The following is a 57,671-nucleotide window of genomic DNA, read 5'->3' on the forward strand; positions in this document are numbered from 1 at the left end:
ATCTTCTGGCTCGGCCTGCTCGCCGTCTGGTTCTTCGCCCTCCAGCTCGGCTGGCTCCCGGCCGGTGGCCTCACCGACACCGGCAGCAGCACCGTCACCGCCGGCCAGCTCACCACCCACCTGATCCTCCCCGCCGGCGTCCTCGCCGCCTCCCAACTCCCGTGGTTCGCCCTCTACGTCCGCCAGGGGGTCGGCGACGCCCTCGACGAGGACCCCGTCCGCGGCGCCCGCGCCCGGGGCCTGTCCGAACGCACGGTCCTGCTCGGCCACGCGCTCCGCTCCGGCCTGCTCCCCGTCCTCACCCTCATCGGCTCGCGGGTCCCCGAACTCATCACCGGCGCCCTGCTGGTGGAGACCGTCTTCAGCTGGCCCGGCATCGCCGCCGCCACCGTGCAGGCCGCCACCGCCGTCGACTTCCCGCTGCTCGCCGCCACCACCGTCCTCGCCACCGCCGCCGTCCTGCTCGGCAACCTCTTCGCCGACCTGCTGTACGGACTCGCCGACCCGAGAGTGGGCTTCGATGGCTGACCTCGCCCTGCCGGCCGCCCCGGGCCGCGGCGCCCGCACCGCCCGCGCCTGGAAACTGCGGATCAGCGCCACCCTCGTCGCGGGCTTCGTCCTCGCCGTGCTGCTCGTCCCGCCCCTCGTCGGACTCGACGAACAGGCCGTCGACCTCGGCGCGAAACTCCTGCCGCCCTCCCTCGACCACCCCTTCGGCACCGACGACGTCGGCCGCGACCTGCTCCTGCGCTGTGTCTACGGCCTGAGGGTCTCCCTGCTCGTCGGCGTCGTCGCGGCCCTCGTGGCCACCGTCCTCGGCACCGCCGTCGGCGCGGCCGCCGGAGCCCTCGGCGGCTGGACCGACCGGCTCGTCATGCGTTGCGTCGACGCCTTCTCCTCCGTCCCCCACCTGCTCCTCGGTATCTTCATCGTCGCCCTCTTCCGCCCCGGGGTCTGGCCCGTCGTCGTCTCCGTCGGCCTGACCCACTGGGTCTCCACCGCCCGCATCGTCCGTGCCGAGATCCTCTCGCTGCGCGCCCGCCCCTACATCGACGCCGCCGTCTCCGGCGGCGCCTCCCGCCTCAGACTCGCCCGCCGCCACCTGATCCCCGGTGTCCTCCCGCAGGCCGGACTCGCCGCCGTCCTGATGGTCCCGCACGCCATCTGGCACGAATCGGCCCTCTCCTTCCTCGGCCTCGGCCTGCCCACCCACCAGGCGAGCCTCGGCACCCTCGTGCAGAGCGCCCGCGGCACCCTGCTCGCCGGGGACTGGTGGCCCACGCTCTTCCCGGGCCTGTTCATCATCGTGCCGACCCTCGCCATCGCCGGGCTCGCCGGAGCCTGGCGCGAACGGCTCAACCCCCGGCGCCGATCGGAGCTGATGCTGTGACCGTCCTGTCCGTACGCGGCCTCACCGTGCGGTTCCGGATGCGCGAGAGCGCCCCCGTCCGCGCCGTCACCGACGTCTCCTTCGACCTCGCGGCGGGGGAGTGCCTCGCCCTCGTCGGCGAGAGCGGCTGCGGCAAGTCCGTCCTCGCCTCCGCCCTGCTCGGCCTGCTCCCCGGCAACGCCGAGACCGCCGGCTCCGCCCTGCTGGCCGGAGCCGGCGACGAGGCCGCCACCGACCTGATCGCCGCCGACGAGGCGACCCTCGCCCGCGCCGTCCGAGGCCGCCGCGCCGGCCTCGTCCCGCAGAGCCCCGCCGCCCACCTCACCCCGGTCCGCACCGTCCGCGCCCACCTCACCGAGACCGTCCGCCGCCTCACCGGCACCCGCGGCCGCGACGCGCTGCGCACCGCCACCGAGTCCGCCGCCGCCCGGGTCTCCTTCCCCGCCGGCCACCTCGACCGGCACCCCCACGAACTCTCCGGCGGCCTCGCCCAGCGCGCCGCCACCGCCCTCGCCCTCGTCGGCGACGCGCCGCTGCTCCTCGCCGACGAACCCACCACGGGCCTCGACCGCGACCTCGTCGAGCGCACCGTCGACGAACTCCGCCGCCACACCGGCTCCACCCGCGCCCTGCTGATGATCACCCACGACCTGGCGGCCGCCGCCCGCATCGCCGACCGCGTCGCCGTCATGTACGCCGGGCGCCTCGTCGAGATCGCCGGCGCCGACGCCTTCTTCGGCGCCCCCGGCCCCCGCCACCCCTACGCCCGCGGCCTCCTCGACGCCCTCCCCGAACGGGCCTTCCGCCCCGTCCCCGGCCGGCCGCCCGAACTCGCCGCCCTCCCCGAGGGCTGCGCCTTCGCCGCCCGTTGCGCCCGCGCCGACGCCGCCTGCGCGGCACAGCCGCCCCTCGCCGACGGACTCGCCTGCCACCACCCGGACGCGGCGCCCGCCGACGCCACCCGACCGCCCCAGGCCGTGGAGGCTCCCGGTGCTTGAACTCCTCGCCGTCACCGCCGGGTACGACCGCCGCGCCCCTGTCGTCCGTGACGCCACGCTCACGCTCTCGCCCGGTGAGTCCATCGGTCTCCTCGGCCCGAGCGGCTGCGGCAAGTCCACCCTCGCCCGCGTCGCCGCCCTGCTCCACCGGCCCGACGCGGGCCGCGTCGTCATCGACGGCGAGCCCGCACGGGGATACCGGCACCGAGCCCCCCGCGAGCAACGCACCGCCTTCGGCGTCGTCTTCCAACAGCCCCGGCAGTCGGCCGACCCACGACTGCGCCTCGCCGACCTCATCGCCGAACCCCTGCGCGCCACCGGCCGTGCCGAAGGCGCCGCCGGCCGCGCCGCCGAGGCCGCCGAGACGGTCGGACTCGGCACCGACCTGCTCGGCCGACGCCCGCACGAGGTCAGTGACGGCCAGCTCCAACGCGCTTGCCTCGCCCGCGCGTTGATTCTCCGGCCGCGCTACCTCGTCTGCGACGAGATGACCGCCATGCTGGACGCCTCCACCACCGCCGCCCTGGTCGGGGTCGTCGAGGCGTACCGCCGGGAGACCGGCGCCGGACTGCTCGCCGTCGGGCACGACCGGGTGTTGCTCGACCGCTGGTGCGACCGCACCACCGACTGGTCCGAACTCGGCGCCCACGACGCCGATGTGACCGGCGCCGGACTTCAGAAGGCCGGTGACCGACGGTGAGCTGAGCCGTCACGCATCGTCAGTCACCCGGACGGCGGCCATGCCGTTGACCCGCCCGCCGCTCACCGCGCGCCACACTGGCCGCCGACAGCCACGGAGTCGGGCGTGGCGGTGAGGAGGCTTCCGATGGCTATTTCCGTTTCCGTGGCACTGCTGTTGCTGATCCTGGCGGTGATCTTCATCCGCAACGGCGGGCTGAAGCTCTCACACGCCACCATCTGCGTCCTCCTCGGCTTCCTGCTCGCCAGCACCTCCGCCGCCCCCACCATCCATCACACGCTCGTCTCCACGGCCGACATCATCAACGGTGTGGGCAAGTAGCCCGATCGGCCCGGCCCTGCCGCCGAACCCGGCGTGGAGGCCGGAGGCGGAGGCCGGTCAGCCGGAGTCGTGATCCGCGAGACGGCCGGCGCGAGGTGCCAGCTCCTCGGCCACCCACTCCAGAACCCCGTGAGCCGGTCCGGCCCCGGGCCGCCCCGGGTGATCCGGAAGCAGTGGCGGCGGCCGTGGAACACCGCCTGGGCGGCGTGTACCCGGGCCCGTCGCCGGACGCGGTCCCGGTCGAGCCCGGCGGCCTCCGCGAAGACGGCCAGGGTGCGGTGGACCTCGGCGAGCGGGCCGACGGACGTGAGCAACGCGCACCGGGGCCACCACCCCGACCCCGCCGTGCAGCACCTCGCCGACGGGCACGCACGCCCAGCGCTCCAGCAGCTCCGTCCCGTTCCCGGGCAGCTCGGAGAGCCAGGCGGCTCCGGCGTTTTCTCCCGTTCGACGAAGGTCCGCGCGAACGCGGGCGGAACGGTGACCATGCGGACACCGTGGACGGCCGGCGGCCCCGCATCCGGTGAACGGCTCCTGGAACGCGCCCGTTTCGTGTCCCCGCGCCCTTCGTGGCGGGCGCCGGGCGGCGGTCAGCCCAGAAGTCCGGTCGCGCCGTCCGTGAGCTCCCGGAGGATGTCCGCGTGCCCGGCGTGCCGTGCGGTCTCCTCGATCATGTGCACCAGGATCCAGCGCAGCGACACCTGCCCGAACTGCCGCTGCGGCACCACGTGGTCGAGGGCGAACCGCGCCGCGCTCGCCCGCGACCGGGCACAGGCCGCCTCGTAGGCCGTGAGCAGGTCGCCGACCGTCTCGTCGGCGCCCAGGACGAACGAGGTCCCGGGATCGGGTGGGGGCGAGGGCCGCTGTTCCAGGACGCGTACGAACCAGTTGTGCTCGACCATCGTCAGGTGTTTCACCAGCCCGGCCACGGTCGTCGCCGAGGAGACGTGCCGCTGTCGCGCCTGTTCTTCCGTCAGCCCGGTGGCCTTCCGCCGCACGATGCCGCGTTGACAGTCCAGGAACGTCTCCAGCACCTCGCGTTCGCCGCCCGCCACGGAACCCAAGACGGCCAGCACATCGGCATCGGTCATGCGCCCACGCTAGGAGCAGTCCCGGCACCTGCCAAGGGCGCGTGGTGGCGGGCGGGGTCACGAAGCCGCTCGTGGCCGGAGCCGGCTCGCCACCAGGCGCCCGAGAGCCCACGCGGCCACCGGCCGGTACAGCAGCACGGCGGGCAGCGGGCCCGAGACGGTGAGCCGCGTGCCGCTGCCGCCTCCGGACGCGGCCAGTACCTCGTGCCGCAGCCTGAGCACCAGCGGCCCGAGCCCGGCGTGCCAGCTCCACACCCGTCGCGCCTCGTCCACCCGCTCCACGACGAACCGGACCCGCACTCCCGCGTAGGAGAAGACCCGCCCGCCGACGCCCGGCGCGATCCGGTCGGCGCCGGTCTCCACCCGTCTGATCTGCGGTGCCCAGCGCGGCCGGAGCGCGGGCTGGGCGTACCTCTCCCACACCACGTCCGGGGCGGCGGGGCCCGCGCGGTTCACCGTGCGGGTGGCCACGCGGCCGGTTCCCGGTGCGGACGCCCCGATGGCGTCATCGTCGCCTCCTCGTCCGCAGGGCCTCGGGCCGGTGCACCGCCGTGGCGCCGGACTTGGCGCTGCGGACCTCGTACTGCGGTTCCTCGGGGGAGGCGTCGACCGTGCGGCCCGCCGCCTCGGTGCGCTCGGTGATCTTCCGTACGACGCGGCCCACGGCCTCGCCACCCGGCGACGACCAGGTCACCTCGTCGCCTTCCCGCGGTGCGCGCTTCTCCCGCTTCTTCGCCATGTCCGGCTCCCTCGGTGCGGCACGGCCCCCCGTCGAGGACAGCACGCCCAGCGGGTTCCGGCCAGTGGGGAGGTGCTGTGCCCCGCTGCCCGGACCAGCGCCCTGTGCCGGCGGAACAGGCAGCCGTGCCCCGTTCCCACGGCCGAGAAGTCGCCCTGTGACCGGATGGGCACGCCTTCTTCACCCGCCGTCGTGTTCCGGTCCCCCGCACCGGGATACGCGCACCCGTACCCTCTCCCCCCACCGCCAGGAGTCACCGTGGCCCTCGTCGCCGTCCTGCTGCCGCTCCTCCTGCTCGGCGCCCTGCTCGCCCTCGGCTGGTACGAGGAGCTGATGCTCGGCCCGCCCCGGCGCCGCGCGCGGCATCTGCGGCTCGTGCCCGATCCGGGGGAGGAACCGGCCCCGCCCTCGCCCGCCGAGGCGGCGCCGGCCCGGCGGCACGCCGCCTGAGCGGTCCGGTCGCCCCGGCGGCGTCCCGTGCGTCGGCCGTGGGGCCGGGCCGCGCACCGTGCCCGACTCGACGCGGATCGCCAGGCCGGTGTCGTGCGGGCACCCGGGCCCGGATGTCCCGCGCCGCCGCGCCGACGGTGTCGCACTCGGCGTGGCCGGTCCGAGGCCCGAACCGGTCCGGCCCGCTGCCGGGACCGCGCGCGGACGCCGGCGCCGCCGGGACCTGACCCGGATCGACGCCGTGTCGCGGACTTTGGCGGTCGATGCGGCGGCCCTCCTCACCGCCGGCCCCGCCATGCGGCGGACACGATCCGGCAGGAGACGGCCCGCCGCAACGCCGAGGCGTCGCCCGGAGCGCCGGGCCGCCCCCACGCCCTGGCGCCGCCCCCCGCGTTCACAGCTCGCCCGACGGGCGCAGTCGCACCCCGGCGTCGAGGGGGCCCGCCGCCGGCAGCGGCCACGTGCGCAGCCACACCCGGCCGGACACGGCGTCCAGATCGGCCCACCCGTAGGTCCGCGCGTCGTCCGACCGGTCGGCGTGGTCGCCGAGGAAGAAGAACCTCCCGGGCGGCACCGTACGCGCGGCCGGGGCCGCCGAACGCCTTCCGTCGGCGGCGCAGCAGGGCGTGGGCAGGCCGGCCTCGGCGGCGCCCGGCACCGTGAACTCGTGCCACCGTCCGGCACCCGCCCGGCGGACCAGGACCCGCTGCCCCGCCGCAGGGCCGGGAGCGATCCGCACCTGGTCGCCGGGGAGCGCCACCACCCGCTTGACCAGGAGGACGTCCCGTCCCGGAGTCCGCATCAGCACCACGTCGAAGCGGCCCACGTCGTCCTCGGACACCGGCAGCGGCAGCACCCGCTCGCCGTCGTGCAGGGTCGGCTCCATGCTGTCGCCGTCGATCCGCACGCTCAGCAGCGCGGTCGCGGCGAGCGCGAGCACCACGAGCCCGGCCGCCGCCACCACGGCCCCCACCACCCGGCGCCCACGCCCACCCCTCTCGGGCGCGTCCTCGGGGCCGGAGGTTCCCGCCAGGCCACCCGTCGTCACCGGTCCACCCCTTCTCCGTCACCGTCAGGGCCCAGGGCGCGCCGCGGCGTCATGGGCGTGCCGGGGAGTACGGACCCGCGCCGGGCGGGTCCGGAGGGCCGCCTCGCGACAGGCGCGGCGGCCGCGTCCCGCCGCGGCGGCAGCCTGCGCGCGTGCGCTGGTGCGCGCAAGGACACCGCGCCGCGACAAGGGGCCCGGCCGCAGCCACTCAACTCTGCGGCGGCCTGGCCGGAACCACCGGACCCGCCGCCTCCCGGTCCTCCCAGTCGGCCCGGCCGCCGGGCCCGAGCACCCCGGTCGTCCTCCGCAGCTCCCGCGCCGGCATCCGCGCGAGGCTGCGTCTGGCGATGTGCGAGACGACCAGGGGCAGCACCGGCCGCAAGGGCTGGACCAGACGGAGCCACCGGGGCGCGTACACGGCCGCCGCCCGCCGCTCGACACCCCGCACCAGCCACCCGGCGACCTGCTCGGCCGAATGGACCCGGCTCCCAGGGCCGGGCTGGTGGGCCCGCAGCTCCCGCAGGACGGGATGCGCCTCGATCCCCTCGATCATGCCGGTACCCGTCCAGTGCAGATAGGCGATGCCCACCTGGACCCCCTCCGGCTCCAGCTCCGTACGCAGCGCCTGCGCGTACGACTCGACGCCCGCCTTGGAGGCGCAGTACGCGCTCATCAGCGGCGCCGACCCGAAGGCGGCCGTGGACGCCACCTGGAGCAGGTACCCCCGGGTCCGGACGAGCTGGGGCAGGAAGGCCCGGGCGGTGGCCGCGCTGCCCAGCAGGTTGACGGCGATCACCCGGTCCCACAGCGCGGCCTCCGTGGTGGCGAAGGGCCCCGCCGCCGCGATGCCCGCGTTGGCCACCACCACCGAGGCCGGGCCCATCCGTTCGGCCACGCTGCGTGCCGCCCCGCGCAGGGCCGCCTCGTCGGTGACGTCGACCTCCAGCGAACAGGACTCCGTCGGCAGCGACCGGGCCACCTTCTCCAGGGTCCCCAGCTCCCGCCCGATCAGCGCCACCCGCAGTCCGCGCTCCGCCAGCCGCCGGGCGGTCGCCGCGCCCACCCCGCGGGCGGCCCCCGTCACCACCGCGACCCGGCCGGCACGTCGGTCCCCGTCCATGCCCCACCTCCCTCGCCGCACCGGGACGCGCGCCACGCCGCCGTGCTCCGGCCAGTCGACCACGGCGTCCGGGCACGGGCGCGACCGGTTGGTGCCACCGGGTGAGGCAGCGCCCCGTGCCCGGACGCCGGCGTCGTACATCTGCGGTCCCACCCCGACCGCCCGCGTAGCACTTGAGGACTACACGCCGCCCCCCACGGCGGAGGAGATCACTCCGTTCCTGCAACCACCCACGCCCGTAAGCGTCTTGGCCATTGTCAAGATCAGCAGCGAGTGGACCGGAGGTGGACCTGATGGGTCTGACGGAGCAGGTGACGGCCGTGGAGGCGGGCGAGTCCGGGAAGGCGTCGGCGCCGGAGTACCAGGGCGCACTCGGAAGCCTCTCGGTGAACGCCTCGCTGACCGACGTACTCGCCCGGGGCGTCGAGGAGCTGCGCGCCGCGGAGTCGGCCGGCGACCTGAAGGAGACGGCGCGCTGCTCACTGGCGGTCGCGGAGGCCTGCCGGCGGCTCGGCAGGACGGCGGAGGCCGACCAGGCGTGGAAGGCCGGCTATCGCGCCGCCCGTGCCGCCGGCGACGCCGCGGCGATGGCCTGGGCCCTGTGGAGCGGTGGCACCCTCGCCCGCCAGCGCGGCGCCTTCCGCCTCGCCTACCGGCTCCTGGCGCTCGCCGCCGAGTGGGGCGAGCGCGGCGGTGACGTCGTCGTCCGCGGCTACTCGCTCGCCGGGCTCGCCGAGACCGGCCGCATCCAGGGCGACTACGCGGCCGTCGAGGAACTCCACGAACAACTGCTGGCCGAGGCCCGTCGGCGAGGAGAGGCCCGGCACACCGTCTGGGCCCTGGAGGGCATCGCCCAGATGCACCGCAACACCGGCGCCTACGACCGGGCCCACGCCCTCTTCGAGGAGGCCGCCGAGATCGCCGACCGCGCCGAGGACCGGCGGGGCTGGGCCTGGGCCCTGCGTGGCATGGCCGACGTGGTCTCCGTCCGCGACGGCGACGTGGAGCAGGCCCTGACACTGCTCAGCCGCGCCGAGGCCGCCTGCCGCACGATGGAACTGCGCGGCGCGCTGGCCTTCAACCTCAAGATGCGCGGCAACGTCCTGTACCGGGCCGGCCGCTACGACCAGGCCCGCGAGCTGTACACCCGCGCGCTGACCGAGTTCCGCGACATGGCCGAACCGCGCGGCACCGCGCTCTCCCGCCTCGGGCTGGCCAAGGCACGTGCCCGGCTGGGCCGCGACAGCGCCGAGACAGCCGCTGAACTGGCCGTACTGCGCACGGAGCTGAACCGCATCGGCCTGCACCACGCCCGCGACATGGTGGACAAGGCGGCGGCCGAACTGGGCGTGGGGCCACTGCCCGGCCCCGTGCCCCGCGCGGCGGCGGCCACCACGCCGCCGGACGCCTACCGGACCGAGGCCCTGCGCGCCACCGACGTGGCCGGTCTGCGATGAACCGCGCCGCCCGCACCACCGCGCCCCCCGCCCGCGAGGCGCCGCTCACCCTCCCCGGCCACCCGGCCACGGCGCCCCCGCCCGACACCGCCCGCGCCACCGCCGTACTGGCACGGTGCCGGGAACTGACCCGTCCCGCCCTCGTCGACGCCGTCGGCCGCCTCGACCCGTGGACAGGGCGGATGGCCGCCTACGCGCTCGGCTGGCGCGACGCCGGTGGCACCCCCGACCCCCAGGGCTCGGGCGGCAAGGGCCTGCGCCAGGCCCTCGCGCTCCTCTCCGCCGAAGCGGTCGGCGCGACCGGCGCGACGGCGCTGCCCGCGGCGGTCGCCGTGGAGCTGGTCCACACCTTCTCCCTGCTGCACGACGACATCATGGACGGCGACCCGCTCCGGCGCCGCCGCCCCGCCGTGTGGCGCGCCTACGGCGTGGGCCCCGCCGTCCTGGCCGGCGACGCCCTGCACGCCCTCGCCGTGCAGAGCCTCGCCGAGGCGCCGGGGGACCGGGCACCCGCGGCGGTACGCCACCTCAGCCGGACGCTGACCGCGCTCGTCCGGGGCCAGGCCGACGACCTGCGCTTCGAGGAGCTCCCGTGGACCGGCCCCGACGCGGCCGGCCTCGCCGCGTACCGCGCCATGGCCGAGCACAAGACCGGCGCGCTGCTGGGCTGCGCCGCCGCCCTCGGCGCCGAACTGGGCGGGGCGCCGCAGGCGACGGTCGCCGAACTGGACCGCGCCGGGCGGCACCTGGGTGTCGCCTTCCAGGCCGTGGACGACCTGCTCGGCATCTGGGGGGACCCGGCGCTCACCGGCAAGCCCGTCCACAACGACCTGCGGCAGCGCAAGAAGACCTACCCCGTCCTCGCCGCGCTGGCCGGAGCCGGTCCCGCCCGCCGTGAACTGGCCGCGCTCCTGGACTCCGACAAGCCTCTGGAGGGCGCGACCGCGGCGCACGCCGCCGCACTCGTCGACGAGGCGGGCGGCCGCGCCGCGACCCGGGCCGAGGCGAGCGCCCAGCTGGATTCGGCCCGCGCGTGCCTGCGCGCCGTCCGGCCCGATCCGGCGGCCGCCCGGGACCTGGACGCGCTCGTCGGCTCCCTCCTCGACCGCGCCTGGTGACCCGCGCCCCGCCATCTCGTGCGGAGTCGCGCCCCCTCCCGCACGATGGACGTACCCGCCGGCCCCGGCCGGCGGGCGGGACGACAGCCACTCGACACGAGGAGAGCGCCTGATGAGCGTGCCCGAGGAGAACCGCCGGAAGACCGGCAAGACCGACCCGGCCGCCGAGGGGGACATCGAGCAGAAGCAGCCGCAGCGCCGCCGCCGGGCGGACGAGCGCGGGCGCGGCGAGAGCCGCACCATGGGGGAGGCCCTCCAGGAGGCGGACGTGAAGCCGGAGGACTACGAGAAGTAGCCCCCGAACCGCCCGGCGGCCACCTGTCCGGGTCTCCGGGTTGTGCCGGGGCCCCGAGCGCCGCGCCCCACGGTGGGGCGGCATCACGACGAGCGGGGCCGGGGAGCCGCCTCCCGACCTTCCGGGAGCACCACATGAGCACCCACGGCACTCCGTTTCCGTTCGACCCGACGCGCGTCCCCCTCGGCCCGCACGGCACGTGGCTGCCCACCGAGGAGTGAGTACCGACAGGCGTCCCCGCCCGCCTCAGAAGGGCGACGGCTGCCCCGCGGACACCGGGCCCCGGGCCGGCCGTCCCGGTTCCGGCGCGCCGTGCCGGAACCGCGGGCCGGTCGGCTGGAGATCGTGCCGCACGTCCGCAGCGGCCACCCCAGCCTCCGGGAGCGCGTCCAGCACGGTACGGATCATCGCGGGCGGCCCCGACAGCAGCACCTTTCCTGGGGAGGGCGTGGCATCACGGGCCACCGCGGCCGCCAGCCGCCCGTACCCGTCCCCGTCCGCCGCCGGGCCCGTCACCGGCACCACCGACAGCCACGGCCGGCGGCGTTCCAGCCCGGTCAGATACTCCGTGTCGTACAGGGCGGCCGCGTTCTCCGCGCCCAGGAAGAGCCGCACCGTGCGCACCCCGTGGCCGGGCGACAGCCGTACGCGGCGGTCCACCTCCGCCAGCAGGGCCTTCATGGTCGCCCACCCGGTGTCCCAGGCGACCAGCCGCAGATCCCCGACGGGCTCCTCGCCGAGCGTCAGGTTCCCCCTCGGCGGTCCGAGCCGCACCTCGTCGCCGGCGGCCGTGCCGCGCACCAGTGCCTCACTCACCCCGCCGGGCCCCGTGCACCGGACGTGCAGCTCCAGCTCACCGTCGGCCCCGGGTTCACCGGCGAGGTAGTACGGCCGCCAGGTGTGCGGCAGCAGAGGCGACTCCACCGCCGTGTACTGCCCGGCTTCGTACCGGAAGCTCTCGTGCGGTACCACACGGAGCACCGCGAGACCGGAACCGATGAGCCGGTGCTCCGTCACCGTCGCCCGCCAGAACGGCGGCTCGTGCAGGGCGGCGTCCGCGCCCTGGATCATGGCCGTCACGCCGAACCGCACCATCCGCAGCCATGCCTCCTCCAGCCGCGCACTCCCGCGCTCCCCGGCCCGCGCGCGCAGCGCTGCACGCAGCGCCTCCTCGAACGCCGCGTACTGCGCCGGGCGCACCCCCAGTTTCCGGTGGTCGCGGCCCAGCCGGGTGAAGGTCTCCGTGATCTCCTCCGGCCGGTCCAGGTGCTCCAGCAGATACCAGAACGCCCGCGCCAGGTGCGCCTCCTGGAAGGCCATCTCGCCGGGGAAGAGGCCGCGCAGCGCCGGGTGCCGCGTGAACAGCACCTCGTACAGGTGGGTGATCAGCTCCTCGAAGGGGGCCACCAGCTCCAGGTGGCGCATGATGACCCGCTGGTCGGCCGCCCCGTCGTACACCTCACCGGCCGGACGCCGCGCCGCCCGGCCCCCGCCCGGTTCCTCGCTGCCGGCGGGAGCCAGCAGCTGCTGACGCAGCCGCATCGCGTCGTGCCGGGCGAGGAGCGCGTGGTAGGCGCCGTTCTCCGTGCTCGTGCTCCCCGAGAGCTGGGCGGGTCGGGGCATGGATGGGCTCCTTGGCAGATGTGGGGGCAGAAGGGACAGGGCCGGCCGCGGACACGCGCCCGCCCACCGGTCCCCGCCAGGTGAAACCGCAGGTCAGTATGGCATTGCGGGGATATGCCCGAATGGCCCTGCCGGACAGGGCCATTGGTCCCTGGACAGCCGCACCGGCGACCCCGCCGGGCGGAGCGGCAAACACTATGAACGCAATGGCCGACAGGGTGTCCCCGGCCCCGGACGCTTCCTAACATCCCGGCTCACAGCGTGAGTTCACGCAGAGGCACAGCACGTACAGGAGCCGCTCCTTGACCACCCCCGACCTCCGGCGCCGCACACCGTGGCCCGCACTCCGCCGACCCGGGCAGGCCGTCCTGTCGGCCGTCCTCGCCGCCCTGTTCCTCGGCACCCTCGGCAACGCGCCCGCCGGCCACGCCCGCAGCGCCCCGCCGCGGCCCACGGCCGCCGACTGCCCGCTCCGGCTCACCGGCACCGCCCGGTGCTACACCGGTCAGGACGCGAACGGCGCCCACTGGACGATGGCCGTACCGGTCCGCTGGAACGGCTCACTCGTCGTGCACGCCCACGGCGGCCCCGACCTGGGCGACACCTCCGACCCGGCCCGCAGCGCCGACGACCTCGAACGCTGGGCCGTGATGGTCGACGAGGGGTACGCCTGGGCCGGCTCCGCCTACCGCCGGGGCGGCTTCGGCACCCGCATGGCCGCCGCCGACACCGAGAACGTCCGCCGCCTGTTCACCGACCACTTCGGCCGCCCCGGGCGGACCTACCTGCACGGCCAGTCCTGGGGCGGCGACGTCGCCGCCAAGACCGCCGAGACGTACGGCGGCCGGCCCGGAGCCTACGACGGCGTCCTCCTGACCAACGGCGTCCTCGGCGGCGGCTCGCGCGGCTACGACCACCGCGTCGACCTGCGGGTCGTCTACCAGTACTACTGCCGCAACCACCCGCGCCCCACCGAACCCCAGTACCCCCTGTGGCAGGGAGTGCGCGCCGGCTCCACGCTGACCCCCGCCGGGCTTGGCGCGCGCCTCGAGGAATGCACCGGCCACACCCTGGACCCGGCCGAGCGCACCGCCGCCCAGCAGCGCAACCTCGACGACATCCTGGCCGTCACCCGCGTCCCCGAACGGACCCTGGAGGCTCATCTGCGGTTCGCCACCTTCACCTTCCGCGACATCGTGACCGACCGGCTCGGCGGACGTAACCCGTTCGGCAACCGGGGCGTCCGCTACACCGGCTCCCACGACGACGCGGCACTCAACGCGGGCGTCGAACGGTTCGCCCCCGACCCCACCGCCCGCCGCGACCTCTCCTACGACAGCGACCTCACGGGCAAGGTCTCCCTCCCCGTCCTCACCCTCCACGCCATCGACGACCCGACGGCCTTCGTCGAGCACGAGGCGGCCTACCGCGCCACCGTGCACGGCGCCGGCCGGGGCCGGAACCTGGTCCAGACGTTCACGAAGGAGAGTGAGCACAGCGGGCTGAGCGACTCCGAGTACGCCAACTCCCTCGCCGCCCTGGACGCCTGGGCGCGCACCGGACACAAGCCGTCACCGCGGGCGATCGCGGACTCCTGCGAGAGGTACGACGCCACCTACGGAACCGGGTGCTTCTACGATCCAGACCACCGTCCCCCGCCGTACGCCTCGCGGGTCCGCCCCCGTCCCGGGGGCCTGGACTGGCCCGCCATGACCGCCGCCCGGGAACGGGCGTGGAGCCGGATCGGGGGAGTGGGCATCGCACCCTGACGCCCACCCCGGCGGGGCTCCCCGGAGCCGCCGCGACGTGGCCGGCCGGCTCCGGGCGAGGCCAGGGGCCGCCACGAAGCGCGAGCCGGCCACGACCGGCCCGCTCGGCCGCGACGCGGGGGTTTGCCACGGGGGCCGGGCCGGTCCGTCCGGAGTAGCCGGAGAGGCGGGGGGAGGTCCGGGCGCGCAGGCTGGGGGAGACATGAGTGATGTACGAGGCCTCGGCCGGCGTGGGTATCGCGTTCGTTGGCTGGCGGCGGGCTCCGGAGCGGTGGCCGCCGCCGTCCTTCTCGCGCTGCCCCTGGCCGGAGTCCCCCCTTTCGGTGGCGGCCCGGCCCCGCAGGCCCGTACGCCCGCCACCCCGGCCGACCCGCTCGTCTGGGCCAGGACGCTGAAGCCCCCGATCGTCACCCGCGCCCAGTGGGGAGCCGATCCGGCGCTGCTCGACCAGAAGCCGCACTACGCGGACGAGGTACGGGCGGTGGTCATCCACCACACCAGCCATCCCAACGGTTACGACTGCGCGGACAGCCCCGCCCTCGTCCGGGAGATCTACGAGGCGCACGCGGTGAACGAGGCATGGGGCGACATCGGTTACAACTTCCTCGTCGACACCTGCGGCACGATCTTCGAAGGGCGCCTCGGCGGTACGGACCGCGCGGTGATCGGGGCGCACACCGTCGGCCTGAACACGGGCACCACCGGGATCGCGGCGATCGGCACCTTCACGGCCGGAACACCGGTGCCCGAACCGATGCTCCGGTCGATCGAGAAACTCATCGCCTGGAAGCTGGGCCTCGCCCAGACCGCTCCCGCCGCACGGACCCACCTCCTCTCCCGGAACAGCGACAGCCGCTTCGACAAGAACACCACGGTCACCATGCCGACCGTCTTCGGCCACATCGACGCCTACGAGACGAACTGCCCCGGCGACGCCCTCATGCGGCTCCTCCCCGCCCTGCGCGAGGGCGCCGCCCACCTGCAGGGTGAGGCGAAGGTCCTCGCCCACGAGAAGGACCGGCAGACCCGCCGTCAGGCGGACGGCGCACCGGGTGGCCCCGCCGCCCGCCCCGCCCCGTCCGGAACCGGCTGACCGGCCCCGTCCCCGCCGTCCTGAGGAGGCACGGCACCGCCGCGTCCGGCCGGCCTCCAGCTCGGTAGGCTGCCCCGATGGCAGTTGAGTGCGGGCAGCTCCCGGGAACCGCCGGCGCGGGGGGTGGCCGGTGACCGGCGACGAGGACCAGCGGTCCGACGAGGCGCTGGCCGCCGCGTTGCGGGACGGCGCGGACAGGGGCGCCACCGAGGAGCTGTACCGCCGTCACGCTCCCGCCGTCCTGGCGTACGCGCGGCTGTGCTGCCGCGACCCGCACACCGCGGAGGACCTGGCCTCGGAGGCTTTCACCCGGACGGTGCAGGCGGTGCGCGGCGGGAAGGGGCCGGCTCATGCGTGGCGGCCCTATCTGCTGGCCGTGGTCCGCCACACCGCCGCGGACTGGGCGGCCCAGGCCCGGCGCGTGGAGCTCGAACCCGGCTTCGGGGAGTGGCTGGATTCCCTGGCCGGGCCGGCGGGCGAGGGGCCGGCCGGTGCGCGCCGTGAACCGAGCGCGGAGGAGCGGGCGGTACGCGCCGAGGACGGCGGCATGATCGCGGCGGCCTTCCGCTCCCTGCCCGAGCGGTGGCGGGCGGTGCTCTGGCACAGCGTGGTGGAGGAGGAGCCGGCGGCCCGGGTGGGCCGGCTGCTGGGGCTCACCCCCAGTGGGGTGGCGTCGCTGACGTCACGTGCGCGCGAGGGGCTGCGGGAGGCCTACCTCGCCGCGCACGCGGAGCAGGGGGCGGCCGAGGAGGAGTGCCGCCGGTGCGGCAGCCGCCTGGCCGCGGCGGTGCGCCGGCCGCGCCCGCGCAAGGACACCCTCCTGGAGCGGCACCTGGAGCGCTGCGCACGGTGCCGCGGGGCGGCGCGGGAACTCGCCGACCTCAACCAGCGGCTGCGCACGGTCCTGCCTGTCGCGGTGCTGCTGTTCGGCGGCCCGGGCTACCTGACGGCGCGCCCCGCCGCCTCGGGCGCCACCTGCGCGGGGGAGTCGGCCCGGGCCGCCGGGCGGACGGCGGGCGCGAAGGCGGCGCTGGCCGTGGGGACCGTGGCGGTGCTCTTCGGCGGATGGCTGTGGTGGCCCGGCGGCGAGACGCCGGACCGGCCCGCCGCGCGTCCGGGCGCCGCCACCCCCTCCGTCGGCGCGAAAGCCGCGCGGACGCCCTCGGCCGGCGCCGGCCACTCACCGTCCCCCTCGCCCTCGCCCGTGCCCAAACCGTCCCGGTCCGTGGTGAACTCCCCCTCGGCCACGGCTGTCCCGAGCCTGCCACAGGGCGCGTTGGGCGGACCGAGCGCGCTGCGGTTCGTGTCGACCGGCGGTTGCCTGGCGATACCGGGCGGCGCGGCGGAGTCCGGGACGCGCCCCGTGGAGGCCGGGTGCGACGGTGGGGCCGCCCAGCGCTGGGTGCTGCTGGAACCGTATCCGGGGGACCGGGCGCGGACCCAGGTGCGCAACGAGGCGACGGGGCTGTGCCTGACGCGGTCGGGCGGTATGCAGGACCACGCCCCGGTGGAGCAGCACGCCTGCGACGCCGCACGCCAGACCCAGTTGTGGAACCTGTGGACGGACACCGCGAAGGGCGAGATGGCCCTGCGCGACGCGGACGGTGCCCGGTATCTGGGACTCGTCGAGTGGGCGCGGGCGGACCAGGGGGAGGACCACGCGCCGGCGATCGGCACCACGCGGTACTACTACGGGTCCGCCTCCATGAGGCTCCGGTTCGACCCGGCCCTGCTGACAAGGTAAAGGGTTCGCAAAGTCGCGGGACGGCCGAGGAGCGGCGCCCTCCTTGTCCGCGGAAGCACTTCCGAACCTCGCGAAGGAACACAGGACCATGAAGACGACCATCGCCGGCCGCGTCGCGCTGGCCACCGGTATCGCCGCGCTCACCGCAGGACTCCTCCCCGCCGCGGCGCACGCGGCCGACGCCCGGGGCGAGAGGAAGACCCTCCCCGTCCTGGTGGAGTTCAGCGACAGCGCCTTCCAGCACCCCGGCCAGGTGAAGGCCGGCACGCCGGACACCTACTTCGGCCCCGGAGAGGAGTCGCTCGCCTCCTTCCTCTCCGAGGTCTCACGCGGGCAGTTCACCACGGTGCCGGCCGTCCCGGAGAAGGTCGTCGGCCCCGTCCGGCTGCCGATGGCGGCCGCCGGCTGCGACCACGGGCGGATCAACTCCCTGACCCAGGAGGCGCTGGCCGCGAAGGGGCTGGTGCGCGGCGAGGACTACGAGAGCCTGTCGATCATCTTCCCGGCACAGAAGACCGGCTGCGCCTGGGCCGGCCTCGGCAGCGTCCCCGGCCCCTACACCTGGATCAACCTGTACGGCACCGCCAGTGGTCTGGGTGTCCTCGGCCACGAGTTCGGGCACAACCTCGGCCTGGGCCACCAGGGCCGTGCGATGTGCACCGACGGCGACCTCGTCGACTGCGAGACGAACGGCACCAGTTCCAAGTCGCTGATGGGCGGAGGCGGTCCCGCGGCCGGCTTCTCCGCGCCCGAGATGATCCGCACGGGATGGCTCTCGGGCGGCGAGGCGGTCGAGGTCACCGAGTCGGGTACGTTCACCCTGCGCCCGCTGCACGGCGAGGGCGGGGGTACGCGGGCCCTGGACATCCCGATGGGCGAGGACCGCCTCGTCGTCGAGTACCGCCACGCGGCGGGCTCCTTCGACGCGGGCATCGAGGGTGTGCACGTCTACCGGGTGCCCGAGGGTGCCTACGGCTCCTCCTCGCTGATCGACCTGACCGAGGCGAACAGCACGGCCGGCAACGACGCGCCCGCGGACGCGGACGCCGTCACGTCCCTGACGGACAAGGCCGGCAAGGTCTCCGTGGCCGTCGTCGCCGCCGCCGACGGCAAGGCCGAGATCGAGGTCGCCGTCAACGGCGACCCCCTGACGTCCGGCGGGGGCGCCGCCAAGGAAGAGGCGCGACGGCCCGCGGCTCCCGACCCGGAGCACACCGGCACGGAGAAGGACGCGGGTGACGGCCTCCCCGGCGGCGTCAAGGCCGACAGCGCCGGCCGCGAGCCGGCCGACGGCCCCGCTTCCGGATCGGCGGCGGATCTCGCCGCGACCGGCGGTGACGCGAGCGTCCTGCCGTTGGCCGCGGGCGGTGCCGTCCTGGTGGCGGCCGGTGCGGGCGCCCTCGTCGTCCTGCGCCGCCGCAAGCGCGCCTGAGCCCGGCGGCAGTCACCCCGGCCCTGGTGCGGGCCGGGGTGGCGGTGGCCGAGGGGCGCCGGCCGCGCCGGAGGGCCGGCGGCCCCGGAGCGCAGTCCTGACGCCGGCGTGCGCCACCCGGACCAGGGTGTGGCACGCCGGTGGGACCCCCCGGGGGAGCACCGTGCCGCTGTCGCCCCCGGTCTTGACGTGCCGACTGCGGCGCTATACGTTCCGCAACATCAGACATCTGATGTCCGGGAGTCCGTCCCACCGCGCCTGAGCCGGCAGGAGTCCGGCACGACACATCGCCCCCACGCTCGCGAGGAGCGCCGGGCCCCGGCCTCCGGCAGGCCGTGCGGCGCCCCACGATCCACCACGAGGAATCCCCATGGCCCGTGCTTCCGAAGTCTCCGTGCTCAGCCGTCGCCGTGCCCTGACCGGCGTGGGAGCCGCCGGTCTCGCGGCCGCCCTCGCCACGGAGACGTCCGCTGCCCCCGCCGCCGCCGCGGACCCCTCCGGCGCGCTCCCCGTGCTGCGCCCCGGACAGGACTGGGCAAAGGTCCTCGCCGTCACGCCCCGGGTGCAGCTCCAGCCGGGGGCGGCCTACACCCTCGACGCGGGTGTCGAACTGCCCGGCGGATGCCTCATCGTGGGAAACGGCGCCACCGTCACAGTGGCCGACGACACCACCCCGGCGCTCACCGCCACTGCCCGAAACGCCGTCACGATCACCGGTATCCGGTTCCTCGGGCGCTCCGCCGACCCGGTGGGCACTCCCCAGAGCACCGGACACGTCGCAGTGGCCCTCGACCGCTGCACCGACGTACGCGTCAGCGACTGCGACTTCCGCCACTGGCGCGGAGCCGGCATCACCGTGTCGGGCTCCGCCTCCGACGACTACTTCCGGTACCGGGTGATGCTGCGGCACAACACCTTCCACGGCTGCTACTTCGGAGTCTCCATCACCGACCGCAGTGAGTACTCCCAGCTCACCGGCAACAGCTTCACCTCCTGCCGGCTGGCGATCTGGAACTCCTCCGGCAACTGGACGGTGAACGGCAACACGGTGGTCGGCTGTCACGGCGCCTACTACTCCTACGCCAGGACCAGCCCTTACGGCGACCTGACCAGCGACAACTGGAACCACGGCACCCTCGTGGGCAACACCTTCAACCACTCCAACGGCGGCGCCGGACGGCTGTGGAACACCAACGCCGCCTTCCCGATCGGCGGACAGAGCCAGGATCCGGGGCCGGGGATCGTCGTCGACGGCGTCCTGCCACCCACCTTCAGCGGCAACACGCTGTGGTACAGCGACGTGACCGCCGCCGGCCTGCGCGGCACCCGCTGGGTACTCTCCGGCAGCACCCTCTCCAACCTGACGGTCAACTGCGCCGGCGAGGTCCCCGTGCTGCTGGCCGGCACCCAGTCGAACGGCACCGCGAACGCGCCCGCGCTGGTGGGCAACGTCAAGGACGTGTTCGCGGGCCTGTACTGAGCGACGGCCGTCCGCCCCGCCCCCACGCACTTCCGGGTGACCCGGCCCCAGGGGCCGGGTCACCCGGAAGGCCGGCCACCGCGCGCTCAGACGTTCTCCGCCGACGTCCGGGGGAGCGGACCCCGGCCCACGTAGGCGACGAAGCCCGCCACGGCCAGCACCGCCGCGACCACGGCCGCCGGCCGGCTGTCGGCCGCCTGCGCCTGCCAGGTCAGCGCCTCGCCCGCCGTACCCGTGCCCGGGAAGGCGGCCGCGCCGAGCGTCCACCCGAGAGGCAGGAACCACGCCCGGGCGGTGCCGGTGGCCACCGCCCCCAGGGCGGTCAGACCCAGGAGGCCGACCGCGTCGCGGACGACGTGACCGAACGGGCCGAAACGCGTCGCGGTGGCCAGCGTGACCAGCAGGAGAACGAGCACGCATCCGAGGAGGGCCACCAGGTGGAGCGTCCGCAGTGCCCCCCACGGCCTCGCCGCCGTGCGGTCCAGGGAGTCGTCCGGGCCACCGAGGGTGACCGTGAGGACAGCCACGAGGAGCAGCACCGTCAGGGCGAGCAGAACCCCTCCGACCTCGCCCGCCCCGTTGGAGACGGCCGTCAGCAACCACGTGAGGGCGGTGACCGCGAACGCCCCGCCGAGCGCGCCCGGCACCCGGCGGGAGCGGATGTAGAGCGTCAGGCCCCTCATGAGGCGCTCCCGCTCAGCAGGCCGGCGGTGTCCCGGCACCGCTGGGCGGCCCGGTGGACGTCGGCCACCCGGGCCCGTGCCTCAGCCGGCTCCAGTGCCTTCAGCCCCTTCCACATCTCGACGGCCTCCGGGTCGTCGAATTCCAGGCCGTCGGGGCCGGCGGCCGGTTCCCGGTCGAGCAGCCAGTAGGCCGCAGCGGTCGCGACCGGGAAGTTCCGGATGTCTCCGCAGTGGGCCGGCCCGGTGAACACACCGGTGAGTACCGCCGGTTCGAGCCGGCCCGGGTGGGCGAGGCGGCCGTCCGCGCCGACCGTGATCTCCATCAGCGCGGTGTCGGCCCGCGGGGCCGGCGAGGTCGGCGGGAAGAGGGTCGTGGTGTCCTCGTGCGCCTCGGTGACCGACTCCGTCGGCAGGAGCTCCAGGGCGTTCCGGGCCTTGGCCGCCACTTCCGGCAGCAGCCCCTCGTGGGCGCGACTGACGCAGACCCGCGGGGTGTCCGCGGTGCACACCGGTTCCTGGGCGACCGGGTCGAGCCTGCCGCGGTCGTAGGCGTCGCCGGTCGGCACGAGCAGGGCCGTGACCACCGCCCCGATCGCCAGCGGCACCAGCGCGGCCGGCGCGAACCTGCGGTCCGCGACGGCGAAGAGCACCAGGGCCGCCACGGCGACGGCACCCGTCCAGAGGGCCTGGGCGAGGCTGACCCCGCCGGCGACGGTGTCGTAGTCGCTGAACATGCTCATCCCCATGCTCGGGGAGAAGGCCGCCGCGACCCCTCCGTCCGGAAGAGCGTGAGGCACGAACACCAGCAGGGCGAAGCCGGTCACGGCCAGAGCGGGCGCGGTGGCGAGGGCCGGTATCAGGCGCCCCACCGCCAGCCCCAGCCAGACCGAGGCGGTCATCGCGACCAGCCCCACGGCCACGACGACGAGGACCGTCGCCGGCAGGTACCGCGCCGTACCCACGATGCGCGGTGCCGCCGCGAGGAACGCGAGCAGGTACGCGGCGACGACGCCGAGTCCGGTCGTGACCAGGATCGGTACCACCCGCCGGGGGCGGGGCAGGGGAGCGGCGGCGAACAGCTCGGCGACGTTGGCCCGGTGCTCGCGGTAGGACTGCCAGGCGCCGGCGGCCATGGCGAGCGGCGCGAGGAACGCGAGGTACTCACGCTCCGTCATGGCCAGCGCCAGCCACCCGGCGGACCAGCGGCCCGCCGTGGCGTGGAGCACGATCGCGCCGGTGAGGGCGATGAGCAGCGCGGCGCCGAGGGTGGCGGACCGGCGGAGTTCGATGCTGAGAAGACGTGTCATGCGTTGCTCCGGTGCTGACGCAGGAGTGCGGAGTAGCCACGCTCGGCCGGACTGTCGCCCGGGTCGTCCTGGCCGCCGCGTGCCATCAGGTCCTCGGGCGTGCTCTGGAAGAGGAGCCGGCCCTCGTTCATGAGGAGGACGTCGGAGCAGGCGGCGACCACGTCCTCGACGAGGTGGGTGGAGACCAGCACGCAACTGTCGGTGCCGAGGTCGCGCAGCAGTTCGCGGAAGTCGAGCCGCTGCTCGGGATCGAGCCCGACGGTCGGTTCGTCGAGCAGCAGCAGTTCGGGGTCGTTGACGATGGCCTGAGCGATACCGGCCCGGCGCAGCATGCCACCGGACAGCGCCTTCATCCTGGTGTCTGCCTTGCCGGCGAGGCCGACCCGGTCCAGCGCGCGTTGCACCGCGTCCGTCACGGCGGGCCTGGGCATCTCCTTGAGCCAGGCCATGTACTCGACGAACTCGCGGACCGTGAAACGCGGGTAGAAGCCGAACTGCTGGGGCAGGTAGCCCAGTCCGCGCCGTACCCCGCGCAGGTCGGTGCGGTTGTCGACCCGCGTGCCGAGCAGCGTGAGGGAGCCGCCGGCCGGCTTGACGACGGTGGCCAGGGCGCGCATCAGCGTGGTCTTGCCGGCGCCGTTCGGGCCGAGCAGGCCGTGCACACCGGTCCGCAGGGCCAGGTCGAGGCCGTCGACGGCCAGGTGCCGGCCGGCGCGGACCCGCAGTCCTTCGGTGTGGACGCGCCAGGGATGGAGGGTGGGGGCCGTCTCGGCGGCGCTCATCACTCGCAAGGGTCTCTCCTGTCGGAAGGGGGTCAGTCGCCGCTGGTGAGGCGGCGGAAGTGAGGGGTGGTGAGGGCGGTGGCCGCGGTGAGGGCGACGCCCGCCGTCGCCCAGGCGCCGTCGCTGCCCGGCTGGAGGAGCGGAGGCATGGACTGGGTGGCCAGGCTCGGCAGCAGGACCACGGCGGACCAGGCGGCCCCGAGGCCGGTCGCCGCGCGCCGGACCCCGACGAAGGCGCCGAGCGCGAGGGCGGCCGCGGTGAACGCCAGACACGGCAGCAGCGTGAGGGCCAACGAGGTCCCGGTGCTCATCCCCGCCACCAGCAGTACCGGAACCACGACGAGCAGCACGGTGAGCGTCCGCCGCAACACCATGGCCAGGCCGGCCGCGGGAGTGGTGGCGACCAGTTCCCAGACCGGGTCGGTCCGCCGGCTCCAGGCCACCGCGACGCCCGGCAGCGGAGCCACCGGCGCGAGCAGCAGCACGAGGGAGGGCAGGCTCGGATGGGCGGAGTCGAGGAGCACGCCGCAGCCCAGTACCGCGACGCTCACCGCGAGCCAGGGCAGCAGTGTCCAGGCCAGCCACCGCCGGTGCACCGCCACCGCACGGGTGCGGCGCCGGGCCGGGGCCGGGCCCGCACCCACCGCCTGGTCGAGGGAGACGGCGACCCGGTCGAGCAGTTCCGCGGTGGTGGGGCCGAGGTTCTCGGCGAGCCGGGCGCGGCAGCTCGCGCACGTGTCGAGGTGGGCCTCGACCGACCAGAGCGCGGCGTCGTCGAGACCGCCCCCGCCGTCGGCGTAGCGGTCCAGCACGGTGGGGGTGGGATGCGTCATGAGAGTGCCTTCCGCAGTGCGATCCGGGCCCGCCGCGCGCGGGTCTTCACCGTGCCCTCCGGCATGCCGAGCAGCACCGCCGTCTGCCGGACCGACAGGTCGTCGAGCACCATGGCCTGCAACACCTGCCGCAACTCCGGGGGCAGCCGCAGCAGCGCCTGCTCCAGGTCCTGGTCGACGCGGGTCGCCAGCACCTCGTCCTCGGCGGCGGGCGCGGTCCTCTCGACCTGCGCCACACGCGGCACCCGTTCCTGCCGGGCGCGGCGGCGGAACGCGTCGACGAGGCGGTTGGCGGCGATGGTCCAGAGCCAGCCGACCGCACTGCCCTCGGTCACCGAGCCCGCGAAGCCGCCGGCCGCCCGCCAGACCGCCAGGTAGGTGTCCTGGAGCACGTCGGCGACGACGTCGTCGTCCGCGCAGCGGCGGCGGAGCCGCGTCGCCAGCCAGGGCGAGGTACGCCGGTACAACTCGTCGAACGCCGCCCGGTCACCGCGGGCGACGCGACGGACGAGATCTGCCTCGTCGAGGTCTGCCATTCTTTTCACGCCCGGAGAGACGACGGGACCCCCGGTTCGGGTTTTCGGCCGGTTCCGCGCCCGCCCGGCGCGAGGAGGTCCCATGGCAACGGCGCGGGCCCGCGGGCCTCGCCCGGTGCCGCGTTATGGAGGGATTTCCCTCGACTCGTGGGCGAGGGGTCTCGGTGAAGACTCGCAAATCCCTTAGCTCCGTGCGTGCTTGCATGGCTGCGACGAGGACGGCTCGTGAGCGCAGCCGTGCGTCTCGTGCTCCGGCGGAGGGCAAGGCTCTGCCCGCCGCCGGAGCGTGACAGTACGCATTGGGGTCCATCAGTCCGCCCCGCCGGCGCGGACTCCCGCCCGACCGGTCCTCACCGTGGCGGTGGAAAGAGGGAAGATGTCCAAGCGTGCACTCATCACCGGAATCACCGGCCAGGACGGTTCTTACCTGGCCGAACACCTCCTCGACCAGGGATACCAGGTCTGGGGGCTCTGCCGGGGCCAGGCCAACCCCCGCAAGGACCGGATCGCCAAGCTGATCCCCGAGCTGTCCTTCGTGGACGGCGACCTCATGGACCAAGGAAGCCTGGTCTCGGCGGTCGACCTGGTCCAGCCCGACGAGGTCTACAACCTGGGCGCCATCTCGTTCGTGCCCATGTCCTGGCAGCAGCCCGAACTGGTCACCGAGGTCAACGGGACCGGGGTGCTGCGCATGCTGGAGGCCGTCCGCATGGTGTCGGGCCTCACCAAGTCCTCCGGGGGCGGCCCGCCCCGCGGCCAGATCCGCTTCTACCAGGCGTCGTCCTCCGAGATGTACGGCAAGGTGGCGGAGAGCCCGCAGCGCGAGACCACCTCCTTCCACCCTCGCAGCCCGTACGGGGTGGCCAAGGCCTTCGGCCACTACATCACCCAGAACTACCGCGAGTCCTACGGGATGTACGGGGTCTCCGGCATCCTGTTCAACCACGAGTCGCCGCGCCGCGGCGCGGAGTTCGTGACCCGCAAGATCTCCCTGGCCGTCTCCCAGATCAAGCTCGGCCTGATGGACAAGCTCCACCTCGGCAACCTCGACGCCGAGCGTGACTGGGGCTTCGCCGGCGACTACGTGCGCGCCATGCACCTGATGCTCCAGCAGGAGCAGCCCGGTGACTACGTGGTGGGCACCGGAGCCATGCACCGGGTCCGCGACGCCGCCCGCATCGCCTTCGAGCACGTCGGTCTCGACTGGCAGGAGCACGTCGTCGTCGACCCCGGACTGGTGCGGCCGGCCGAGGTCGAGACCCTGTGCGCCGACTCCGGCAACGCCCGCCGCGAGCTGGGCTGGGAGCCCGAGGTGGACTTCGAGCAGCTGATGCGCATGATGGTCGAGTCCGACCTGCGCCAGGCGTCCCGCGAGCGGGACTACCGCCAGCTCCTGGCCACCGGCAGCTGGTAGGTCCGCACGGTCGGTGCCGGGACGCCCGCGCGGTGCCCGGCGCGGCGGGGTGGTGCCCGCGTCCCCGCCCCCGGACGCCGCCCTGCTCCCGGGACCGGTCGCCGGCACGGCGGCGTCCTCTCGTGACCTGCGGACCTGAGGCCCGCAACGTCCGCACACACTAGGGATTTCCAAAGCCGTACCCGCCGCAGACTGGCCCCATGGTCAGCGGAACTGTGTGCACGGCACGCGCGCCCGGCGTGTGCTCCGAGGGAGCGGCGCGGGCGCTGCCCGCCCGCCTGCGCCCCGGGGCGCCGCCCTGGGCCTCCAGGCGGTGTCCGGCAGCTTCCGCACGGCGCCCGGCACGCACTCCCGCCGCACCGGCCGAAGGCCCGAGCGGCTCCCTCCCCGGGCCCTCGGCCCCGTTCGAGGAGCGGGACCCGCGGAGTACGCACCCGGTACCAGGGACACCGCACAGGATGCGTCGCGAACCCCTTGGCGCGAGGCGCGGCATCCCGCCCGCCCCCGCCCGCGCGTGAGACACCGCGCCCGGCAGGCCGTCCAGGCCCCGCCCCAGTAGTTCCTCCCCCTCCGGACGCCGCACCCGCCCGGCCTCGCACGGCCGCCCCGGGCATCCGGTGTCCACACCGGACCGCCAGCCGTCCGCCGGTCTTCCTCCAGATGGGTTGCGTTGATATGGACAAGGAACAGAAGCTCCGGAACTACCTCAAGCGGGCGAGCGCCGACCTGAAGCGCTCCCGGCAGCGGGTCACCGAGCTGGAGGCGGCGGCCACCGAGCCCATCGCGATCGTCGGCATGAGCTGCCGCTATCCCGGCGGGGTCAGCAGCCCGGAGGACCTGTGGAGGATGCTGGCCGCCGGCGAGGACGGCATCACCGGCATGCCCGAGGACCGCGGCTGGGAGGCCGCCGTCGGCGACGGCCCGGCGGACTTCTCCGGCGGCTTCCTGCACGACGCGCCCGCCTTCGACCCGGACTTCTTCGGCATCTCGCCCCGCGAGGCGCTGTCCATGGACCCGCAGCAGCGGCTGCTCCTGGAGACCGGCTGGGAGGCCTTCGAGCGGGCCGGCATCGATCCCGCGGGCGTCCGCGGCAGCCGCACCGGCATGTTCGTCGGCGCGATGCCCCAGGACTACCGGGTCGGTCCCGACGACGACGTCCAGGGCTTCCAGCTCACCGGCAACGCCACCAGCATCCTCTCCGGCCGCCTCTCCTACTTCTTCGGCGCCGTCGGACCGGCCGTGACCGTCGACACCGCCTGCTCCTCCTCCCTGGTCGCCCTGCACCTGGCCGCCCAGTCGCTGCGCGCCGGCGAGTGCTCCCTGGCTCTGGCCGCCGGTGTCACCGTCATGGCGAGCCCCACCACCTTCGTCGAGTTCGCCCGCCAGGGCGGCCTCGCCGCCGACGGCCGCTGCAAGTCCTTCGCCGACGCCGCCAACGGCACCGGCTGGTCCGAGGGGGTCGGCGTCCTCGTCCTGGAGCGGCTGTCCGAGGCCCGCCGCAACGGCCACCGGGTGCTCGCCGTGGTCCGCGGCTCCGCCGTCAACCAGGACGGCGCCTCCAACGGCCTCACCGCCCCCAACGGCCCCTCCCAGCAACGCGTCATCGAGTCCGCCCTGGTCAACGCCCGGCTCACCGCCGCCGACGTCGACGCGGTCGAGGCGCACGGCACCGGAACCGTCCTCGGCGACCCCGTCGAGGCCCAGGCACTGCTGGCCACCTACGGGCAGGGCCGCGACGCCGACAAGCCGCTGCTGCTCGGCTCGGTCAAGTCCAACATCAGCCACACGCAGGCCGCCGCCGGTGTCGCCGGCATCATCAAGATGGTCATGGCGATGCGCCACGACCTGCTGCCGCGCACCCTCCACGTCGACCGGCCCTCCACCCACGTCGACTGGACCGAGGGCGCCGTCCGCCTGCTGACCGAGCCCACCCCCTGGCCCCGCCGCGAGAACGCGCCGCGCCGCGCGGGCGTCTCCTCCTTCGGCCTGTCCGGCACCAACGCGCACACCATCATCGAGGAGGCCCCGCAGGAGCCGGCCGCCGACGGTGACGAGGACGTCCCGGCCGTCGACGCCGGGGCGCTGCCCTGGCTGCTGTCCGGCCGTACCCCGCAGGCGCTGCGCGCCCAGGCCGCCCGGCTGCTCGACCACCTCGCCGCAAGGCCCGCGCTGCCGGCCCTGGACGTCTCCCACGCACTGGCCACCACCCGCTCCACCCTGGAGCACCGCGCGGCCTTCACCACCGACGGCCGGGACACCGCCGTCACCCTCCTCACCGCGCTCGCCGCCGGCGAGGACGCGCCCGGCCTCACCACCCACCAGGTGCGCGCCCGCACCAAGCTCGCCGTGCTCTTCTCCGGCCAGGGCGCCCAGCGCCCCGGCATGGGCCGCGAGCTGTACGCGCGCTTCCCCGTCTTCGCCCGTGCCCTCGACGAGATCCTGGACCACCTCGACGCCGGGCTCGACCGCCCGCTGCGGCCCCTGCTCCTCGCCGAGGAGGGCAGCGAGGAAGCCGCCCTCCTCGACCGCACCGGGTACGCGCAGCCCGCCCTGTTCGCCCTCGAAGTGGCCCTGTTCCGGCTCGTCGAGTCCTGGGGCGTCACCCCGGACCACCTCACCGGGCACTCCGTCGGCGAGATAGCCGCCGCCCACGTCGCCGGCGTGTTCACCCTCGCCGACGCCTGCGCCCTGGTCACCGCCCGCGGCCGCCTCATGGAGGCCCTGCCCGAGGGCGGCGCCATGGTCTCCCTGGAGGCCACCGAGGACGAGGTCGCGCCGCTCCTCGCCGGGCACGCCGGGCAGGTCTCCGTAGCCGCCGTCAACGGCCCCGCCTCGGTCGTCGTCTCCGGAGCCGAGGGCCCCGTCGAGGACATCGCCGCACGCGTCGCCGCCCTCGGCCGCCGCACGCGGAAGCTGCGGGTGTCCCACGCGTTCCACTCGCCGCTCATGGACCCGATGCTGGAGGAGTTCCGCGCGCTCGTCGCCGGACTCTCCCCGCAGGCCCCCACCGTCCCGGTCGTCTCCAACCTCACCGGCGTGCCCGCCACCGTCGAGCAGCTCACCTCCGCCGACTACTGGACCGACCACGTCCGCCACGCCGTGCGCTTCGCGGACGGCGTGTCCTGGCTCGCCGCACACGGCACCGGACTCTTCCTCGAACTCGGCCCCGACGCCACCCTCGCCGCTCTCACCCGGACCGTCCTGGACGCCGCCGGACACGAGCACGCCACCGTGCTGCCCGCGCTCCGCAAGGACCGCCCCGAGGCCGCCACCCTCACCGAGACCACCACCGGACTCCAGCTGCGCGGCGTCGCCGTGCGCTGGGACCGCTGGTTCGAGGGGACCGGCGCAGCCCGCGCCGACCTGCCCACCTACGCCTTCCAGCACCGCCGCTTCTGGCCCAAGGGCGTCACCGGGCTCACCGGCGACATGCGCTCGGCGGGCCTCGGCGCCGCCCACCACCCGCTGCTCGCCGCGGCCGTCACCCTCGCCAACTCCGACGGCCTGCTCCTCACCGGCCGCCTCTCGGTCCGCACCCACCCCTGGCTCGCCGACCACGCCGTGCGCGGCACCGTGCTGCTGGCCGGCACCGCCTTCCTGGAGCTCGCCGTCCGTGCCGGCGACGAGGTCGGCTGCGACCGCGTCGAGGAGCTCGCCCTCGCCGCCCCGCTCGCCCTGCCCGAGGACGGCGGAGTCCAGGTCCAGGTATGGATCGGCACCCCGGACGAGACGGGCCGCCGCGCCCTGACCCTCTACTCCCGCCCCGACGGTGACGACGACCGGCCCTGGACCCAGCACGCCGCCGGCACCCTCGCCTCCGGCGCTCACCACGGCGAGGAGTTCGACGCCACCGTCTGGCCGCCCGCCGGCGCCGAGAGCGTCACCCTCGACGGTTTCTACGACGGCCTGGCCGAAGCCGGCTTCGCCTACGGTCCCGCCTTCCGCGGCCTGCGCGCCGTCTGGCGCCGAGGCGAGGAGACCTACGCCGAGGTCGCCCTCGACGCCGGACCCGCCGGCGACGCCCCCTCCTTCGGCCTGCACCCCGCACTGCTCGACGCCGCCCTGCACGCCACCGCCCTCGCCCCACTCGGCGAGGACGCCCGGGGCGGGCTGCCCTTCGCCTGGCAGGACGTCACCCTCCACGCGGCCGGAGCCACCGAGGCCCGCGTCCGCATCACCCCCGCCGGCGACGACGCGGTCACCCTCACCGTCGCCGACACCACCGGCGTGCCCGTGGCCTCCGTCGGCACCCTGGTACTGCGCTCCGCCCCCGACGCGCGCCGCGCCGCCGCCGACGCGCTGGAGCGTGACGCCCTCTTCCACCTCGACTGGACCCGCCCGCACGGCGTCGCCGAAACCGACGCCCCCGGCACGGTCGGCCTGCTCGGCACCGACCCGCACCGGCTCGGCGCCGCCCTCACCGCCGCCGGGTGCACCGTCACCCCCCTCACCGGGACCGGCGGAGCCGACACGCCCGAACTGGTCCTCGTCCCGGTCGCCGGGAGCGACTCCGAGGCCGTGCCCGCCGAGGTCCACGCGCTCACCGCTCGCGTCCTTGGGCACATCCGGCACTGGCTCGCCGAGGACACCCGCGACGGCTCGCGCCTGGTGTTCGTCACCCGCGGCGCCGTCGCCGCCGCGGACGGCCCGCTCACCGACCCGGCCGCCGCGGCCGCCTGGGGCCTGGTCCGCTCCGCCCAGGCCGAACACCCCCACCGCTTCGGCCTGCTCGACCTCGACCCCGCCGCGGAGACCGACCCCGCCGCGCTCGCCGCCGCGCTCGCCGCCCAGGAACCGCAGACGGCGCTCCGCGGCGGCGCCGTGTTCGCCGCCCGGCTCGCCCGCGTCCGCCCCGACGGCGACCACACCGCCCCCGCCTGGAACCCCGACGGCACCGTCGTCGTCACCGGCGGCACCGGCGGCCTCGGCGCGGTCCTCGCCCGCCACCTCGTCACCGAGCGCGGCGTACGCCACCTGGTGCTCGCCGGCCGGCGCGGCCCCGACGCCCCCGGTGCCGGCGAACTCGCCGCCGAACTGGCCGGACGGGGCGCCGAGGTCACCCTCGCCGTCTGCGACGTCAGCGACCCGGACGCCGTCGGCAGGCTGTTCGCCGCCGTGCCGGCCGAACACCCCGTCACCGCCGTCGTGCACACCGCCGGCACCCTCGACGACGGCCTGGTCGAGTCCCTCACCGAGGAACGGCTCTCCGCCGTACTGCGGCCCAAGGCCGACGCCGTCTGGCACCTGCACCGGGCCACCCGCGACCTCGACCTCGCCGCGTTCGTCGTGTTCTCCTCCCTCGCCGGCACCACCGGCGCCCCCGGCCAGGCCAACTACGCCGCCGCAAACGCCTTCCTGGACGCCGTCGCCCGCCTGCGCCGCGACGCCGGCCTGCCCGGCCTCTCCCTCGGCTGGGGGCCCTGGGTACCCACCGGCGGCATGACCGGCGCACTGGCCGAGCAGGACCTGGAGCGCATGTCCCGCTCCGGCACGCCCCCGCTCACCGCCGAGCAGGGCCTGGCCCTCTTCGACGCCGCCCTCGCGCAGCCACGCGCCGCCGTCCTGCCCGCCCGTCTCGACCTCGCGGCGCTGCGCGGCCGTGGCGAGGTGCCGCCGCTCCTGCGCGGCCTGGTCCGCACCCGCGCCCGGCGCACCGCGCGCACCGGCTCCGAAGCCGCCCTCGGCCTCGCCCAGCGGCTCGCCCGGCTCGACGAGGAGGCCCGCACCGAGGCCGTCGTCGACCTGGTGCGCGACCGGACGGCCGCCGTCCTCGGCCATGCCTCCGCCGCCGACATCGACCCCGAACGCCCCTTCCAGGAGCTCGGGTTCGACTCACTGACCGCCGTCGAGCTGCGCAACCGGCTGGCCGCCGCCACCGGCCTGCGCACCTCCGCCACCGTCATCTTCGACTACCCGACCGTGGCGTCCCTGGCCGGTCACCTCCTGGAGGAACTGACCGGCACCCCGGACACCACGACGCCCGCGACCACCCCGCGGACGCGCGCCACCGCCGAGGACCCGATCGTCATCGTCGGCATGAGCTGCCGCTACCCCGGCGGCGTCGGCTCGCCCGACGACCTGTGGCGCCTGGTCACCGAGGGCACCGACGCGATCGGCGGGCTGCCCGTCAACCGCGGCTGGGACCTCGACTCCCTCTACCACCCCGACCCCGACCACCCCGGCACCTCGTACACCCGCTACGGCGGATTCCTCCACGACGCGGGGGAGTTCGACCCCGGCTTCTTCGGCATGAGCCCGCGCGAGGCGCTCGCCACCGACTCCCAGCAGCGGCTCCTGCTGGAGGCGTCCTGGACCGCCGTCGAGCACGCCGGCATCGACCCGGCGGGCCTGCGCGGCAGCCAGACCGGCGTCTTCGCCGGCGTCATGTACAGCGACTACTCGGCGACCCTCGCCGACGAGCGCTTCGAGGGCCACCAGGGCAGCGGCACGGCCCCCAGCATCGCCTCCGGCCGGGTCTCCTACGCCCTGGGGCTGGAGGGTCCGGCGGTCACCGTGGACACCGCCTGCTCCTCCTCCCTGGTCGCCATGCACTGGGCCATGCAGGCCCTGCGCTCCGGCGAGTGCTCGCTCGCCCTGGCCGGCGGCGTCACGGTGATGTCCACCCCGACCTCCCTCATCGAGTTCTCCCGCCAGCGCGGTCTGTCCCCCGACGGCCGCTGCAAGGCGTTCTCCGACGAGGCCGACGGCGTCGGCTGGTCCGAGGGCGTCGGCGTGCTCGTCCTGGAGCGGCTGTCCGACGCCCGCCGCAACGGCCACCGGGTGCTCGCCGTGGTCCGCGGCTCCGCCGTCAACCAGGACGGCGCCTCCAACGGGCTGACCGCCCCCAACGGTCCGTCCCAGCAGCGCGTCATCCGCCAGGCCCTCGGAACAGCCGGCCTGGCGCCCTCCGACGTCGACGCGGTCGAGGCGCACGGCACCGGCACCGCTCTCGGCGACCCGATCGAGGCGCAGGCGCTGCTGGCGACGTACGGGCAGGACCGGCCCGGGGACCGGCCGCTGCTGCTCGGCTCGGTGAAGTCCAACATCGGCCACACCCAGGCCGCCGCCGGAGTCGCGGGCGTCATCAAGATGGTCATGGCGATGCGCCACGGCCAACTGCCGCCCACCCTGCACGCCGGCCGCCCCTCCCGCCACGTCGACTGGGAGAGCGGTGACGTCCGCCTCCTCCAGGACCCGGCCGCCTGGCCGGAGACCGGCCGCCCCCGCCGTGCGGGCGTCTCCTCCTTCGGCATCAGCGGCACCAACGCGCACGTCGTCCTGGAGCAGGGTGAGCCCGCCCCCGCCCGCACGGCCGGCACGGCGGCCGCCGCCGCCGGGCCCGCCGTCCTGCCCTGGACCCTCTCCGGCCGCACCCGCCCCGCGCTGCGTGCCCAGGCCGCCCGGCTGCTCGACCACCTCGCCGCGCACCCCGACGACACCCCCGCCGACGTCACCCTGTCGCTGGCCACCACCCGCCCGGCCTTCGAGCAGCGCGCCGTCGTCGTCGGCACCGCCGACGACGCCCGCCGCGCGCTGGCCGCGCTCGCCGCCGACCGTCCCGACCCGGCACTCGTGGTCGGCGAGACCGGCGGCGCCGGCCGCACCGCCCTGCTCTTCACCGGCCAGGGCAGCCAGCGCCCCGGCCTGGGCCGCGAACTGTACGCGCGCCACCCGGTGTTCGCCGAGGCTCTGGACGAGGTCGTCGCCCGGCTCGACCCGCTGCTCGTCGACGCGCCCGCCGGCACCCCGCACGGCTCCCTCAAGGACGTCCTGTTCGCCGAGGAGGGCACCCCGGGCGCCGCCGCCCTGTACGAGACCGGCTGGACCCAGCCCGCGCTGTTCGCCCTGGAGACCGCCCTGTACCGGCTGGTCCGCTCCTGGGGCGTACGCCCCGGCGTGCTCCTCGGTCACTCCGTCGGCGGCATCGGCGCCGCCCACGCCGCGGGCGTCCTCTCCCTGGACGACGCCTGCGCCCTCGTCGCCGCCCGCGCCCGTCTGATGCAGGCCCTGCCCGAGGGCGGCGCCATGTGGTCGATCCAGGCGTCCGAGGACGAGGTCCGGCCCCTGCTGGCAGGCGAGGAGGACGTGGCCGACCTCGCCGCCGTCAACGGACCCGCCGCCGTCGTCGTCTCCGGCGACGAGGAGACCGCCGCGGGCATCGCCGCCCACTTCGCCGGCCTCGGCCGCGCCACCCGCCGCCTGCGGGTCAGCCACGCCTTCCACTCGCCCCGCATGGACGCGATGCTGGACGCCTTCCGTGAGATCGCCGAGAGCCTCACCTACCACGAGCCGACCGTGCCGGTGGTCTGCGATCTCACGGGCCGCCTCGCCGAGGGCGACGACCTGCGCACCGCCGACTACTGGGTCCGCCACGTGCGCTCCACCGTCCGCTTCGCCGACGCCGTGCGCGCCGCCCACGAGGCCGGCGCCACCACCTACCTGGAACTGGGCCCCGGCGGTTCCCTGTGCGCCGCCACCCAGGACACCCTCGGCGACGACACCGAGGCCGACGCCGTCCCGACACTGCGCACCGACCGCGGTGAGGACGAGTCCGTCCTCACCGCGCTCGCCCGGCTCCACGTCCGCGGCGTCCGCGTCGACTGGGCCGCCGTCCACCCCGCCGACGCCACCGCCGTCGAACTGCCCACCTACGCCTTCCAGCACGAGACGTACTGGCCCGACACCACCGCGCCCACCGTCCGGCGGGCCGCCGACGGCGCCACCGGTCCCGCCGACGCCGAGCTGTGGACCGCCGTCGAACGCGGCGACGCCGCCGGACTCGCCGGACTCCTCGGCCTGCGCGACGAGGAGCACGCCTCCCTCTACACGCTGCTGCCCTCGCTGACCTCCTGGCGCCGCGCCCGCCACGAGCGGGCCGTCCTGGACGCCGCCCGCTACCGGATCGCCTGGCAGCCCGCCAGGACGGAGAAGGCCCCCGTCCTCGACGGGACCTGGCTGGCCGTCACCACCGCCGACGACGGTGCGGCCGACACGGTGCTGGACGCCCTGCGCGGGCACGGCGCGGCCGTCGAGCGCCTGGTCCTCGACACCTCCCACCTCGACCGGGACCGTCTCACCGCCGGCCTGCGCGCCGCCGTCGAGACCTCCGGGGCCGACGGCGCCGCCGGCATCAGCGGCGTCCTGTCGCTGCTGCCGCTCGCCGACGCCGCCCGCCCCGGGGCCGCCGGCACCGACACGCCCGCCGGCGGACTGCCGGCCGGTTTCGCCCTCGGCGTGGTCCTCGCCCAGGCACTCGGCGACGCCGCCGTCACCGCCCCGCTGTGGACGGTCACCCGAGGCGCCGTCTCCACCGGGCCCGGCGACCCGCTCACCCATCCCGCCCGCGCCGCCGCCTGGGGACTGGGCCGGGTCGCCGCGCTGGAACGCCCCGAGCAGTGGAGCGGCCTGATCGACCTGCCGGAGGTGCTCGACGCCCCGGCCACCCAGCGCCTGGTCAGCCTCCTCGCCACCCGCGACGGCGAGGACCAGCTCGCCGTCCGCGCCTCCGGCACCCTGGCCCGCCGCGTCGTCCGCCACCCCGGCGACGACCTGCCCCGCGAGGACGAGTTCACCGCTTCGGGCACCGTCCTGGTCACCGGCGGCACCGGCGGCCTCGGCGCCGAGGCCGCACGGTGGCTCGCCCGCTCCGGCGCCGCCCACCTCATCCTCACCGGCCGCCGCGGCCCCGACGCCCCCGGCGCCGCCGGACTCCGCGCCGAACTGGAGGAACTCGGCGCCCGCGTCACCCTCACCGCCTGCGACAGCGCCGACCGCGACGCCCTCGCCCGGGTCCTCGCCGCGGTGCCCGAGGACGCCCCCCTCACCGGCGTCGTGCACGCCGCCGGCGTCGGCCAGGCCGCGCCGCTGGCCGACACCCCGCTCGACCAGGTCGCCGCCGCCATGGCCGCCAAGACCCTCGGCGCCGCCCACCTCGACGCGCTCCTCGACGGCCACGACCTCGACTTCCTCGTCCTGGTCTCCTCCGTCGCCGGTGTGTGGGGAAGCGCGGGCCAGAGCGCCTACGCGGCCGCCAACGCCTACCTCGACGCGCTCGCCGAGAACCGCCGCTCCCGCGGACTCGCCGCCACCTCCGTCGCCTGGGGCCCCTGGGCCGAGGTCGGCATGGCCAGCGCCCACCGGACCGTCTTCGAGAACCTGGAGCGGACCGGCCTGCGGCTGCTGGACCCGGCCACCGCCATGGCGGAGCTGCGCCGCGCCGTGGTGCGCGACGAGGCCACCGTGACCGTCGCCGACGTCGACTGGGAGCAGTACCACCCGGTCTTCACCGCCGCCCGCGCCAGCCGCCTGTTCGACGCCGTCGACACCGTCGCCGGCCTCGGTGCCCGCGAGACCACCGGGACCGCCTCCGAGCTGGCCGGCCGCCTCGGCGGCCTCACCGAGCAGGAGCAGGAACGTCTCCTGGCCGACCTCGTACGCGCCGAGGCCGCCGTCGTCCTCGGCCACACCTCCGCCGAGGGCGTCCCGGTCAAGAAGGCGTTCCGCGACGCCGGGTTCGACTCGCTGACCGCCGTCGAACTGCGGAAGCGGCTCGCCGCCCTCACCGGCCTCGCCCTGCCGACCACCCTGGTGTTCGACTACCCGAACCCCGCCGCCCTCGCCCGCCACCTGCGCGGCGAACTCCTCGGCACCGCCGACACCGGGGCCGTGCCGGCAACGGGCCCCGCGACCACCGACGAGCCCATCGCCATCATCGGGATGAGCTGCCGCTTCCCCGGCGGCGCGCGCTCCGCCGACGCCTTCTGGCAACTCGTCGCCGACAACACCGACGCCATCTCCGAGTTCCCCGTCAACCGCGGCTGGGACGGCGACGCGCTGTACGACCCGGACCCCGACCGGCCCGGCACCACCTACTCCACGCAGGGCGGATTCCTGCACGACGCGGGCGAGTTCGACGCCGGCTTCTTCGGCATATCGCCGCGTGAGGCCGTCTCCATGGACCCGCAGCAGCGCCTGCTGCTGGAGACCACCTGGGAGGCGTTCGAACACGCCGGCATCGACCCGGCCGCCGTACACTCCACCCCCACCGGCACCTTCATCGGCTCCACCTACCAGGACTACGGCGTCGCCATGGACGACGGGTCCGCGGGCCACGCCGTCACCGGCTCCAGCCCCAGCGTGCTCTCCGGCCGCCTCGCCTACTCCTTCGGCCTGGAGGGCCCGGCTGTCACGGTCGACACGGCCTGCTCCTCCTCGCTGGTGGCGCTGCACCTGGCCTGCCAGTCGCTGCGCAACGGCGAGTCCACCCTCGCCCTGGCGGGCGGCGCCACCGTCATGACCAACCCGATGCCGTTCATCGCCTTCAGCCGGCAGCGGGCCCTGGCCCGGGACGGCCGCTGCAAGGCCTTCTCCGAGGGCGCCGACGGCATGACCCTCGCCGAGGGCGTCGGCATCCTCGTCCTGGAGCGGCTGTCCGACGCCCGCCGCAACGGCCACGAGGTCCTGGCCGTCGTCCGCGGCTCGGCCGTCAACCAGGACGGCGCCTCCAACGGGCTGACCGCCCCCAACGGCCCCTCCCAGGTCCGCGTCATCCGCCAGGCCCTGGCCGCCTCCGGCCTGACCACCGACGACATCGACGCGGTCGAGGCGCACGGCACCGGCACCGCCCTCGGCGACCCCATCGAGGCCCAGGCGCTGCACGCCACCTACGGCAAGGACCGCGACCCCGGCGACCCGCTGCTGCTCGGCTCGGTGAAGTCCAACATCGGCCACACCCAGTCGGCCGCCGGCGTCGCGGGCGTCATCAAGATGGTCATGGCGATGCGCCACGGCACCCTGCCGCGCACCCTGCACGCCGCGGAGCCCTCCAGCCACATCGACTGGTCCAGCGGCACCGTCCGCCTGATCACCGAGAACACCGAGTGGGCCAGGGCCGGCCGCCCGCTCCGCGCCGCCGTCTCCTCCTTCGGCATCAGCGGCACCAACGCCCACGCCGTCCTGGAACAGGCGACCCCCGCGGAGGAGCCCGCGCCGGCCGCCGCAGCCACCCTCCCGGCGGGCGGCACCCTGCCCTGGGTCCTCTCCGCCGCCGCCCCCGCCGCCCTGCGGGAGCAGGCCGCCAACCTGGCCGCCCACGTCACCACCGGGACCGCGCCGCACCCCGCCGACGTCGGCCACACGCTGGTCACCGCGCGCTCCGTCCTGGATCACCGCGCGGTCGCCCTCGGCTCCGGCACCGGCGAACTCGCCGAAGCGCTCGCCGCGTTCGGCGCCGACGAGTCCACCGGGCAGGTCGTCCGCGGCACCGCCGACACCGACGGCCGCACCGTGTTCGTCTTCCCCGGCCAGGGCTCCCAGTGGACCGGCATGGGCGCCGAACTCCTCGACACCTCACCGGCGTTCGCCGAGCGGTTCCACGCGTGCGCGGCCGCGCTGGCCCCGTACACCGACTGGAGCCTCGTCGACGTCGTCCGCCAGGCCGACGGCGCCCCCACGCTGGACCGCGTCGACGTCGTCCAGCCCGCCACCTGGGCCGTGATGGTCTCCCTGGCGGAACTGTGGAGGGCCCACGGCGTCACCCCCGACGCGGTGATCGGCCACTCCCAGGGGGAGATCGCCGCCGCCGTCGTGTCCGGCGCGCTCACCCTCGACGACGGTGCCCGCGTCGTCGCCCTGCGCTCCCAGGCCATCCGCCGCGTCCTGGCCGGGGCCGGCGGCATGATGTCCGTCCAGGTGTCCGCCGCCGAGGCCGAGAAGTACCTGCCCGCGTACGAGGGCGCCGTCTCCGTGGCCGCCGTCAACGGCCCGCACTCCGTCGTCCTCGCCGGTACGCCCGACGCCCTGGACGCCCTCCAGGCCGAGTTCACCTCCCGCGACCTGCGCGCCCGCCGGATCGCCGTGGACTACGCCTCCCACTCGGCGCAGGTCGAGCACATCGAGGCCGAACTCCTCGACGTGCTCGGCGCGGTGGCGCCCCGCGCCGCCCGCGTCCCGTTCCACTCCACCGTCACCGGCGGCACGCTCGACACCACCGGCCTGGACGCCGCCTACTGGTACCGCAACCTGCGCGGGACGGTCCGCTTCGAGGAGGGCGTGCGCGCCCTCCTCGAAGCCGAGCACACGCTCTTCGTCGAGATCAGCCCGCACCCGGTGCTGACCATGGCCGTCCAGGCCACCGCCGAGGCCACCGGCCGCCCGGCCGCCGCCGTCGGCACCCTCCGCCGCGAACAGGGCGACCTGGCCCGCTTCCTCACCTCGCTCGCCGAGCAGTGGGTCCGCGGCGGCCGCGCCGACTGGAGCGCGGTCTACGCCGGTACCGGCGCCCGCAGGACACCCCTGCCCACCTACGCCTTCCAGCGCGAGCACCTGTGGGCCGTCGGCTCACGCCCGCAGGGTTCCGGTGACAAAGACCCGGCCGACGCCGAGTTCTGGGCCGAGGTCGAGCAGGAGGACGCGGAGTCCCTCGCCTCCCGGCTGGAACTCGACCGCGACGCGCTCGCCCCGGTCCTGCCCGCCCTCTCCACCTGGCGCCGCCGGCGCCGCGACCGCTCCACCGTCGGCTCCTGGCGCTACCGTGCCACCTGGAAGCCGCTCGGCAAGCTGCCCGCCGCCACCCTGGACGGCACCTGGCTGCTCGTCACCACCGACGGCACCGACCGGACGTACGCGGCCGCCGTGGCGGAGCACCTGGCCGCGCACGGCGCCCGGACGCTGCCGCTCACGCTGAACGCCGCCGACGCCGACCGGGCGGTCCTCGCGGACCGGCTGCGCGACCTGCCCGAGCCCACCGCGGTCGTCTCGCTGCTGGCCGACGACGAGTCCACCGGGGCCGTCCACCCGGTGCTCACCACCGGCCTCGCCCTCAGCCTCACGCTGGTGCAGGCCCTCGGCGACGCCGGGATGGAGGCCCCCGTCTGGGCGCTCACGCGCGGCGCCGTCTCCACCGGCCGCGCCGACCGCCTCACCCGGCCCGCCCAGGCGCTCGTCCAGGGCCTCGGCTGGACCGCCGCCCTGGAGCACCCGGACCGCTGGGGCGGCACCGTCGACCTCCCCGAGACCCTGGACCGCCGCGCGGGCGAACGCCTCGCCGCCGTCCTGTCCGGCACCACCGGCGAGGACCAACTCGCCGTACGCGCCTCCGGCGTCCTGGCCCGGCGCGTCCTGCCGGCCCCGGCGGCGCCCGCCGGAACCGGTGGCTGGACCCCGCGCGGCACCGTCCTGGTCACCGGCGGCACCGGCACTCTCGGCCCGCACCTGGCCCGCTGGCTCGCCGACCAGGGCGCCCGCGACCTGGTCCTCACCAGCCGCCGCGGCGCGGACGCCCCCGGCGTCGCCGAACTCGCCGCCGAACTCGGCGGCCGCGGCTGCCAGGTGACCGTCGCCGCGTGCGACGTCACCGACCGCGAGGCCCTCGCCGCGCTCCTGGACGGCCTCACCGCCGAGGGCCGCACCGTGCGCAGCGTCTTCCACACCGCCGCCGTCATCGAGCTCCAGTCCATCGAGGAGACCAGCCTCGACGCGTTCGCCAAGGTGGTCCACGCCAAGACCGCCGGCGCCGCGCACCTGGACGCACTCCTCGACGACGACCAGCTCGACGCGTTCGTCCTGTACTCCTCCACCGCCGGCATGTGGGGCAGCGGCCGGCACGCGGCGTACGTCGCCGCCAACGCCCACATCAACGCGCTCGCCGAGCACCGGCGCGCCCGCGGCGCCAACGGCACCGCCGTGTCCTGGGGCATCTGGGCCGACGACATGAGGCTCGGCCGCGTCGACCCCGGCCAGATCCGCCGCAGCGGACTGGAGTTCATGGACCCGCGGCTGGCCCTCGCCGGGCTCCGGCAGGTCCTGGACGGGGACGAGGGCGCCATCGCCGTCGCCGACGTCGACTGGGACCGCTACCACCCCGTCTTCACCTCCTCGCGGCCCACCGGCCTCTTCGAGGACGTGCCCGAGGTGCGCCGGCTCACCGAGGAGAGCGAGGCCCGGGCCGCCGAGGGCGGCGAGTTCGTCCACCGCCTCCGCTCCCTGCCGGCCGGCGAGCAGGAACGCCTCCTGCTCGACCTGGTGCGCTCCGAGGCCGCCACCGCCCTCGGCCACGCCTCGCCGGAGACGCTTTCGGAGCGGCGCGCCTTCCGCGACGTCGGCTTCGACTCGCTCACCGCGGTCGACCTGCGCAACCGCCTCGCCACCGTCACCGGCCTCACCCTGCCGAGCACCATGGTGTTCGACTACCCGGACCCGCTCACCCTCGTGGGCCACCTGCGCGGTCTGGTCGGCGGCCCGTCCGCCGAGTCCGACGGCCCGGTCCGCGCCACGGCCGCCGTCGACGACGAGCCGATCGCCGTCGTCGCGATGAGCTGCCGCTACCCCGGCGGCGTCACCTCGCCCGAGGCACTGTGGGAGCTGGTGGCGGCCGGCGGCGACGCCGTCACCGGCTTCCCCGCCGACCGTGGCTGGGACGCCGAGGCCCTGTACGACCCGGACCCCGACCGTCCCGGCACCACCTACTCCACGCAGGGCGGTTTCCTGCACGACGTCGCCGACTTCGACGCGGGCTTCTTCGGGATCTCCCCGCGCGAGGCGCTGGCGATGGACCCGCAGCAACGCCTGCTGCTGGAGACCGGCTGGGAGGCCATGGAGCGCGCGGGCATCGATCCCGCCACCCTGCGCGGCAGCACGACCGGCACCTTCATCGGCGCCAGCTACCAGGACTACACCGCGGGCGGCGGCAGCTCGGAGGGCGCCGAGGGGCACCTGATCACCGGCACCATCTCCAGCGTGATGTCCGGCCGCCTCGCCTACACCTTCGGGCTGGAGGGCCCGGCCGTCACCCTGGACACCGCCTGCTCCTCCTCGCTGGTGGCGTTGCACCTGGCCTGCCAGTCGCTGCGCAACGGCGAGTCCTCCCTCGCCCTGGCGGGCGGCGTCAGCGTCATGGCCACCCCGCAGGCGTTCACCGGCTTCAGCCGTCAGCGCGCCATGGCCCCCGACGGCCGCTGCAAGGCCTACGCCGAGGGCGCCGACGGCATGAGCCTCGCCGAGGGCGTCGGCCTCGTCCTCGTCGAGCGCCTCTCCGACGCCCGCCGCAACGGCCACCCGGTCCTCGCCGTGATCCGCGGCTCCGCCGTCAACCAGGACGGCGCCTCCAACGGGCTGACCGCCCCCAACGGCCCCTCCCAGGCCCGCGTCATCCGCCAGGCCCTCGCCAACGCCGGACTCACCCCGGGCGAGGTGGACGTGGTCGAGGGCCACGGCACCGGCACCGCCCTCGGCGACCCGATCGAGGCGCAGGCGCTGCTGGCGACGTACGGCCAGGACCGGCCCGAGGACCGGCCGCTGCTGCTCGGCTCGGTGAAGTCCAACATCGGCCACACACAGATGGCCTCCGGCATCGCCGGCGTCATGAAGATGGTCATGGCGATGCGGCACGGCACCGTCCCGCGCACCCTGCACGTCGACACCCCGTCCCGTCACGTCGACTGGGACTCCGGCGCGATCGACCTGGTCACCGAGACCGTGCCCTGGCCCGAGACCGGACGCCCGCACCGGGCCGCCGTCTCCTCCTTCGGCCTCTCCGGCACCAACGTCCACACCGTCGTCGAGCAGGCCCCGGAGGACCCCGCGGCCGAACCCGCCGCGGTCCCCGCGCCGGCCGGCGCCACCGACCCCGCCACCCTGCCCCCGGGCGTCCCCGTCCTGCTCTCCGCACGGACCGAGGCCGCCCTGCGCGAGCAGGCCGACCGCCTCGCCGGACACCTCACCGACCGGCCCGACGTACCGCTCGTGGATCTGGCCCACTCCCTGGCCACCACCCGCGGCGCCCTGGAACACCGAGCCGCCGTCCTCACCGGCGACCGGGACGGCCTGCTGCGGGCACTCACCGCGCTCCGCGACGGCAGCCACGACGCCGCGCTGCTCACCGGCGCCCCCGCACGCGGAAGGCTGGCCTTCCTCTTCACCGGCCAGGGCAGCCAGCGCGCCGCCACGGGACGCGAACTGTACGGCCGCCACCCGGTCTTCGCCGAGGCCCTGGACGCCGTCCTTGCCCGGTTCGACCAGGAACTCGACCGCCCGCTGCGCGAGGTGCTGTTCGCCGGTGAGAGCGCCCCCGAGGCCGCCCTCCTGCACGACACGGCGTACACGCAACCCGCCCTGTTCGCCCTCGAAGTCGCCCTGTACCGGCTCGTCGAGTCCTGGGGCGTCCGCCCCGACCAGGTCGCCGGCCACTCCGTCGGCGAGATCGCCGCCGCCCACGTGGCAGGCGTCTTCTCCCTGGACGACGCCTGCACCCTGGTCGCCGCCCGCGGCCGCCTCATGGCCGCCCTGCCGGCCGGCGGCGCCATGGTGGCCGTCGAAGCGGCCGAGGAAGAGGTACTGCCCTTCCTGGAGGGCCGCGAGGACCAGGTCTGCCTCGCCGCGGTCAACGGCCCGCGCGCCGTGGTGATCGCCGGCGACGAGGAGCCGGTCGCCGCCGTCGCCGCCCGCCTCGCCGAGGACGGCCGCCGCACCCGCCCGCTGCGCGTGAGTCATGCCTTCCACTCGCCGCGCATGGACGCCATGCTCGACGACTTCGCCCGCGTGGCCCGCGGCCTCGCCTACCAGATGCCGCTCGTGCCGGTGGTCTCCACCGTCACCGGCGCCCCCGCCGCCCCCGAGGAGCTGCGTTCGCCCGAGTACTGGGTCGGCCAGGTCCGCGCCACCGTCCGCTTCGCCGACGCGGTACGCACCCTGGCCCGCCAGGGCGTCACCGCCTACCTGGAACTCGGACCCGACGGCACCCTCTCCGCCGCCGCCCGCGCCGTCCTCGACGCGGACACCGACCCGGCCGGCGCCACCGCCACCGGGCCCGCCACCACCGTCCCCGCGCTGCGACGCGACCGCGACGAGGTGTCCTCGCTCACCGCCGCCCTCGCCCGGCTGCACGTCCACGGCACCCCCGTCGACTGGACCGGGCCCTTCGACGGCACCGGCGCTCGCCGCGTCGACCTGCCCACCTACGCCTTCCAGCGCAGCCGCTACTGGCCCGACACCACCTTCACCCCGGCCGCCGCCGGCCCCGCCGACACCGGAGCCGACGCCGCGTTCTGGGCGGCCGTCGAGCGGGCCGACCTGCCCACCCTCGGCGCCGACCTCGGCCTGGACGACGACACCCTGTCCGCCCTGGTGCCCGCCCTGTCCTCGTGGCGGCGCCGCCGCACCGAGCAGGCCGCCGCCGACGGCCGCCGCCACCGGATCGTGTGGAAACCGCTCGACGGAGCCCCCACCGGGCGGCCCGAGGGCACCTGGCTGGTCCTGCGCCCGGCCGCTGCCCCCGCGCCCGAGGCAGAGGCCCTCCTGGCCGCCCTCGCCCTGGACACCGCCGAGGCCACCGTCGACCTCACCGGCCCCGACCGCGCGACGCTCGCCGACACCCTGCGCCGCCTGCCACGCCCCGAGGGCGGCTTCGCCGGCGTCCTCGCCCTGCTGGCCCTCGACACCGCCGCCGCCACCACCGACGACGCGGCCGGCACCGGCGCCGTGGCGCCGACGGCCACCGCCCTGACCGCCCTGGACGACGCCGGGATCACCGCGCCCGTCTGGGTCCTCACCCGGCAGGCCGTGAGCACCGGACGCGCCGACCGCCTGGCGCGCCCCGGACAGGCGGCCCTGTGGGGCCTGGGCCGCGTCGCCGCCCTGGAGCACCCCGAGCGCCACCTCGCCCTCGTCGACCTGCCCGAGCGGACCGACGACCGGGCCGTCCGGCGACTGGCTCAACTCCTGGCCGCGCCCGGCACGGAGAACCAGCTCGCGGTCCGGCCCTCCGCCACCTACGCGCGGCGGATCGCCCACCACCCGGCCCCCCAGGGCCGCCCGCGCCCCTTCGCCCCCGAGGGCACCGCTCTGATCACCGGCGGCACCGGCGCCCTCGGCGCTCACGTCGCCCGGCTCCTGGCCGGCCGCGGCACGCCGCACCTGCTGCTCACCGGGCGGCGCGGACCGGACGCCCCCGGCGCCGCCGGACTCGCCGCCGAACTGCGGGAGCTGGGCGCCGAGGTCACCCTCGCCGCCTGTGACGCCGCCGACCGCGACGCGCTCGCCGCGCTCCTGGCCACCGTGCCCGCCGAGTACCCTCTCACCACCGTGGTGCACGCCGCGGGCGTCCTCGACGACGGCCTGCTGGACACCCTCACCCCCGAGCGGTTCGCCGGCGTCCTCGCCGCCAAGGCCCGCTCCGCCGCCCACCTGCACGAGCTGACCCGCGACCTCGACCTCACCGACTTCGTGCTGTTCTCCTCGACCGCCGGCGCCCTCGGCGCCGCCGGACAGGGCAACTACGCCGCCGCCAACGCCTACCTCGACGCCCTCGCCGAACACCGGCGTGCACAGGGCCTGCCGGCCACCTCGGTGGCCTGGGGCCCGTGGTCCGGCACCGGCATGGCCGGCGACGGCACCGGCGTCGAGGACCGGGTCCGCCGCGGCGGCTTCACCCCGATGAGCCCCGAGGACGCCCTCGCCGCCCTCGACGGGGCCGTCGGACACCGCGACACCGCACTCGTCGTCGCCGACATCGACTGGCCGCGCTACGCCGCCGTCTTCGCCCCGCACCGCAGCCTCGTCGGCGACCTGCCCGAAGTACGGGCGACCAGCGGCGCGGCCACCGCCCACGGTGACACCGAACCGGCGCTGCGCCGCCAGGTCGCCGCCCTGGCCGGCCCCGCCCGCGAGCGGTACGTGCTGGACTTCCTGCGCGCCCAGGTCGCCGCCGTCCTCGGCCACCCCGACCCGGATGCCGTCGAGGCCGACCAGGCCTTCACCGACCTCGGCTTCGACTCGCTCACCACCGTCGAACTGCGCAACGCCCTGGGCGCCACCACCGGCCTGCGGCTGCCCGCGACCCTGGTCTACGACCACCCGACCACCCGCGACCTCGCCGCCCACCTCCTCACCGAGATCCTGCCCGAGCTGCCCGACCTGCCCGAGCCGGCCGCGGGCGGGACCACGGCCGACGGCGCCACCCGGACCGACCCGGTCGTCGTGGTCGGCCTGGGATGCCGCTTCCCCGGCGGCGTCGAGTCGCCCGAGGAACTCTGGCAGCTCCTCGGCGAGGGCCGCGACGCCGTCTCCGGCTTCCCCGCCGACCGAGGCTGGGACCTGGAATCGCTCGGCAGGGGCGGCTCCGCCACCCTGGAGGGCGGCTTCCTCGAGGGCGCCGGACTCTTCGACGCCTCGTTCTTCGGCATCTCCCCCCGCGAGGCCCTGGCGATGGACCCGCAGCAGCGCCTGCTGCTGGAGACCTCCTGGGAGGCCCTGGAGCGGGCCGGCATCGACCCGCGGCGCCTGCGCTCCAGTGCCACCGGCGTCTTCGTCGGCACCAACGGCCAGGACTACGCCACCATGCTGCGCCGCGGCACCACCGACGTGCGGGGCCACGCCGCGACCGGCACCACCGCCAGCGTGATGTCCGGCCGCCTCTCCTACACCCTCGGACTGGAGGGCCCGGCGATCACCGTCGACACCGCCTGCTCCTCCGCGCTGGTGGCCATGCACATGGCCGCCGGGGCGCTGCGCTCCGGCGAGTGCTCGCTGGCCCTCGCCGGCGGCGTCTCCGTGATGGCCAGCCCCGACGCCTTCGTGGAGTTCACCGCGCAGGGCGGACTGGCCGGCGACGGCCGCTGCAAGGCCTTCGCCGACACGGCGGACGGCACCGCCTGGGCCGAGGGCGCCGGCGTCCTCGTCCTGGAGCGGCTCTCCGACGCCCGCCGCAACGGCCACCCGGTCCTCGCCGTCCTGAGCGGCTCGGCGGTCAACCAGGACGGCGCCTCCAACGGCCTCACCGCGCCCAACGGCCGCGCCCAGCAGCGTGTCATCCGCCAGGCACTGGCCGACGCCGGGCTCACCCCGGCGGACGTGGACGCCGTCGAGGCGCACGGCACCGGCACCTCCCTGGGCGACCCGATCGAGGCCCACGCCCTGATCGCCGCCTACGGCGAGGGCCGCGACCCGGAGCACCCGCTGCTGCTCGGCACCGTCAAGTCCAACCTGGGCCACACCCAGGCCGCCGCCGGCGCCGCCGGCGTCATCAAGACCGTCCTCGCGCTCGGCCACGGCGAACTGCCGCGCACCCTGCACGTCGACGTCCCGTCCTCGCACGTGGACTGGTCCACGGGCACGGTGGAACTGGTCCGCGAGCACCGGGCCTGGCCCGAGACGGGCCGCCCCCGACGCGCCGGCGTCTCCGCCTTCGGGGTGAGCGGCACCAACGCCCACGTCATCCTGGAGCAGGCCGGACCGGCCGCCGAAGCCGCCGAAGCCGCCGAGGCGACGCAGCCCGCATGCGCGCCGGCCGTCGTGCCGTGGCTGGTCTCGGCCCGGTCCGAGAAGGCCCTGACGGCCCAGACCGCACGTCTGACCGCCTTCACACAGGCCCGGCCCGAGGTCCCCGCACTCGACACCGCCTACAGCCTGGCCACCGGCCGCGGGACCTTCGCCCACCGTGCCGTCCACCTGGTCACGGCCGAGGGAGAACCCCTGGAGACCGTCAGCGACCGCGCCACCGAACGCCGCCTCGCCGTCCTGTTCTCGGGGCAGGGTTCGCAGCGTGTGGGGATGGGTCGTGAGTTGTACGGCCGCTTTCCGGTGTTCGCGGAGGCGCTGGACGGGGTGATGGCGCGCCTTGATGTGGGTCTGGAGCGTCCGTTGCGGGAGGTGTTGTTCGCCCAGGAGGGTTCTGGGGCGGCGGTTCTGCTGGACTCGACGGGTTTCACGCAGCCGGCGTTGTTCGCGGTCGAGGTGGCGTTGTACCGGTTGGTGGAGTCGTGGGGTGTCTCGCCGGGGTTCGTCGCGGGGCATTCGGTCGGTGAGATCGCGGCGGCGCATGTGGCGGGGGTGTTGTCGTTGGTGGACGCGTGTGCGCTGGTCGGTGCCCGGGCTCGTCTGATGCGGGAGTTGCCCGGGGGTGGGGCGATGGTGGCGGTGGGGGCCGGTGAGGCCGAGGTCGCGGCGCGGCTCACCGACGGGTTGTCGCTGGCGGCGGTGAACGGCCCCGGCTCTGTGGTGATCGCCGGGGCCGAGGACGAGGCCCTTGCTCTGGCCGCCGAGTTCGCCGCGGAGGGTCGTAGGACGCGCCGTCTGGCGGTCAGCCACGCTTTCCACTCGCCGCTGGTGGAGCCGATGCTCGCGGAGTTCCGCGAGGTCGCCCGCTCACTGACCTACGCCGAGCCGCGGATCCCTCTTGTCTCCAACGTGACCGGTGCGCTCGCCGAGGCCGGACAGCTCACCGATCCCGAGTACTGGGTGCGGCACGTCCGTGCGGCGGTCCGTTTCGGCGACGGCGTCCGCGCCCTCGCCGAAGCCGGCGCCGACGCCTTCCTGGAGATCGGCCCCGACGGCGCCCTCACCGGCCTGGCCGCCCGGGTCCTCGATGCGACCGAGGACGGTTCCGGCGGTGTCGGCGTCCCGGCCCTGCGCAAGGACCGCGCCGAGGAACACGCGCTGCTCGCCGCCCTCGCCCAGCTCCACACCGCCGGCGTCGCCGTCGACTGGGCCGCCTTCTTCACCGGCACCGGCGCCCGCCGCACCGAGCTGCCCACCTACGCCTTCCAGCGCGAGCTGTACTGGCCCGAGCCCGCGGCCGGATCGCACCCGGCCACGGCGCAGGACCCGGTCGACGCCGCCTTCTGGGCGGCCGTGGAGCGCGAGGACCTGGATTCGCTCTCCGCCACCCTCGAACTGGACGACACGGTCCTGTCGAGCGTGCTGCCCGCCCTGTCCACCTGGCGCCGCGGCCGGTCCGAACGGACCCTGCTCGACGGCTGGCGCTACCGCGTCACCTGGCAGCCCGTACCCGTCCCCGAGGCCGCTGCGGACGGCACGGACGGCCCCTGGCTGGTCCTGGTCCCGGCCGGACACGGCGACCCGTGGACCGAGGCCCTCGCCGGCGCCTTCGGTGAGAGCGCCGTGCGCCTCGCCGTCCCGGCCGCCGACGAGGACGGCACCGCCGCCCTGCTCGGCGCGGCGGCCGAGGGCACCGCGTACGCCGGAGTCCTCTCCCTGCTCGCCGGCACCGGGACGGACGGCACCGCCCGTCCCGACACTCTGTTGCGCCTGCTGGAGACCGCCGGGATCGACGCCCCGCTGTGGTGCGTCACCCGCGAGGCCGTCTGCGTCGGCCGCTCCGACGCCGCGGCCGACCCCGGCCACGCGGCCCTGTGGGGTCTGGGCCGGGTCCTCGCCCTGGAGGCGCCCGGGCGCTGGGGCGGGCTGGTCGACGTCGGCCACGTCGCCGACGCCCGTACCATCCGCCGCCTGCGCGCCGTCCTGACCACCGCCGCACCGGCGGGCACCGCCGAGGACCAGGTGGCGCTGCGTACCTCCGGTGTCTTCGGCCGGCGGCTGTCCCGGGCCGACGCGCCCGCCACGGACGTCACCTGGCGCCCCGCCGGGACCGTCCTCGTCACCGGCCGCGCCGAGGGCTTCGGCGGGCACGTCGCCCGCTGGCTCGCGGCACACGGCGCCGCCGAGGTACTGCTCGCCGGCCCCGGCGACGCGGACGAGGCCGTCACCACGGCCCTGCGTACCGAGATGGCGGCCGCGGGCGCCGTGCTCACCACCGTCCGGCACACCGACCCGGCCGACGCCGCCCCGCTCGTCGAGGCGCTGGCGGCCCTGGCCGCCGACCGGCCGCTGACCGCGATCGTCCACACCGGCGACACCGGCGACACCGGCGCGGAGGACGCGCCCGGCATCAACGAGGCGCGCGCCGCCTACGAGGCGCTGGTGACCGCCGCCGGCTCCCGGCAGTTGGACGCCTTCGTCGTCTTCGGCTCCATCTCCGCCGTGTGGGGCGTCACGGGGCAGGGGGCGGGCGCCGCGGCCGGCGTGTGCCTCGACGCCCTCGTCCAGCAGCACCGCGCCAGCGGCACCAACGCCGTCTCGGTCGCCTGGGGCGCCTGGCAGGGGGCCGGCCCCGAGGGCCTCGCGGCCCACCTGCGCGCCAACGGCCTGCCCGCCATGGATCCCGCCCGCGCGCTCGACGCCCTCGCCCCCGCGATCGGCGCGGGGGCGGCCGACCCGGCCGCACCCGCGTCCGTGACCGTCGCGGACGTGGCCTGGGACCGGTTCGCCCCGGCGTTCACCCGGGCCCGCGCCGGCCTGCTCCTCACCGGGGTGCCCGAGGCACGCGCGGCCCTGAGCGACGCCGGTGGCGACGGGGCGGACGCCGGTACCGCGGCGGAACTGCGCGAGCGGCTGCGGCAGTCGGACCCCGCCGAGCGCGTCCGTGCCCTGCTCGCCACCGTGCTCACCGAGGTCGCCTCGGTGCTCGGTCACGCCGACGCCGGTGACGTCCCGGCCGAGAACGCCTTCAAGGACCTCGGCTTCGACTCGCTCACCGCGGTCGACCTGCGCAACCGCCTCGCCACCGCCACCGGGCTCACCCTGCCCGCGACCCTCGTCTTCGACTACCCGACGCCCACCGCGCTCGCCGGCCACCTCCTCACCGAACTCCTCGGAGAGGACACCGCGCCCGGTACCGGCGACCTCTCCGCGCGGGGGGCCGCCGACGCGGACGACCCGATCGTCATCGTCGGCATGAGCTGCCGCTACCCCGGCGACGTCCGCTCCCCCGAGGACCTGTGGGCGATGCTCGGGTCCGGTACCGACGCCATCGGGGGTTTCCCCACCGACCGCGGCTGGGACCTCGACAAGCTGCTGCACGGTGACCGCGACGGCCGCGGCCGCAGCGTCACCCGCGAGGGCGGCTTCCTCTACGACGTCGCCGACTTCGACCCCGCCTTCTTCGGCATCTCCCCGCGCGAGGCCCTGGTCATCGACCCGCAGCAGCGGATCGTCCTCCAGGCGGCCTGGGAGGCACTGGAGCGGGCCGGGATCGACCCCGCCGCGCTGCACGGCGGCGACACCGGGGTCTTCGTCGGCGGCGGCAGCGGCGACTACCGCCCCGCCGTCGGCCAGTCCGGGCACGTCGAGACCGCCCAGTCCGCGAGCCTCCTCTCCGGGCGGCTCTCCTACACCCTCGGGCTGGAGGGCCCCTCCGTCAGCGTCGACACCGCCTGCTCGTCGTCCCTGACGGCCCTGCACCTCGCCGCCCAGGCGATCCGTGCCGGTGAGTGCTCGCTCGCCCTGGCCGGCGGCGTCACCGTGATGTCGACCCCGGTCGGCTTCGTCGAGTTCGGCGAGATGGGCGCGCTCTCCCCGGACGGACGCTGCAAGCCCTTCTCCGATGCCGCCGACGGCACCGCCTGGTCCGAGGGCGTGGGCATGCTCGTCGTCGAGCGCCTCTCCGAGGCCCGCCGCCGTGGCCACGAGGTCCTGGCGGTCCTGCGCGGCTCCGCCGTCAACCAGGACGGCGCCTCCAACGGGCTGACCGCCCCCAACGGTCCGTCCCAGCAGCGCGTCATCCGCAAGGCGCTGGCCGCCGCCGGGCTCACCCCCCGCGAGGTCGACGCCGTGGAGGCCCACGGGACCGGCACCACCCTCGGCGACCCCATCGAGGCGCAGGCGCTGCTGGCGACGTACGGGCAGGACCGGCCCGAGGGCCGGCCGCTGCTGCTCGGCTCCGTCAAGTCCAACATCGGCCACAGCCAGGCCGCCTCCGGCGTCGCCGGCGTCATCAAGATGGTCCTCGCCATGCGGCACGGCACCCTGCCGCGCACCCTGCACGCCGAGAAGCCGTCCCGCCACGTCGCCTGGGACCCGGACGCGGTCCGCCTGCTGACCGAGGCCGCAGACTGGCCCGAGACCGGCCGCCCCCGCCGCGCGGGTGTCTCCTCCTTCGGCGCCAGCGGTACCAACGCCCACGTCATCCTGGAGCAGGCACCCGCCGAGCCCGCCGCCCCGGCGCGGGACGCGCGGCCCGCACCGGACGCCACCGGCGCCGTACGGACCCTGCCGGTGCCGCTGTCCGGGGCCACCGCGGACGCCCTGACCGAGCAGGCCGTCCGACTCCGCGACCGGCTCACCGCAGGCGCCCCGGAGCTGCCGGCCGTCGCCGACCTGGCGCTCTCCCTGGGCACCACCCGGTCCGCCTTCGAACACCGGGCCGTCCTCGCCGTGGCCGGCCGCGACGACCTGCTCGACGCGCTGACCGCACTCGTCGAGGACCGCGCCCACCCCGCCGCGCTGCGCGACCGCGCGACCCCCGGTGGCCGGACCGCGTTCCTCTTCCCCGGCCAGGGCTCCCAGCGGGCCGGCGCGGGCCGTGTCCTGTACGCCCGCTTCCCGGTCTTCGCCGCCGCCCTCGACGAGGTACTGGCCCACTTCGACCAGGAACTCGAACGGCCCCTGCGCGAGGTGATGTTCGCCGACGAGGGCACCGCCGAGGCGGAGCTCCTCGACCGGACCGGCTGGACCCAGCCCGCCCTGTTCGCCCTCGGCGTGGCCCTGTACCGGCTGGTCGAGTCCTGGGGCGTGCGGCCCGACCTGCTCGCCGGTCATTCGGTCGGTGAGATCGCGGCCGCCCACGTGGCCGGGGTGCTCTCCCTGGCGGACGCCTGCCGCGTCGTAGCCGCCCGCGCCCGCCTCATGGAGGCGCTACCGGCCGGCGGCGCCATGGTCGCCGTACGCGCCGGCGAGGAGGAGGTCAGCCCGCACCTGACCGACCGGGTCTCCCTCGCCGCCGTCAACGGCCCGGACTCCGTCGTGGTCTCGGGTGACGAGGACGCGGTCACCGCGCTCGCCGAGGAGTTCGCCGCACGCGGCAGGAAGACTAGGCGTTTGCGGGTGAGCCATGCGTTTCACTCACTGCACATGGACGCCATGCTTCAGGACTTCGAACGGGTCACCCGGAGCGTGTCGTACACCCCGCCGAAGCTGCCCCTGGTGTCGAACCTCACCGGGGGACCGGCCACCGACGCGCAGGTGTGCGACCCCCGGTACTGGGTCGAGCACGTCCGCGGCGCGGTCCGCTTCGGCGACGGTGTCCGCACCCTCGCGGTCCGCGGCGCCACCCGCTACCTCGAACTCGGCCCCGACGGAGTCCTCTGCGGCCTCGCCCAGGAGACCCTGGACACCCTCGCCGACGAGCACCGCCCCGCCCCCGCGGTCGTCCCGGCGCTGCGCACCGGACGGGACGAGGAGCAGGCCCTGATCGCCGCCGTGGCCCGGCTGCACGCGGCCGGCCAGCCCCTCGACTGGTCCGCGCTGCTCGACGGGACCGGGGCCCGCCGCGTCGACCTGCCCACCTACCCGTTCCGCCGACTGCGGTTCTGGCCGGACGAGGCACCCGCCGCCGACGCCCCGGCGCCGGACGCCGGGGACGCGGCCTTCTGGGCCGCCGTCCAGGACGAGGAGTTCGACTCCCTCGCCGGGCAACTCGGCGTCGACGGGGAGGCGTTGCTACGCGTCCTGCCCGCCCTGCGGGACTGGCGCCGCAAGCACGGCGACCAGGCCACCGTGGACGGCTGGCGCCAGCGCATCGCCTGGCGGCCCCTGAACCGGGCCACCGCCGGCACTCCCGCCGGCACCTGGCTCGCCGTCGTTCCCGCCGACCACGCCGGCCACCCGTGGACCACCGCCGTCCTGACCGCGCTCGGCACGGGCGCCCAGCTCCTGGAGGTCGCCGGCCAGGACCGCGCCGGTCTCGCCGCCGCCCTCCGTGCACGGCTCGACGCCGACGGCCCGTTCACCGGTGTGGTCTCGCTGCTCGCGGTCGCCGGGGAACCCGGCGACGGGACGGGCGCCCTGGCCGGCGGCGTCCCGGTCGGCGCCGCTCTGACGGCGACCCTGGTCCAGGCGCTCGGCGACGCCGGCACCGACGCCCCCCTGTGGTGCCTCACCCGTGGCGCCGCCGCCGTCTCGCCCGCCGAGACGGTCGCCGCACCGCTCCAGGCCGCCGTCCACGGACTCGGCCGGGTCACCGCGCTGGAACACCCGCGGCGCTGGGGCGGCACCGTCGACCTGCCGCTCGCCGTCGACGCCCGGACCGCCGAACGGCTCGCCGCCGTCCTCGCCGACCCCGAGGGCGAGGACCAGCTCGCCGTCCGGCCCGGCGCGGTCTTCGGCCGTCGACTCGCCGCCGTACGGCCCGAGACCCCCCGCGACTGGAAGCCCACCGGCACCGTCCTGATCACCGGCGGCACCGGCGCCCTCGGCGCCCGCACCGCCCGCCGCCTGGCCGGCGCCGGAGCACGCCGCCTGGTCCTGCTCAGCCGCAGCGGACCCGACGCGCCCGGCGCCGGCGAACTCGCCGCCGACCTGCGCGCGCTGGGCGCCGAACCCGTCATCACCGCCTGCGACACCGCCGACCGGAAGGCCCTGGCCGCCGTCCTGGCGGCCATCCCCGAGGACACGCCGCTCACCGGCGTCATCCACACCGCGGGCGTGCTCGACGACGGCGTCGTGGACGCTCTGACCCCCGAGCGCTTCGCCGCGGTCTTCCGCGCCAAGGTGACCTCCGCGCTGCTCCTGGACGAACTGACCCGCGCCCACGACCTGGAGGTGTTCGCCCTCTTCTCCTCGGCGTCCGCCGCCGTCGGCAACCCGGGCCAGGGCACCTACGCCGCCGCCAACGCGGTCCTCGACGCCCTCGCCGAACAACGCAGGGCCGAGGGGCTGCCCGCCACCTCCGTGGCGTACGGCGCCTGGGGCGGGGAGGGCATGGCCGACGGAGTCCGCGCCGCCGCGCTCGCCCGCCGTACCGGCATCCGGCCGCTCGACCCGGACCTCGCGGTCCTGGCGCTGCGGCAGGTCGTCACGGGCAGCGACCCGGTCGCCGTCGTCGCCGACGTCGACCCCGACCGGTTCGTCCGCGCGTTCACCACCGTCCGGCCCAGCAGCCTGCTGGCCGAGATGCCCGCGTACGCCGCCCTCAAGGCCGCCGGTGCCTCGGCCGGCGGCGACACCGCGACCACCGGCCCGTCGCTGCGCGACCGGCTGGCCCGGCTCCCCGAGGGCCGCCGCGCCCAGACGGTCCTGGCCCTGGTGCGCGAGCGCGCCGCCGAGGTCCTCGGCCACTTCGGAACCGATCAGGTGGGCCCCGACCGGGCCTTCCGCGACCTCGGATTCGACTCCCTCGGCGCCGTCGAGCTGCGCAACCAGCTCGGCGCCGCCAGCGGACTCACCCTGTCCGCGACCCTCGTGTTCGACCACCCCACCCCCGCCGCCCTCGCCGACCACGTCCTCGGACAGCTCCTGCCCGCCGGCACCTCCGGTGCCCCCGCCGCGGCCGGCGCCGACGACGAGGAGCGGGCCGTGCGCGCCGCCCTCGCCCGGCTCCCCGTGGACCGGCTGCGCGAGAGCGGGCTCCTGGACCAACTGCTGGACCTCGCCGGGCAGAACCCGGCCGGGTCCGGTACGGACCAGGAGGCCACGGCGGCCGACGCCGACGAGTCCTACGACGCGTCGATCGACGCCATGGACGTCGACGGCCTGGTGCAGGCGGCACTCAACGGTAACCCTGACGAAGAGCGGGACTGACGGAGCCATCATGACCACGCCCAGCGAAAAAGTTGTCGAAGCTCTCCGGGCCTCGCTCAAGGAGACCGAACGCCTGCGCCGGCAGAACCGCGACCTCGCGGCCGCGGCCTGCGAGCCCATCGCCGTCGTGGCGATGAGCTGCCGCTACCCCGGGGGAGTCGCCTCCCCCGAGGACCTGTGGGACCTCGTCGCCTCCGGTACCGACGCGATCTCCGGCTTCCCCACCGACCGCGGCTGGGACCTGGACGCGCTGCGGGACGCCGGTGTGGACGCCCGCGGCCACTCCGTCAGCCAGCAGGGCGGCTTCCTCGACGGGGTCGCCGACTTCGACGCCTCCTTCTTCGGCGTCTCCCCGCGTGAGGCCGTCTCCATGGACCCCCAGCAGCGGCTGCTGCTGGAGACCTCCTGGGAGGCCGTGGAGCGGGCCGGCATCGACCCGCGCGCCCTGCGCGGCAGCCGCACCGGTGTCTTCGTCGGCACCAACGGCCAGGACTACGCGTACCTCCTGGTGCGCTCCCTCGCCGACGCGACCGGCGACATCGGCACCGGCATCGCCGCCAGCGCCACCTCGGGCCGCCTGTCCTACACCCTGGGCCTGGAGGGCCCGGCGGTCACCGTCGACACCGCCTGCTCCTCCTCCCTCGTCGCCCTTCACGCCGCCTCCCACGCCCTGCGTGCGGGGGAGTGCACCCTCGCCCTCGCCGGCGGTGTCAACGTCATGTCCGCCCCCGGCTCGCTGATGGAGTTCAGCCGCGCCGGCGGCCTGGCCGGCGACGGCCGCTGCAAGGCGTTCGCCGACGAGGCGGACGGCACGGGCTGGTCGGAGGGGGTCGGCGTCCTCCTGCTGGAGCGGCTGTCCGACGCCCGCCGCAACGGTCACCCCGTCCTCGCCGTGCTGCGCGGCTCCGCCGTCAACCAGGACGGCGCCTCCAACGGCTTCACCGCGCCCAACGGCCCCTCCCAGCAGCGCGTCATCCAGCAGGCGCTGGCCGCCGCCGGCCTCACCGCCGGAGACGTCGACGCGGTCGAGGGCCACGGCACCGGCACCCCGCTCGGCGACCCCATCGAGGCGCAGGCGCTGCTCGCCACCTACGGCCAGGACCGGCCCGGGGACCGGCCGCTGCTGCTCGGCTCCGTCAAGTCCAACATCGGCCACGCCCAGGCCGCAGCCGGGGTCGCCGGCGTCATCAAGATGGTCATGGCGATACGGCACGGAGTCGTCCCCGGGTCGCTCCACGCCGGCCACCCCTCCCGCCACGTCGACTGGGAATCCGGGGCCGTCCGACTGCTCTCCGAGGCCACCGAATGGCCCGAGACCGGCCGCCCGCGCCGCGCGGGTGTCTCCTCCTTCGGCATCAGCGGCACCAACGCCCACGTCGTCGTCGAGCAGGCCGTACCCGCCGACGAACCGGTGACCCCCGCGAAGCCCGCGACCGGCCCGGCGGCCGTCGTGCCGTGGGCCGTCCACGCCCGCTCCGAGGACTCCCTCGACGCCCAGGTCGCCGCCGTCACCGCCCTCACCGACGCCACCCCGCTCGACATCGGCCACTCCCTGGCCACCGGCCGCTCCCTCTTCGAGTACCGCGCCGTCCTGCTCTCCGGCCTCGACGGCGTCCCCGCCGAGGTGGCCCGCGGCCGCGCCGGCGAGCGCTCCCTCGCCGTCCTGTTCTCCGGCCAGGGCGCCCAGCGCGCCGAGATGGGCCGCGACCTGTACGGCAGGTTCCCGGTGTTCGCGAAGGCGCTGGACGAGATCACCGACCTGCTCGACCCGGAGCTGGAGCGCCCGCTGCGCGAGGTGATGTTCGCGGGGCGCCGCACCCCCGAGGCGGCCCTCCTGGACACCACCGGTTACACCCAGCCGGCGCTGTTCGCCGTCGAGGTCGCCCTCTACCGTCTCGTCGAGTCCTGGGGCGTGGTCCCGGACTTCGTGGCCGGTCACTCCGTCGGGGAGATCGCCGCCGCGCACGTCGCCGGTGTCCTCTCCCTGGAGGACGCGTGCGCGCTGGTCGCCGCCCGCGCCCGCCTGATGCAGGAACTGCCCGCCGGCGGCGCCATGGTCGCCGTCCAGGCCACCGAGGCCGAGGCCGCCCCGCGCCTGAGCGAGGGCGTCGCCCTGGCCGCCGTCAACGGCCCCGACTCCGTCACCCTCGCCGGGCGCGAGGCAGAAGTCCTGGCGCTGGCCGCCGGCTTCGCCGCCGAAGGACGCAAGACACAGCGCCTGGCGGTCAGCCACGCCTTCCACTCGCCGCTGATGGAGCCGATGCTCGCGGAGTTCCGCCGCGTCGCCGAGAGCCTCACCTACCACGAGCCGGTCCTCCCGGTCGTCTCCAACGTCACCGGCGCCCTCGCCGACGACCGCCTGCTGTGCGACGCCGAGTACTGGGTGGACCACGTCCGCTCCACGGTCCGCTTCGCCGACGGCGTCGGGGCTCTGGCAGGCGCCGGCGCCGACGCCTTCGTCGAACTGGGCCCCGACGGCATCCTCACCGCCCTCGCCCAGCAGTGCCTCGACGGCCCCGACATCGTCGCCGTCCCCGTCCTGCGCAAGGACCGGGCCGAGGAACGCGCCCTGCTCACCGCGCTGGCCCGGCTCCACGTCGCCGGCGTCGACGTCGACTGGGCCGCCTGCTTCGAGGGCACCGGCGCCCGCCGCACCGACCTGCCCACCTACCGCTGGCAGCACGAGCGCTACTGGCCGGTCCTGATGGCCGCCGCCGGAGACGTCAGCGCCGCCGGCCTGGTCTCCGCCGAACACCCGCTGCTCGGCGCCGCGGTCTCGCCGGCCGGCAGCGACGGTGTCCTCTTCACCGGACGCCTCTCCGCCCAGACCCACCCGTGGCTGCTGGACCACACGGTCGGCGGGATGGTGGCCTTCCCCGGC

General features: G+C 75.9%; 28 protein-coding genes (2 of these 28 running past the window's edge). 17 read left to right on the top strand and 11 right to left on the bottom strand.

Annotation, left to right across the window (positions count from 1 at the left end; all coding sequences use genetic code 11):
* The 5 genes from Sdia_RS15835 to Sdia_RS15855 all read left to right on the top strand — a co-directional run.
* Positions 1–528: the 3' portion of an ABC transporter permease gene (locus Sdia_RS15835; RefSeq protein ID WP_189500587.1), read on the top strand. The gene continues 438 nt to the left of window position 1, outside the view; the window shows 528 of its 966 coding nt (coding positions 439–966); the start codon falls outside the window, past its left edge; it ends in the stop codon at positions 526–528.
* The gene (locus tag Sdia_RS15840) at positions 521–1,390 is read left to right on the top strand and encodes an ABC transporter permease (RefSeq protein ID WP_100455762.1); all 870 of its coding nucleotides are present in this window, start codon (positions 521–523) and stop codon (positions 1,388–1,390) included. The genes Sdia_RS15835 and Sdia_RS15840 overlap by 8 nt, the downstream gene beginning before the upstream one ends.
* Positions 1,387–2,388: an ABC transporter ATP-binding protein gene (locus Sdia_RS15845; RefSeq protein WP_100455763.1), complete on the top strand. Its 1,002-nt coding sequence runs from the start codon at positions 1,387–1,389 to the stop codon at positions 2,386–2,388. Before Sdia_RS15840 ends, Sdia_RS15845 begins: the two co-directional genes overlap by 4 nt.
* Positions 2,381–3,088, top strand: coding sequence for an ABC transporter ATP-binding protein (locus tag Sdia_RS15850; protein WP_100455764.1), 708 nt, complete (start codon positions 2,381–2,383; stop codon positions 3,086–3,088). Before Sdia_RS15845 ends, Sdia_RS15850 begins: the two co-directional genes overlap by 8 nt.
* Before the next feature lie 126 nt (positions 3,089–3,214).
* Positions 3,215–3,409, top strand: coding sequence for a hypothetical protein (locus tag Sdia_RS15855; RefSeq protein WP_100455765.1), 195 nt, complete (start codon positions 3,215–3,217; stop codon positions 3,407–3,409).
* 590 nt (positions 3,410–3,999) lie between these two features.
* On the opposite strand, the gene Sdia_RS15860 is transcribed toward Sdia_RS15855, so the two are convergent.
* The 3 genes from Sdia_RS15860 to Sdia_RS15870 are packed head-to-tail and all read right to left on the bottom strand — an operon-like array spanning position 4,000 to position 5,239.
* Positions 4,000–4,500 carry a DinB family protein gene (locus Sdia_RS15860; protein WP_124288310.1) on the bottom strand — a complete coding sequence of 167 codons (501 nt, stop codon included), beginning with the start codon at positions 4,498–4,500 and terminating at the stop codon, positions 4,000–4,002.
* A gap of 57 nt (positions 4,501–4,557) precedes the next feature.
* Positions 4,558–4,971, bottom strand: coding sequence for an SRPBCC family protein (locus Sdia_RS15865; protein ID WP_189500581.1), 414 nt, complete (start codon positions 4,969–4,971; stop codon positions 4,558–4,560).
* Between the two features lie 34 nt (positions 4,972–5,005).
* Positions 5,006–5,239 (bottom strand): hypervirulence associated TUDOR domain-containing protein, encoded by a 234-nt coding sequence (locus tag Sdia_RS15870; RefSeq protein ID WP_124288312.1) that lies wholly within the window; start codon positions 5,237–5,239, stop codon positions 5,006–5,008.
* Between the two features lie 258 nt (positions 5,240–5,497).
* Between Sdia_RS15870 and Sdia_RS15875 the strand changes: the two genes are divergently transcribed.
* Positions 5,498–5,689, top strand: coding sequence for a hypothetical protein (locus Sdia_RS15875; protein WP_100455769.1), 192 nt, complete (start codon positions 5,498–5,500; stop codon positions 5,687–5,689).
* Between the two features lie 394 nt (positions 5,690–6,083).
* Here the strand turns inward: Sdia_RS15875 and lepB are convergent, their stop codons facing one another.
* Complete coding sequence (gene lepB / locus Sdia_RS15880; RefSeq protein WP_115068295.1) at positions 6,084–6,665, bottom strand: signal peptidase I; 582 nt, start codon at positions 6,663–6,665, stop codon at positions 6,084–6,086.
* Positions 6,666–6,945: 280 nt separating this feature from the next.
* Positions 6,946–7,857: an SDR family oxidoreductase gene (locus tag Sdia_RS15885; RefSeq protein WP_115068294.1), complete on the bottom strand. Its 912-nt coding sequence runs from the start codon at positions 7,855–7,857 to the stop codon at positions 6,946–6,948.
* Positions 7,858–8,150: 293 nt separating this feature from the next.
* On the opposite strand from Sdia_RS15885, the gene Sdia_RS15890 reads away from it, so the two are divergent.
* The 3 genes from Sdia_RS15890 to Sdia_RS15900 all read left to right on the top strand — a co-directional run bounded on the left by Sdia_RS15890 (position 8,151) and on the right by Sdia_RS15900 (position 10,727).
* Positions 8,151–9,314 carry a tetratricopeptide repeat protein gene (locus tag Sdia_RS15890; protein WP_164495089.1) on the top strand — a complete coding sequence of 388 codons (1,164 nt, stop codon included), beginning with the start codon at positions 8,151–8,153 and terminating at the stop codon, positions 9,312–9,314.
* Positions 9,311–10,432, top strand: a complete 1,122-nt coding sequence (locus Sdia_RS15895; RefSeq protein ID WP_100455773.1) for a polyprenyl synthetase family protein — start codon at positions 9,311–9,313, stop codon at positions 10,430–10,432. Before Sdia_RS15890 ends, Sdia_RS15895 begins: the two co-directional genes overlap by 4 nt.
* Positions 10,433–10,544: 112 nt before the next feature.
* Positions 10,545–10,727 (top strand): hypothetical protein, encoded by a 183-nt coding sequence (locus tag Sdia_RS15900; protein ID WP_100455774.1) that lies wholly within the window; start codon positions 10,545–10,547, stop codon positions 10,725–10,727.
* A 246-nt stretch (positions 10,728–10,973) separates the two neighbouring features.
* On the opposite strand, the gene Sdia_RS15905 is transcribed toward Sdia_RS15900, so the two are convergent.
* On the bottom strand, positions 10,974–12,350 hold the full coding sequence (locus Sdia_RS15905; protein WP_115068292.1) for a globin domain-containing protein: 1,377 nt from the start codon (positions 12,348–12,350) through the stop codon (positions 10,974–10,976).
* Positions 12,351–12,652: 302 nt separating this feature from the next.
* On the opposite strand from Sdia_RS15905, the gene Sdia_RS15910 reads away from it, so the two are divergent.
* The 5 genes from Sdia_RS15910 (at position 12,653) to Sdia_RS15930 (ending at position 19,868) form a co-directional block, all read left to right on the top strand.
* Complete coding sequence (locus Sdia_RS15910; protein ID WP_189500580.1) at positions 12,653–14,119, top strand: hypothetical protein; 1,467 nt, start codon at positions 12,653–12,655, stop codon at positions 14,117–14,119.
* Between the two features lie 202 nt (positions 14,120–14,321).
* Entirely contained in the window at positions 14,322–15,212 is an 891-nt protein-coding gene (locus Sdia_RS15915) for a peptidoglycan recognition protein family protein (protein WP_100455777.1), read from the top strand.
* 130 nt (positions 15,213–15,342) lie between these two features.
* Positions 15,343–16,956, top strand: a complete 1,614-nt coding sequence (locus tag Sdia_RS15920; RefSeq protein ID WP_189500579.1) for a sigma-70 family RNA polymerase sigma factor — start codon at positions 15,343–15,345, stop codon at positions 16,954–16,956.
* Positions 16,957–17,044: 88 nt separating this feature from the next.
* Positions 17,045–18,388: an LPXTG cell wall anchor domain-containing protein gene (locus Sdia_RS15925; protein WP_189500578.1), complete on the top strand. Its 1,344-nt coding sequence runs from the start codon at positions 17,045–17,047 to the stop codon at positions 18,386–18,388.
* Between the two features lie 370 nt (positions 18,389–18,758).
* Positions 18,759–19,868, top strand: a complete 1,110-nt coding sequence (locus tag Sdia_RS15930; protein ID WP_115068289.1) for a right-handed parallel beta-helix repeat-containing protein — start codon at positions 18,759–18,761, stop codon at positions 19,866–19,868.
* 86 nt (positions 19,869–19,954) lie between these two features.
* Here the strand turns inward: Sdia_RS15930 and Sdia_RS15935 are convergent, their stop codons facing one another.
* From Sdia_RS15935 to Sdia_RS15955, 5 genes are read right to left on the bottom strand one after another with little or no spacing between them, the layout of a single operon-like run.
* Positions 19,955–20,551, bottom strand: a complete 597-nt coding sequence (locus Sdia_RS15935) for a hypothetical protein (protein WP_100455781.1) — start codon at positions 20,549–20,551, stop codon at positions 19,955–19,957.
* Positions 20,548–21,858: an MIP/aquaporin family protein gene (locus tag Sdia_RS15940; protein WP_100455782.1), complete on the bottom strand. Its 1,311-nt coding sequence runs from the start codon at positions 21,856–21,858 to the stop codon at positions 20,548–20,550. Before Sdia_RS15940 ends, Sdia_RS15935 begins: the two co-directional genes overlap by 4 nt.
* The gene (locus Sdia_RS15945) at positions 21,855–22,640 is read right to left on the bottom strand and encodes an ABC transporter ATP-binding protein (RefSeq protein ID WP_100455783.1); all 786 of its coding nucleotides are present in this window, start codon (positions 22,638–22,640) and stop codon (positions 21,855–21,857) included. Before Sdia_RS15945 ends, Sdia_RS15940 begins: the two co-directional genes overlap by 4 nt.
* A 32-nt stretch (positions 22,641–22,672) precedes the next feature.
* Complete coding sequence (locus Sdia_RS15950; RefSeq protein ID WP_100455784.1) at positions 22,673–23,473, bottom strand: zf-HC2 domain-containing protein; 801 nt, start codon at positions 23,471–23,473, stop codon at positions 22,673–22,675.
* The gene (locus tag Sdia_RS15955; RefSeq protein WP_100455785.1) at positions 23,470–24,009 is read right to left on the bottom strand and encodes an RNA polymerase sigma factor; all 540 of its coding nucleotides are present in this window, start codon (positions 24,007–24,009) and stop codon (positions 23,470–23,472) included. Before Sdia_RS15955 ends, Sdia_RS15950 begins: the two co-directional genes overlap by 4 nt.
* A gap of 376 nt (positions 24,010–24,385) precedes the next feature.
* Here Sdia_RS15955 and Sdia_RS15960 point away from each other — a divergent pair, with 376 nt between their 5' ends.
* The 3 genes from Sdia_RS15960 to Sdia_RS15970 all read left to right on the top strand — a co-directional run.
* Positions 24,386–25,423 (top strand): GDP-mannose 4,6-dehydratase, encoded by a 1,038-nt coding sequence (locus tag Sdia_RS15960; RefSeq protein ID WP_100455786.1) that lies wholly within the window; start codon positions 24,386–24,388, stop codon positions 25,421–25,423.
* A 675-nt stretch (positions 25,424–26,098) separates the two neighbouring features.
* Positions 26,099–54,790, top strand: a complete 28,692-nt coding sequence (locus tag Sdia_RS15965) for a type I polyketide synthase (RefSeq protein WP_191835346.1) — start codon at positions 26,099–26,101, stop codon at positions 54,788–54,790.
* A gap of 10 nt (positions 54,791–54,800) precedes the next feature.
* Positions 54,801–57,671, top strand: partial view of a type I polyketide synthase gene (locus tag Sdia_RS15970; protein ID WP_191835347.1) — the start only. 20,463 nt of this gene lie beyond the right edge of the window; the window shows 2,871 of its 23,334 coding nt (coding positions 1–2,871); it begins with the start codon at positions 54,801–54,803; its stop codon lies off the right edge, out of view.

The sequence above is a fragment of the Streptomyces diastaticus subsp. diastaticus genome, assembly GCF_011170125.1.
Classification (GTDB): Bacteria; Actinomycetota; Actinomycetes; order Streptomycetales; family Streptomycetaceae; genus Streptomyces; species Streptomyces diastaticus.

Bases quoted from the DNA above. Each gene is read 5' to 3' on its own strand.
- Sdia_RS15915 (WP_100455777.1), top strand. From the start codon at position 14,322: ATGAGTGATGTACGAGGCCTCGGCCGGCGTGGGTATCGCGTTCGTTGG.
- Sdia_RS15925 (WP_189500578.1), top strand. From the start codon at position 17,045: ATGAAGACGACCATCGCCGGCCGCGTCGCGCTGGCCACCGGTATCGCC.
- Sdia_RS15860 (WP_124288310.1), bottom strand. From the start codon at position 4,500: ATGACCGATGCCGATGTGCTGGCCGTCTTGGGTTCCGTGGCGGGCGGC.
- Sdia_RS15895 (WP_100455773.1), top strand. From the start codon at position 9,311: ATGAACCGCGCCGCCCGCACCACCGCGCCCCCCGCCCGCGAGGCGCCG.
- Sdia_RS15945 (WP_100455783.1), bottom strand. From the start codon at position 22,640: ATGAGCGCCGCCGAGACGGCCCCCACCCTCCATCCCTGGCGCGTCCAC.
- Sdia_RS15885 (WP_115068294.1), bottom strand. From the start codon at position 7,857: ATGGACGGGGACCGACGTGCCGGCCGGGTCGCGGTGGTGACGGGGGCC.
- Sdia_RS15930 (WP_115068289.1), top strand. From the start codon at position 18,759: ATGGCCCGTGCTTCCGAAGTCTCCGTGCTCAGCCGTCGCCGTGCCCTG.
- Sdia_RS15950 (WP_100455784.1), bottom strand. From the start codon at position 23,473: ATGACGCATCCCACCCCCACCGTGCTGGACCGCTACGCCGACGGCGGG.
- Sdia_RS15870 (WP_124288312.1), bottom strand. From the start codon at position 5,239: ATGGCGAAGAAGCGGGAGAAGCGCGCACCGCGGGAAGGCGACGAGGTG.
- Sdia_RS15965 (WP_191835346.1), top strand. From the start codon at position 26,099: ATGGACAAGGAACAGAAGCTCCGGAACTACCTCAAGCGGGCGAGCGCC.
- Sdia_RS15900 (WP_100455774.1), top strand. From the start codon at position 10,545: ATGAGCGTGCCCGAGGAGAACCGCCGGAAGACCGGCAAGACCGACCCG.
- Sdia_RS15840 (WP_100455762.1), top strand. From the start codon at position 521: ATGGCTGACCTCGCCCTGCCGGCCGCCCCGGGCCGCGGCGCCCGCACC.
- Sdia_RS15890 (WP_164495089.1), top strand. From the start codon at position 8,151: ATGGGTCTGACGGAGCAGGTGACGGCCGTGGAGGCGGGCGAGTCCGGG.
- Sdia_RS15935 (WP_100455781.1), bottom strand. From the start codon at position 20,551: ATGAGGGGCCTGACGCTCTACATCCGCTCCCGCCGGGTGCCGGGCGCG.
- Sdia_RS15955 (WP_100455785.1), bottom strand. From the start codon at position 24,009: ATGGCAGACCTCGACGAGGCAGATCTCGTCCGTCGCGTCGCCCGCGGT.
- Sdia_RS15960 (WP_100455786.1), top strand. From the start codon at position 24,386: ATGTCCAAGCGTGCACTCATCACCGGAATCACCGGCCAGGACGGTTCT.
- Sdia_RS15855 (WP_100455765.1), top strand. From the start codon at position 3,215: ATGGCTATTTCCGTTTCCGTGGCACTGCTGTTGCTGATCCTGGCGGTG.
- Sdia_RS15905 (WP_115068292.1), bottom strand. From the start codon at position 12,350: ATGCCCCGACCCGCCCAGCTCTCGGGGAGCACGAGCACGGAGAACGGC.
- Sdia_RS15940 (WP_100455782.1), bottom strand. From the start codon at position 21,858: ATGACACGTCTTCTCAGCATCGAACTCCGCCGGTCCGCCACCCTCGGC.